41 protein-coding genes and 1 pseudogene (2 of these 42 only partly in view) are annotated in these 57,671 nt (G+C 72.9%); 24 read left to right on the forward strand and 18 right to left on the reverse strand.

What is annotated here, in order from left to right; genetic code table 11:
• From ACIQGV_RS19860 to ACIQGV_RS19880, 5 genes are all read left to right on the forward strand, one after another.
• Positions 1–1,756, forward strand: partial view of a PQQ-binding-like beta-propeller repeat protein gene (locus ACIQGV_RS19860; protein ID WP_402496337.1) — the 3' portion only. The gene continues 191 nt to the left of window position 1, outside the view; the window shows 1,756 of its 1,947 coding nt (coding positions 192–1,947); its start codon lies off the left edge, out of view; the stop codon is at positions 1,754–1,756.
• 148 nt (positions 1,757–1,904) lie between these two features.
• A complete protein-coding gene (locus tag ACIQGV_RS19865) occupies positions 1,905–4,169 on the forward strand; it encodes a PQQ-binding-like beta-propeller repeat protein (protein ID WP_402496338.1) in 2,265 nt (754 codons plus the stop codon).
• 52 nt (positions 4,170–4,221) lie between these two features.
• Entirely contained in the window at positions 4,222–5,040 is an 819-nt protein-coding gene (locus tag ACIQGV_RS19870; protein ID WP_402496339.1) for a vWA domain-containing protein, read from the forward strand.
• Positions 5,037–5,819 (forward strand): hypothetical protein, encoded by a 783-nt coding sequence (locus tag ACIQGV_RS19875; RefSeq protein ID WP_402496340.1) that lies wholly within the window; start codon positions 5,037–5,039, stop codon positions 5,817–5,819. The genes ACIQGV_RS19870 and ACIQGV_RS19875 overlap by 4 nt, the downstream gene beginning before the upstream one ends.
• Entirely contained in the window at positions 5,816–7,681 is a 1,866-nt protein-coding gene (locus ACIQGV_RS19880) for a hypothetical protein (RefSeq protein ID WP_402496341.1), read from the forward strand. Before ACIQGV_RS19875 ends, ACIQGV_RS19880 begins: the two co-directional genes overlap by 4 nt.
• Positions 7,682–7,736: 55 nt before the next feature.
• On the opposite strand, the gene ACIQGV_RS19885 is transcribed toward ACIQGV_RS19880, so the two are convergent.
• The 5 genes from ACIQGV_RS19885 to ACIQGV_RS19905 form a co-directional block, all read right to left on the reverse strand.
• Positions 7,737–12,080, reverse strand: coding sequence for a hypothetical protein (locus ACIQGV_RS19885; RefSeq protein WP_402496342.1), 4,344 nt, complete (start codon positions 12,078–12,080; stop codon positions 7,737–7,739).
• 1 nt (position 12,081) lies between these two features.
• Positions 12,082–13,179: an effector-associated domain EAD1-containing protein gene (locus tag ACIQGV_RS19890; RefSeq protein ID WP_402496343.1), complete on the reverse strand. Its 1,098-nt coding sequence runs from the start codon at positions 13,177–13,179 to the stop codon at positions 12,082–12,084.
• Between the two features lie 4 nt (positions 13,180–13,183).
• Positions 13,184–14,209 (reverse strand): trypsin-like peptidase domain-containing protein, encoded by a 1,026-nt coding sequence (locus tag ACIQGV_RS19895; RefSeq protein ID WP_402496344.1) that lies wholly within the window; start codon positions 14,207–14,209, stop codon positions 13,184–13,186.
• A gap of 181 nt (positions 14,210–14,390) precedes the next feature.
• Complete coding sequence (locus ACIQGV_RS19900) at positions 14,391–15,713, reverse strand: alpha/beta hydrolase (protein WP_402496345.1); 1,323 nt, start codon at positions 15,711–15,713, stop codon at positions 14,391–14,393.
• Between the two features lie 509 nt (positions 15,714–16,222).
• Complete coding sequence (locus ACIQGV_RS19905) at positions 16,223–17,065, reverse strand: hypothetical protein (protein WP_402496346.1); 843 nt, start codon at positions 17,063–17,065, stop codon at positions 16,223–16,225.
• 380 nt (positions 17,066–17,445) lie between these two features.
• Here ACIQGV_RS19905 and ACIQGV_RS19910 point away from each other — a divergent pair, with 380 nt between their 5' ends.
• Positions 17,446–18,837, forward strand: coding sequence for a glutamate decarboxylase (locus tag ACIQGV_RS19910; RefSeq protein ID WP_402496347.1), 1,392 nt, complete (start codon positions 17,446–17,448; stop codon positions 18,835–18,837).
• A 370-nt stretch (positions 18,838–19,207) separates the two neighbouring features.
• Positions 19,208–21,160, forward strand: coding sequence for an amino acid transporter (locus ACIQGV_RS19915; protein ID WP_402496348.1), 1,953 nt, complete (start codon positions 19,208–19,210; stop codon positions 21,158–21,160).
• Between the two features lie 69 nt (positions 21,161–21,229).
• Here the strand turns inward: ACIQGV_RS19915 and ACIQGV_RS19920 are convergent, their stop codons facing one another.
• Positions 21,230–21,610, reverse strand: coding sequence for an ArsR/SmtB family transcription factor (locus ACIQGV_RS19920; RefSeq protein WP_402496349.1), 381 nt, complete (start codon positions 21,608–21,610; stop codon positions 21,230–21,232).
• Positions 21,611–21,705: 95 nt separating this feature from the next.
• Between ACIQGV_RS19920 and ACIQGV_RS19925 the strand changes: the two genes are divergently transcribed.
• Complete coding sequence (locus ACIQGV_RS19925) at positions 21,706–23,685, forward strand: heavy metal translocating P-type ATPase (protein ID WP_402496350.1); 1,980 nt, start codon at positions 21,706–21,708, stop codon at positions 23,683–23,685.
• A gap of 279 nt (positions 23,686–23,964) precedes the next feature.
• Here ACIQGV_RS19925 and ACIQGV_RS19930 read toward each other — a convergent pair whose 3' ends face one another.
• Positions 23,965–24,177 (reverse strand): DUF4287 domain-containing protein, encoded by a 213-nt coding sequence (locus ACIQGV_RS19930; protein WP_402496351.1) that lies wholly within the window; start codon positions 24,175–24,177, stop codon positions 23,965–23,967.
• Between the two features lie 396 nt (positions 24,178–24,573).
• On the opposite strand from ACIQGV_RS19930, the gene ACIQGV_RS19935 reads away from it, so the two are divergent.
• The 3 genes from ACIQGV_RS19935 (at position 24,574) to ACIQGV_RS19945 (ending at position 31,896) form a co-directional block, all read left to right on the forward strand.
• Positions 24,574–26,964, forward strand: coding sequence for an RICIN domain-containing protein (locus ACIQGV_RS19935; protein WP_402496352.1), 2,391 nt, complete (start codon positions 24,574–24,576; stop codon positions 26,962–26,964).
• A gap of 277 nt (positions 26,965–27,241) precedes the next feature.
• On the forward strand, positions 27,242–30,121 hold the full coding sequence (locus tag ACIQGV_RS19940) for a lectin (RefSeq protein ID WP_402496353.1): 2,880 nt from the start codon (positions 27,242–27,244) through the stop codon (positions 30,119–30,121).
• A 20-nt stretch (positions 30,122–30,141) separates the two neighbouring features.
• Positions 30,142–31,896, forward strand: coding sequence for a lectin (locus tag ACIQGV_RS19945; protein WP_402496354.1), 1,755 nt, complete (start codon positions 30,142–30,144; stop codon positions 31,894–31,896).
• Positions 31,897–32,045: 149 nt separating this feature from the next.
• Here ACIQGV_RS19945 and ACIQGV_RS19950 read toward each other — a convergent pair whose 3' ends face one another.
• The gene (locus ACIQGV_RS19950; RefSeq protein ID WP_402496355.1) at positions 32,046–33,644 is read right to left on the reverse strand and encodes a multicopper oxidase family protein; all 1,599 of its coding nucleotides are present in this window, start codon (positions 33,642–33,644) and stop codon (positions 32,046–32,048) included.
• A gap of 241 nt (positions 33,645–33,885) precedes the next feature.
• Positions 33,886–34,806, reverse strand: coding sequence for a sigma-70 family RNA polymerase sigma factor (locus ACIQGV_RS19955; protein ID WP_402496356.1), 921 nt, complete (start codon positions 34,804–34,806; stop codon positions 33,886–33,888).
• 74 nt (positions 34,807–34,880) lie between these two features.
• On the opposite strand from ACIQGV_RS19955, the gene ACIQGV_RS19960 reads away from it, so the two are divergent.
• The 4 genes from ACIQGV_RS19960 to ACIQGV_RS19975 all read left to right on the forward strand — a co-directional run bounded on the left by ACIQGV_RS19960 (position 34,881) and on the right by ACIQGV_RS19975 (position 37,847).
• Positions 34,881–35,579, forward strand: a complete 699-nt coding sequence (locus ACIQGV_RS19960) for an FMN-dependent NADH-azoreductase (RefSeq protein ID WP_402496357.1) — start codon at positions 34,881–34,883, stop codon at positions 35,577–35,579.
• A gap of 221 nt (positions 35,580–35,800) precedes the next feature.
• Complete coding sequence (locus ACIQGV_RS19965) at positions 35,801–36,349, forward strand: DUF1062 domain-containing protein (RefSeq protein ID WP_402496358.1); 549 nt, start codon at positions 35,801–35,803, stop codon at positions 36,347–36,349.
• A 148-nt stretch (positions 36,350–36,497) separates the two neighbouring features.
• A complete protein-coding gene (locus ACIQGV_RS19970; RefSeq protein ID WP_402496359.1) occupies positions 36,498–36,842 on the forward strand; it encodes a hypothetical protein in 345 nt (114 codons plus the stop codon).
• A gap of 249 nt (positions 36,843–37,091) precedes the next feature.
• A complete protein-coding gene (locus tag ACIQGV_RS19975; protein ID WP_402496360.1) occupies positions 37,092–37,847 on the forward strand; it encodes a hypothetical protein in 756 nt (251 codons plus the stop codon).
• 127 nt (positions 37,848–37,974) lie between these two features.
• On the opposite strand, the gene ACIQGV_RS19980 is transcribed toward ACIQGV_RS19975, so the two are convergent.
• Together ACIQGV_RS19980 and ACIQGV_RS19985 are read right to left on the reverse strand one after the other, a co-directional pair.
• Positions 37,975–40,509, reverse strand: coding sequence for a bifunctional serine/threonine-protein kinase/ABC transporter substrate-binding protein (locus tag ACIQGV_RS19980; RefSeq protein WP_402496361.1), 2,535 nt, complete (start codon positions 40,507–40,509; stop codon positions 37,975–37,977).
• Positions 40,510–40,596: 87 nt separating this feature from the next.
• The gene (locus ACIQGV_RS19985) at positions 40,597–41,448 is read right to left on the reverse strand and encodes a LysR substrate-binding domain-containing protein (protein ID WP_402496362.1); all 852 of its coding nucleotides are present in this window, start codon (positions 41,446–41,448) and stop codon (positions 40,597–40,599) included.
• 240 nt (positions 41,449–41,688) lie between these two features.
• Here ACIQGV_RS19985 and ACIQGV_RS19990 point away from each other — a divergent pair, with 240 nt between their 5' ends.
• Positions 41,689–42,051 (forward strand): DoxX family protein, encoded by a 363-nt coding sequence (locus ACIQGV_RS19990; RefSeq protein ID WP_402496363.1) that lies wholly within the window; start codon positions 41,689–41,691, stop codon positions 42,049–42,051.
• Between the two features lie 15 nt (positions 42,052–42,066).
• On the opposite strand, the gene ACIQGV_RS19995 is transcribed toward ACIQGV_RS19990, so the two are convergent.
• The 3 genes from ACIQGV_RS19995 to ACIQGV_RS20005 are packed head-to-tail and all read right to left on the reverse strand — an operon-like array spanning position 42,067 to position 43,942.
• Positions 42,067–42,822: an anti-sigma factor domain-containing protein gene (locus ACIQGV_RS19995; RefSeq protein ID WP_402496364.1), complete on the reverse strand. Its 756-nt coding sequence runs from the start codon at positions 42,820–42,822 to the stop codon at positions 42,067–42,069.
• Complete coding sequence (sigK, locus tag ACIQGV_RS20000) at positions 42,819–43,415, reverse strand: ECF RNA polymerase sigma factor SigK (RefSeq protein WP_402496365.1); 597 nt, start codon at positions 43,413–43,415, stop codon at positions 42,819–42,821. Before sigK ends, ACIQGV_RS19995 begins: the two co-directional genes overlap by 4 nt.
• A 5-nt stretch (positions 43,416–43,420) precedes the next feature.
• Positions 43,421–43,942 carry an ATP-binding protein gene (locus ACIQGV_RS20005; RefSeq protein ID WP_402496366.1) on the reverse strand — a complete coding sequence of 174 codons (522 nt, stop codon included), beginning with the start codon at positions 43,940–43,942 and terminating at the stop codon, positions 43,421–43,423.
• Between the two features lie 210 nt (positions 43,943–44,152).
• Here ACIQGV_RS20005 and ACIQGV_RS20010 point away from each other — a divergent pair, with 210 nt between their 5' ends.
• From ACIQGV_RS20010 to ACIQGV_RS20020, 3 genes are all read left to right on the forward strand, one after another.
• A complete protein-coding gene (locus ACIQGV_RS20010; protein ID WP_402496367.1) occupies positions 44,153–44,527 on the forward strand; it encodes a hypothetical protein in 375 nt (124 codons plus the stop codon).
• A 219-nt stretch (positions 44,528–44,746) separates the two neighbouring features.
• Complete coding sequence (locus ACIQGV_RS20015) at positions 44,747–45,196, forward strand: universal stress protein (RefSeq protein WP_402496368.1); 450 nt, start codon at positions 44,747–44,749, stop codon at positions 45,194–45,196.
• Positions 45,197–45,575: 379 nt separating this feature from the next.
• Complete coding sequence (locus ACIQGV_RS20020) at positions 45,576–46,196, forward strand: CBS domain-containing protein (protein WP_402496369.1); 621 nt, start codon at positions 45,576–45,578, stop codon at positions 46,194–46,196.
• A gap of 189 nt (positions 46,197–46,385) precedes the next feature.
• On the opposite strand, the gene ACIQGV_RS20025 is transcribed toward ACIQGV_RS20020, so the two are convergent.
• Positions 46,386–47,672 carry an MFS transporter gene (locus tag ACIQGV_RS20025; RefSeq protein ID WP_402496370.1) on the reverse strand — a complete coding sequence of 429 codons (1,287 nt, stop codon included), beginning with the start codon at positions 47,670–47,672 and terminating at the stop codon, positions 46,386–46,388.
• Between the two features lie 308 nt (positions 47,673–47,980).
• On the opposite strand from ACIQGV_RS20025, the gene ACIQGV_RS20030 reads away from it, so the two are divergent.
• The 4 genes from ACIQGV_RS20030 to narI are packed head-to-tail and all read left to right on the forward strand — an operon-like array spanning position 47,981 to position 54,786.
• Positions 47,981–51,679 carry a nitrate reductase subunit alpha gene (locus ACIQGV_RS20030; RefSeq protein ID WP_402496371.1) on the forward strand — a complete coding sequence of 1,233 codons (3,699 nt, stop codon included), beginning with the start codon at positions 47,981–47,983 and terminating at the stop codon, positions 51,677–51,679.
• Position 51,680: 1 nt separating this feature from the next.
• Positions 51,681–53,225, forward strand: a complete 1,545-nt coding sequence (gene narH, locus ACIQGV_RS20035) for a nitrate reductase subunit beta (protein WP_402496372.1) — start codon at positions 51,681–51,683, stop codon at positions 53,223–53,225.
• Positions 53,222–54,013 (forward strand): nitrate reductase molybdenum cofactor assembly chaperone, encoded by a 792-nt coding sequence (gene narJ / locus ACIQGV_RS20040; protein ID WP_402496373.1) that lies wholly within the window; start codon positions 53,222–53,224, stop codon positions 54,011–54,013. The genes narH and narJ overlap by 4 nt, the downstream gene beginning before the upstream one ends.
• Complete coding sequence (narI, locus tag ACIQGV_RS20045; protein ID WP_402496374.1) at positions 54,010–54,786, forward strand: respiratory nitrate reductase subunit gamma; 777 nt, start codon at positions 54,010–54,012, stop codon at positions 54,784–54,786. The genes narJ and narI overlap by 4 nt, the downstream gene beginning before the upstream one ends.
• Positions 54,787–54,848: 62 nt before the next feature.
• On the opposite strand, the gene ACIQGV_RS20050 is transcribed toward narI, so the two are convergent.
• Both ACIQGV_RS20050 and ACIQGV_RS20055 read right to left on the reverse strand, forming a co-directional pair.
• A complete protein-coding gene (locus tag ACIQGV_RS20050; RefSeq protein WP_402496375.1) occupies positions 54,849–55,379 on the reverse strand; it encodes an SRPBCC family protein in 531 nt (176 codons plus the stop codon).
• A 93-nt stretch (positions 55,380–55,472) separates the two neighbouring features.
• A pseudogene (locus ACIQGV_RS20055) lies at positions 55,473–56,768 on the reverse strand (NAD-binding lipoprotein); the annotation flags it as partial.
• A gap of 98 nt (positions 56,769–56,866) precedes the next feature.
• Between ACIQGV_RS20055 and ACIQGV_RS20060 the strand changes: the two are divergent.
• Positions 56,867–57,391 (forward strand): hypothetical protein, encoded by a 525-nt coding sequence (locus ACIQGV_RS20060; protein WP_402496376.1) that lies wholly within the window; start codon positions 56,867–56,869, stop codon positions 57,389–57,391.
• Positions 57,392–57,616: 225 nt separating this feature from the next.
• On the opposite strand, the gene ACIQGV_RS20065 is transcribed toward ACIQGV_RS20060, so the two are convergent.
• Positions 57,617–57,671: the 3' portion of a hypothetical protein gene (locus ACIQGV_RS20065; protein ID WP_402496377.1), read on the reverse strand. It continues 368 nt past the right edge of the window; the window shows 55 of its 423 coding nt (coding positions 369–423); its start codon lies beyond the right edge, outside the window; it ends in the stop codon at positions 57,617–57,619.

The raw sequence follows: 57,671 nt of genomic DNA on the forward strand, positions 1-57,671 counted from the left end.
CCGGGAGATCGAGGCGCTCCGCGAGATGGACGCCAAAGGGACCCTGCAACTCCTGGACTGCGACCCGGACGACAAACCTCCGTGGTTCGCCACGGAGTTCGTGCACGGCATGGACCTGCGTGAGCTGGTCGCCCAGCACGGTGCGCTCCCCACCGAGCGGGTGCTGCACCTGGCGGCCGAACTCGCTCCCATCCTGGTCCGCCTGCAGACGCGCCGGATCGTGCACCGCGACCTCAAGCCGTCGAACATCCTGGTCCTCAGCGCGGCGGACGGCTCTCTGCGGCTCATCGACTTCGGCGTCGCCCGCAGACTGGACCGCACGCGCACCTATCCGACCATGAAGGTCGGCACCGACGCGTTCATGGCCCCGGAACAGATATACGGCGGGGCGGACCACCCCAGCGACATCTTCGCCCTCGGGCTGACCCTCGTGTACGCCGCCACCGGCGCCGAGATGGACCGCCCCGACCTCAACGAGGCGATGGTGGGCCGCGCACCCCTGTTCCCCGCCGGCACCTTCGACCGTCTGCCCTCCTCCCTGCAGGACCTCGTGGTGGCGTGCACGCGGCCGGACCCGGCGGACCGCATCACCGCGCAGGAACTCCTCACCAGACTCGCCGAGCACGGCGTACAGCCGCGTACCGCGAGAACCCGTGCCAGGACCTGGCTGTCGGAGACCGCCCGTACCGAAGTGCTCAAGTACGCGGAGCACACCAGGTCGTTCGTGCCCGAGCAGAAGCCGCGCGGGGTACGGCCCCGCCGCCCCTCCACGGACGCGCCGCACGTCCGATGGACCCGTCGGCTCGGCGGACGCGCCTACTTCACCTCACCGGTCGACGCCACGGTGGGTGTCGCCGTCTGCTCGCTCGACGGCACCGTCCTGCTGCTGGACGCGGTCGGCGGCGGCGTCCTGTGGCGGCACGACCTCGGGGCACGCGTCGAGCACACCCCCGCGGCGGACCGCCGCACGCTGTACGTCACATGCTCCGACCGCACCCTGGTGGCTCTCGACACCGCGGACGGATCCACCCGGTGGAGCTACTCGGCCGGCGACAGCTGTCTGTTCACGCCGGTCGTCAAGGACGACCGGGTGCTGGTGGGAGCGCGTGACGGAGCGGTGCACTGCCTGTGCGCCCGTACCGGCGAGCCGCACTGGGTCAGCAGCCGCGGCAACGGCCCGGTCGTCGACCGCCCCGCCGTGACGGCGGACCACGTCTACGTCTCGGGCTGGCAGGGCACGGTCCAGTCCCTGTCGATGCACGACGGGTCCGGTGCGCTCCTGCTGCCGCACCTCCAGGACCTCGTGGGCGCACCCGTCGAGCACGCGGGCACGCTGTATCTGGCCAGCCGCACGGGCACCCTGTACGCGATCGACACCCGCACCGGGGAGGAGCGGTGGCGCTCGGCCAACAAGGCCGCCGCCTGCACCGGACCCGTCGTCGGCCAGGGCATGCTCTACGCGGGGACGGCCGGCGGCACCCTGTGGGCCCACGAGGCACACACCGGCGCCCGCCGGTGGCGTCTCACCGCACGTGGCCACCTGCGCTGCGTCCCCGTCCACGACAACGGCACCGTGTACGTCGGCTCGGACGACGCCCTGACCGCGGTCGACGCCCTCACCGGGAGCCCGCGCTGGACCCATCCCCTGGAGGCCGCGACGTACGCGCCACCGCTCATCACGCGCGGGGCGGCGTACGTCGGCACGTTGGACTGCACCGTGCAGGCCCTCAGCCTCCCCGGGCCGTCCGGGCCATGACCCGCCCACCCGGGGGCGGGCGGGGCGTCCGGCAGCGCACGGCACACCCCGGGGACGAAGAACGGGCGAGGACAACGACAGCCGCACGGGAGTGCCACACATGGAAAAGCTCGGGGATTTCCGCCTACTCCGACCGCTGGGCAGCGGAATGCTCGGACACACGTACCTCGCCGCCGCACCGGACGGCACCCGGCACGCGGTGAAGGAACTGCACCCCGGCTGGGGACCGGCCGAGGTGACAGGACTGCGGGTGGAGAAATTCCTGGACCACTTCCGCGGGGTCCGCAAGGAGCCGGACACGTTCTGGGCCCGCCACGTCATGCCCACCGACGGCGGGTACGACGACAACGCCGACCGGGCCTGGCTCGCCACCCCCTTGCTGACGGAACCGTCGGCGGCCGACGGCGGAACCACGGGCCATGTCTCCCTGGCCACCGCCGTGACCATCCAGCCGCTGCCGGCCGAAGCGGCGCTCCACCTGGTCCACCGGCTCTCCGAGCTGGCCCGGCGCCTGCACGCGCAAGGACTCTCCCTGGCCGGCCTGACGCCGTCCAACCTGTTCCTCGGCCCTGACGGAGCGGTGGTCGTCGATGTGCATCTGGCCTTCGTGCTGCGCCGCCTCCTCCACCCCACCGGCAACCTCCAGGACAGGGCCAGGCGTGTCCCGTTCATGTGGGCCGACCCGAGCTGGCTGCCGCCGGAACTGCGCCGCGCCGACGCCTCGGTCCGCAGGTCCAGCAGTGTCCACGCGGTGGGCGCCATCGCCGCGTTCGCCTGCACCGGTGTCGTCCCGCTGCCGGTCATCGACATCGTCGACGCCCTGGCGCAGCGCAAGGCCGCGCGCAGACCCGCCGAGGAGGCTCTCGCCCACTGGGCGTCGCACCACGGCAACGCAGGCGTCAGACTGCGCAAGGCGGCGGGGCGTTCGACGCGGCGGCGGCCGTGGTCACGGCCCGGAGCCGGACGGCTCAAGCGGATCGTCGTACCGCCCCTGTGGGCCAATCACCGGATCTCCCGGTACAGCGAGACCTGGAACCTGTACGTGGAGCTGGTCCAGGACAAGGTCCGCAAGCACCAGCCCACGGGCACCGGTCCCCGTCCCCCGGCGTCGTCCCCGGCTCCGTCCGCTTCGACGGGCCAGGACACACCCCGCCCCGTCGAAGCGCCCGCCCCCACGCCCGGCACGGCGCCCGCCCGGCAGACGTCACCCACGGCGGTCGTGCCCGGGCCGGGCGTCAACACCCCCACCCCCGTACCCGCCCCGGCGCCCGCCCCGACGAAGCCGACCGCCGGCGCGGAGACAGTCGTCCTCAAGGAGACCACCGCCCTCGCCTCCGGCGGCGTCGCCACAGGCGGTCCGCGCACACAGCCGTCCGGCGGCAGCACCGCCCCGCCCTCCCCCGCGGGCCGGCCCGCCGACCGCACCGGCGCGGGCTCCGCCCCGCAACCGCTCTGGGAATGGGACACCGGCGGCCCGCTGCTGTGCCCTCCCCTGGCCGTGGGCGGCCTGCTGGTGGTGACCTCCGGGAGCAGCGCGCACCTGCTCGACGCGGTCACCGGGCAGCATCACCGCACGCTCGCTCTGCGCGGCACCGCGGAATCGGCCCCCGTCCTCTGGGAGGGCCGGCTGTGGTGGGCTCTGCGGGACGGCCTGCTGAACGGCCACGACCTCGGTGACAGCACCGGCGGCGACATCTGTCTGAGGCTCGACGGTGACCCCGGACCGCACTCACCCGTCACGGTCGACGACATGCTGCTGGCCGGAACCACCGACGGCCTGTTCGGGTTCCGGCGCTCCGCGGCGCCGGGCGGTGCCACCGGGCGACGCGTCGTCGCGCTGGACGAACCCGTGGTCTCCCCGCTCACGACCGACGGTGTCCGCGTCTGGGTCCCCACCGAACGCAGCGGCGTGCTGGTGGTGCTGCCCGCGACCGGGGAGAGCCACGGCCCGCACCAGCCGTGGGACGCGGCCGGCTGCGCCGTGACCCTCGCGAAGGAAGGTGTGTACACCGGCGACGCCGCGGGCGTCGTCCGCCACCTCAGCACCTCGGGCACCACGCGCCTGCAGTGGGAGGCGTCGCCGCACCCGATCACCGCGCCCCCCGTCGTCCACGGCGATCTGCTGCTGGTCGTCGACCGCAAGGGCACGGTCGCCGCCCAGTCCCTGGAGCACTGGACGCAGCGGTGGCGCACCCTCAGCGACGGGGACGGGCGCAGCCCGGTGACGGTGCTCGACGGGGTGGTGTACGTCTGCGGCGCACGCAGTGTGCAGCGGCTGGACGTACGGAGCGGGCAGGAGCTGAAGCCGCTGACTTCCGAGGGCCCCCAGCCCCTGCACGTGACGGCCACTCCCGGCGGGCTCCATGTCGGCTTCGTCGACGGACACCTGAGCACCTGGAGCCGGCCCGGCTGAGACGGCCACCCAGCAGCAGCCAACCATCCTGAGCAGAAGGGAACCCCCCGCCGTGTACGAGGCAGAGATCAGCCGGGCCAATCCGGCCTGCATCGTGTTCCTGATCGACCAGTCCAGCTCCATGCGCGCGACCATGCCCAGCACCACCCAGTCGAAGCAGATGGCCGTGGCCGACGCCATCAACAGCATGCTCCGTGAGCTGATCATCCGGTGCGCCCGGGGGATCGACGAGATCTGGGACTTCTTCTACGTCTCCGTCATCGGCTACGGCGCCACCGTCGGGCCCGCGCTCGGCGGTCCGCTCACCGGTCAGGACCTGGTGCCCGCCAGCGCCCTCGCCCAGGGCAGGATCCGCACCGAGCGGTCGACCCGTGCCGAACTCCTCCCGGACGGCACGACCACCACCCATGTGGCGGAGATCCCCATCTGGCTGGAGGCCGCGGCCTCCTCGGGAACCCCGATGTGCGAGGCCCTCGAGTACGCCCGCAAAGTCGTGGACCGCTGGGTGGGCGAGCACCCCAGCAGCTTTCCCCCCATCGTCCTGAACCTCACCGACGGCGAGTCGACGGACGGCGACCCGGTCGGCCCCGCCCAGAAGCTCCGCTCCCTCGGGACGATGGACGGCAGCGCCCTGCTGTTCAACCTGCACATCGCGTCCGACATCGCGCATCCGAAGAGCTACCCGAGCACCGCCGCGGGGCTGCCGCCGGCGGGTGCCAAGCTGTTCTCCATCTCCGACGTCCTGCCTCCCGACATGCGGGACACGGCCGCGGACCTCGGTATCCCGGTGGAGCCGGGGGCCCGGGGGTTCGTCTTCAACGCGAGCATGAAGTCCGTCATGCTCTTCCTGGACGTCGGCACTCCGGCATGATCAGGAAGCAGCTCTCGATGCAGGCGCCCAAGTCGAACCTCAACGCCACCCAGATCGAGGACGCGGCGTGCATGGTGGTCCCCGGGCCGGGCATCAGGGGGGAGGCCCGGCTGATCGTGACCGACGGCAGCAGCGGCTCGGCCGGCAGCGGCTGGTGGGCGAGCCAGCTGGCCCGGGACCTGGGCGCCGCGCCCGGCCGGGCGTTCCGGAACGGCGAGGCGTTCGCGCACGTCGCCTCGTACGCGGGTCTTCGCTGGCCCGACCACCGGCAGACCCTGCTCCACAGGGCCTCGACCAGCAGCACGTCGTGGCTCGCGCGGCACCGGATCGACAGCTCCCCCGCAGCGACGCTCCTCGGCCTCCAGCTGCTCCCCGGGCCGGCCGGGCACGACGCACCCGGCCACCCCGGGGCAGGGGCGTGGCGGGTGGTCTCCGTCGGCGACTCGTGCATGTTCCAGGTCCGCTCCGGCCATGTGGTGGCGTCGGTCGCCGTCATGGCACGCATACCGGAGGTGATCCGGGCGGGCGGCGCCCAGTCCTCCCTCAAACCCCGGCTCGAAGAGGGGAACTGGTGCGAGGGCGACGTGTTCTACCTGATGACGGACGCCCTGGCCGTCTGGTGGACGCGGCAGGCCCATGACGGGGGCCGGCCCTGGGAGGTGCTGGACGCCGTGTGCGGCAGCCGGGTCGACTTCGTCGCCTGGGTGCAGGACCAGCGGGTCAAGCAGGTCCTGAAGGACGACGACATCACCCTGCTCAGAGCGGAGTGCGGGACGTGAGGACGCCATCCGGGCAGCGGCCCACGCCGTCCGACTACCAGTCCGCGGTGGCCTGTCTGGAGCAGCGCAGCAAGGATCCGCTCCTGAAGCGCTGCCGGCCTCGGCTGGGCTCCGACGGCCAGCCGGGCTCCGACGGCGGCAGTTTCGGGACGGTGTACCCCCTGGAGGACCCGGAAAGCGGCCGGCTCTGGGCGTTGAAGTGCTTCAACCGCGACGAACCGCACCGCGAGAAGCGTTACCGCGAGATCGCGAACTGTCTTCACGGCGCCCGCGGTTCATGGCACGTCGAGGTCCGCTACCTGCACGAAGGGCTCTGGGTGCAGGAGCGCTGGTGGCCCGTGGTCCTGATGGAATGGGTGCCCGGAAAGCGTCTCACCGACTGGATCGACCAGCTCCTCGACCGGCGGCAGCAGGACGCGGCCGGTGAACTGCGGCGGCTGGCCCACCGGTTCGCCAGTGCCGTCTACCAGATGCACAGGTCCGGGATCAGTCACGGAGACCTGCAGAGCGGCAACGTCCTGGTGACCGCATCGACGTCGGTGCGGTTCGTCGACTACGACGCCATGACCGTGCCCGCGTGGTCGCTGCCGCCGCGGCGTGAGGACGGCCACCCGGACTTCCGTCTGCCGCGCGAGGGAGAGCGCGGCCCGGACGGCGCGACCCAGGTCCACCACACCGACATCACCGGCGGTACCGTCTTCACGTCCAGCACGTCGAACGGGATCCCGATCCAGGAGCCGGACGCCCTGGTGGCGATGCACCGGGACCGTTTCCCCTCGCACGTCATCCATACCGCGCTGGTGATGCTCAGTCACGACCTCTCGCTGTGGGAGGCTCTGCACCAGCACGGCTCCGATCATCTCCTGCTCTCCCGCAAGGACTTCCGTGATCCGGTGCAGTCCCGCAACTGGCAGGCGCTGCTGGACCACGGCACGGACGAGGTGCGCGTCAGGGCGCGGCAGCTGCTCGCGCTGCTCCACTGCCCCGCCGACCTTCAGCCGGACCTCGAACCGCAGCCGGAGGTCACCTCGTCGGTGAACCTGCTGGAGCTGATGGCCTACCGGCCCACGACGGGGCCGCGTTCCGGTCCGCGTCCGTTCCTGGACATCGGCATCTTCCCGGCACCCGACGGGCCGAAGGGTCCGGGGCCCGGCCCGGCCGCGGAGCCGTCAGCCGTCCCCGCCGGGGAACCGGCCGTCGCCCCGGCCTCGGAACGGGATCCTGCCAGGGCCGCGAAGCCGCCCGTCGCCCCCACGGCGGAACCGGATCCCGGCCGGGGCACGGAGCCGGCCGCCGTCCCCCTCACGGAACGGCGGCCCGGACGGGCCGCGGAGCCGGCCCCCGTCCCCGCCACGGAGCCGGCCCCCGTCCGGGGCACGCAGCCGCCCGTCGCCCCGGCCGCGGAGCCGGCCCCCGTGCGGGCCGCGGAGCCGCCCCTCCTCCCCGCCACGGCTCCGTCGCCCCGGCGGGCAGCGGAGCCGCCGGGCGTGCCTGTCACGGAACCGGATCCGGTCCGGGCCGCGAAGCCGCCCGTCGTCCCCACGGCAGACCCTGGTCCCGGCCGGGCCGGGGACCCCGGGCCGGTGCCCGTGCAGCCCGACCCGCCGCGCCCCGCGAGGGTCTCCCGGCACATGCCCGCTCCCTCCGCTACCGCCGCGTCCGCGCCCGCCCGTGACCCCGGGCGGTCCACCGGCTACTACGGTCACGCCGGTTTCAAGCCCAGCCGCTATCCGGCCGACCCGTTCGCCGACTACACGCCCCTCCCGTCGTCCCGGCTCACCACCGGGGCCAGGATCACGCTGGTGGTGCTGAGCGTCCTGTTCGTCGTGCTCGTCGTCCTCCTTCTCGTCCTCGTCGTCTGACGTCTCGTTCTCGTCCTCGTCGTCTGACGTCTCGTTCTCGTCGTCCGACGGCGCCTCAGGCGTCGAGTCCTTCATCGGCCGCGACCACGAGGGCCGTGGCGGACAGCCCGCCGGCCTGGGCGAAGATCGTGTACAGCCCCGGGCCGTCCACGACGGTCCGCGCCGTGGACATGCCCGGGATCCCCGGAACCGGGCTCAGGGCCAGCCGTGCCGTCACCTCACCGGTCTCCGCATGCAGCAGCCTGCAGGTGACGGCCGTATGGTGCGCGCCGGTGACCGTCAGGGACCACTCGGCTCCGGGCAGCACGTGCGACGGTGAACTGATGCCGAAGGACGCCGCCGGGGCGGCCTCCGCGTCGGGCGACGTGCGTCCGGGCAGGCGGTTCGCGATGCCGGAGGAGCCACGGAGCTCCGCATGAGGCGGTCTCGGACCGCCGGACCCGGAGGTGAGGATCTCCTGGACCAGGTTGACCACGGTCGCGCTGGAGGGGAGCGAGCCGTGCCGGCCCACGACGGGCAGGTACGTCACGTGCTCGGCCGGTGTCGCGGCCGTCATCGGCACCAGCCCGTCCCCCCTCTCGTCCACCGTCGCCCGCCGCCCCCTGCCCTCCCGGACGGCGAGGCTCTGCACCGTCTGCTGGGCCGTGCCGACGACCGCGTGCAGACGGGGCTGCCACCCGGCGGCGGCACGGCCGCGGCGTGCGTCCAGCGCGGCCGACGCGAGTGCGCGGTCCCCGCCGACGGCTGCCACGTCGTCGGCGGTGAGCCGGCGCAGCCCGCCGTCCTCGGTGAGCACGCACCGTGTCTCCGGCAGCAGGTCGTAGGCGCCCGGCATCGTCCGCACCACGGCGTGGGCGGCGTACGCCGCGGTGTCCCGTCCCATGGAGGGCGGCGGCGGACCGAACATGGTCACGGCGTCGGGGGCACCCCGGAAAGGTGTGCCGATCGCCACGACGTCCCGGGTCGCGCGGGCCAGTTCCGGGGACCGTGCCAGGGCGCTCCGGACGACGAGTCCGCCCGTCGAGTGGGCGACCAGCACCAGCTTCGGAGCGTCGGCGGGTTCCTGGTACGCGGAGACCCGGCGTGCCTGGTGCCGCATCCATAGCTCCAGATGCTCCAGGGCGGCGTGGGCCAGCAGACGGGCATTGCTCTCCGCCGACAGCCGCCAGTCGTACGGGAACTCCAGCACCGCGTCGTCGTGCAGCGTCACCGAACCGACACCCTTGATAAGCGCGCTGTACGGTGAGAGGCCGCCCACCAGCGGGGCCCAGGCGGGAACGGACAGGAGCCGGACGGGCCGCAACCGCCCCGGTGCTCCCCGGCGTTCCGCCTCCGTCACGGCCAGGCGTTCGACTCCGTGGTGCCGCAGTCCTCTGCGGGGGATGAAGCTGACGCCCCTGGGCCACACGGCCTCACCGGTCTCCTCGGCCACCAGGGTGCTCCCGCCGAATCCCGGGACGACCACGACGGCGTCGCCGGTGTAGGGGCGGTCCACTTCGTTCCGGTAGGAGTGGACCAGGGCCCTGTTCCACTCGGCGGCCCCGGCGGGGCTCGCGCCCAGGAAATTCTCGACGGCCATGCCCCGGCTGACGCTGCTCACGCTCACCGACCCCGGCGGTGCCGACGGGCCCCTGTCGCGGACCGGCTCGGCCGGGCCGCCGACTGCCGGGGCCTCGGGGGCCGGTACCGGGAGCGGGGTGTGCACGACCTCCCCGGTGAGCGTTCCGAGCAGCGCGTCGTCGGGGCCCTCGGTGCCGCCGACGCCGAGGGATCCGGCGGTGTACGAGACCAGTTCCGGCATCTCGTCCCCGATCTCGGCGGCGAGTTCCCGGATCAGGAGGGGGTGGCGCCGACAGGTTCGCGCGTCGAGGCCGCTCACCTGCCGCACGGTGTCCTCCCGCAGCTCGCGTGCCGGGGCGGTGTCCGCGGTGCCCCACCGCCGGTGGATCCTGAGCTGCGCCGCGGCCACGGACAGCAGGCGGATCGCCATGCCGGACAGGCCGCCCACGCGGCGTGCCTGCGTCAGCAGATCCATGGCGAGGTCGAAACGGCCGAGGTCCTCGCAGGCGCGGGCCCCCACCAGGGCCAGTTCCACGAAGGCGGCGGGATCTCCGGACTCCGCGGCCAGTTCCAGCGCCCGCTCGACGCGGACGTAGGCCGCCGCGGGACGGCGCAGCGCGAGTCTGGCCCGCATGGCGAGCAGCGTCAGTTCGAGGTTCTGCGCCACCCGGTGCGGCCGTTCGGACAGGACGTTGCCCACCTCGGCGGGCTGGTCCGCGGCCAGGAGGGCTCTGCCCAGGCGCAGGGCCTGGCGCTCCCAGGTCTCGTCGTCCGCCTTGCCGCGCAGGTCGGCGGTCGCCGAGTTGCCCAGTTTCTCCGTGAGGTAGACCTGGGCGCGGGCGGGCAGTTCGTCCATCGCGCCCTCCAGGCGCGGCCCGGCCGCGTCGGTCCAGCGTCCGTCCAGGGTCCGGGTCGACTGGTCCAGCGCGAGGCGGTGGTAGAGCTCTTCCGCCCTGGCCTCGACAGGGTCGTCGTCCGTGCCGAGCAGGGCGTAGTAGCGCACCGCCCTGCGGTGGATCTGTTCCACCACGGAGGGGCGGTCGCGGCGCACCAGGGTGAGCATCACCTGGCGGACGTCCCCGCGGTGCACCACGGCGTCCCGGCCGGGTACGGCCTCCACCAGTGTGGCCTCGGCGCGCAGGCCGTCGAAGAGCTGTCGTGCGCGGTCCTCGTCGACGTGGCCGAGTCCGCACGGTTCGGCCAGCACCTCGCGGATGACGTCGGGGGTGAGGGTACGGACGACGAGGCCGGGGCCGGCGATGCTGCGCAGGTCCGGGTCCTCGAGGTGGTCCAGGATCCGCCGGTAGAGGACTCCTTGCATGTTCTGGGCCCTCAGTTCGAGCAGGAGCTCGTTGCGCAGGCGGGGATCGTCGAGGACGTGGACCCCCTCCCGCCGTACGAGGGCGGCGGCGAGCTTCAGGTTGAGCGGGCCGGTCCCGACGATGCGGGTGATGACGTCGAGTTGCCGGCGGCCGACGGGAGACAGGGCGTCCTCGGCGCCGTCCGTCAGTTCGCGGCGCAGGAAGGACCGGGCGGTGTCGGGGTCGAACCCCTCCAGCGGCAGGTTCTGGAAGGTGGCGGACTCCACCGGTGCCCGGCCTGCCGCGAGGACCCGGAGGCCGGGGTGCGCCTGGTGCATGAGGGTGAGGAAGTCCAGGAGTCGCTCCACGGCGACGGGCCCGCTGCGCTGCACCTGCTCGAAGGCGTCCAGGGCGAGCACCCACGGCCGGGCGGTGCCACCGGTGACGACGGTCACGAGCGCCGCGAACGCGTCGATCAGCGTCAGTTCGTCGCGCCGATGGGCGGCCCGGGGTCCGAGGTGTCCCTCCTCGGAGCGGGTGAGCCGGTCGGCGGTCAGCGTGTTGGCCAGCTCCCCCTCCAGATCGCGGGTGAGGGGGGTGAAGCGCGGGTGGAGCAGTCCGAGTTGGCGCACCGCCTCGGCGACGAGGGTCAGCGGCCGTTCCGGGACGAGGTCGTGCCGGTCGAAGGTGAGATACAGACAGGGCATGGCGGCGGGCCGCGGGGTCTGCCCGGGACCGGGAGGTGCGGGGGCCGAGGGGGCACCGGTGCCGACACCGGCACCGGCAGACGGTTCGCCGTCGTCGACCGGGGGTCTCCCGGCCGGGCCGGGCCGGCCGTCGGTGTGTTCCAGGACGAAGCGGGCGACGAGCGTGGACTTGCCGACGCCGCCGGGCCCGTGCACGAACACCCGGACGGCGGAGCTGCCCTGTTGTGCGGGCCGGCTGCCGTCCGCCCCGTCGTCGAGGCGAGCACTGAGCCAGGCCAGTTCCCGGACGCGCCCGGCGAACCGGGTGCCGGTGAGGGCGTGCAGGGGCTGGAGCAGACGGGCGCGTCCCAGCGCGCGCTCGATGTCCTCGCGGCGCGGCAGGGCGACGCCGTCCAGCGCCAGCCGCTCCCGGGCGAGAGGGGCGTCCTGGAACCAGCCGACCACGCTCAGCGCGGTGTACAGCTCGTCGAAGCTCTGCCCGGACAGCGGCGGCGCGGTGCCCCGCAGGAGCCGTACGGCCCAGACGCACGCGGGATCCTCTGCGCCGCCGGGCGCGGACGTCGCCGCGGTGAGCAGACGGTCGCGGGTGTGCAGGCCGTCCAGCGTCCGGGCCCGGGGAGCGGGTGCCAGGGACCAGCGCCGGCCCGCGGAGGTCATGGTGCGCGCGCAGTCTTCCAGCAGGAAGTCCTCCAGCGCGGCGCCACGGGGGCCGCTCCCGTCCTCGGTGAGGTCGTGGGCGGCGAAGGAGGACAGCAGGGCCGTTCTCTCCCGTAGGCAGCGGCGGCCGTCGTCGCCGTGCGGCCGGTCCGGGCCGGCCGGTGTGCCTGTCACCTCACGCACCTCCGCAGGCGTACTGTTCGCGGGCCCAGGACGCGGCCGCGCGCTGCAGTCCGTCGGTCATCGGCAGCGGTGCGTCGGCGGCGATGTGCCCGCCGCCGACGCGGCTGCTGAGTTCGTCGGCGAGGTGGTCGGCCTGGTCCGGGTCGATGGGCCGGCCCGCTTCCTTGGCGACGGCGAGGACGTAGTCGTGCAGGTCCTTGCCGACGAGGGGGCCGAACTCCTCGTGGGAGACGTAGGACCGGAGCTCGTCGGGCAGCCAGCCGTCGTAGGCGAGCAGGACGACGCGGAGCCGGTCGGCCATCTCCTCCTCGACGACGGCGGAGACCAGACGGGTCAGGGCCCGCAGGGCGGGCTCGGTGAAGCGCACGGACTGCGAGTCGTCGATGACCAGCCAGTGGCCGGCCCCCGCTCCGCCGGCCCGCTGCTCGCTCATCACGTTCCCGATCTGGTTGACCAGACTGCGTGCCTGGCTGTCCTCGGAGGTGTTGAGGTCGACGGAGAGGTTCCAGCCGAACATCTCCCGCAGGGTGTGCCCGATGTCCGCGACGCGCACCGGGGAGCTGTAGTCGCTCATGCGGATCCGGCGGCGGTTGACACCGTGGCTGTCCAGCACGTGGGCGATCAGGTACCAGCTGTGCGTCCTGCCGGAGCGGCGCCGGCCGTGCACGGCCAGCACCCGGTTGCCGTCGCCGTTGACCATGTTGTGCAGGGTGGTGCGGAACCCGAGACGGTCGATGAACGCCCGCTGACGGTTGTTGACCAGGTACGCGGAGCAGGGATCGGCCTCCCGGGCGGAGGTCCGCTCGGAGAGCAGGTACCCGAAGACGGGGAACGCCCTGGTGTTGGGGTCCTCGGCGGCCTTCTCGACCAGAGCCCTCAGCAGGCCGGCGGGTGCCGCCGCCTCCAGGATCTCCGGCCATACGTCCGTCATGCTGTTGCCCCAGTCGACGTCGGCCTCCCGGAATCCGGCGGAGAGGACGAGCTCGTATGCCCGCTGCTTGGAGCCGTAGACGGCGATCAGGGCGCGCAGGAGGTTCCTGGCGCGTTCGTCGTCGAGGTTGAAGGCGTGTTCGTCGATCAGCGCGGACATCGGCTCACACCAGCCGCTTCCGTGTGAGTCCCTCGACGACGCGCTCGATCCGCAGCCCCTCGTTGCGGAACTCGGCCGGTCCGTCGCCCGTGCCGATGCTGCGCCAGCGGCGGTGCAGGGCGACCAGCTCCCAGTGCTCGTCGAAGACCGGCGAACCCGACGACCCCCGTTCCGTGTCGGTCCAGTACTGGATCACGGTGTCGTCGACGTGCCGGACGACGTTGTGGCGGGCGGCGAGTTTCTTCACGCCGCCGTTCGGGTGCTGGATGATGTAGACCCTGTCGTCCACGGACACCGACACGCTGTCCGGGAGGGACACGCGCACGGCGTCCTCGGGCAGGCCCGTGGTGCTGCGGACGACCGCCCAGTCCGGTACCGGCTCGCCGACGGCCGACGCCGGATCGCAGGGCACCACCTGGGGTTCCGGGGTCCGGCCGCGCAGGTCGGCCTCGTAGCCGAACCAGGCTTCCACCGCCGGGAAGGGCGTGCCGTCGTCGTCGAACAGCACGTGGTGATTGGTCAGGAGGAGGTCGTCCGCGATGCGGAAGGCGGTGCCGTGGTAGTGGGAGCCGTCGGCGGCGGTGACGCGCAGCCGGCAGACGGAGCGGGCCAGTTCGGTGCCCCGGCGCAGGAACACCACGTCCTGGAGCGTGCCGGTGCGGAAGATCTGCCGTTCGCGTTCGTCGGGGTTCTCGAAATGCCGGAAGTCCGCCGCGTCCCGCCCGGACGGGCGGGACGCCTCCACCACGGGCTGCGCGTCGAGGAGTTCACGCACCCGGTCGGCGACGGCCTGGTCGGGCCCGGAGGTGACGGCTTCCAGCAGGGCCCGTAAGCGCTTCTGGTTGCTCGCCACCGTGATGAGGTCGAACCAGACGCTCATCATGGGCCGTTCGAGGTCGACCCAGCCGGTGTCCACGCCTGCTTGCCTGGCGAGTTGCTCGGCCCGTGCGGAGCGGTTGTACGCCGAGGCGAGCAGGTCGCGCAGTTCGAGCGCGCCGGGCGCGCTCCATTCGAACGGTACTGTGTCCACGAAGTGGGTCATCGTCTGTCGCTCTGTGTCGGTCGGCGGTCATCAGGAATCGGTCGTCGGTCGTGGTCGGTGGTGATCGGTGGTGATCTGCGGTCGTCCATGGTGCTCGGAGGTGACCGGCGGTCGCGGTCGGCGGTCGCGGTCGGCGGGTGCGGTCGGCGGTCGCGGTCGGCGGGTGCGGTCAGTTCTGCGGCAGGAAGGACCAGTGGTCGCCGTCCGGATGCGGTGTGCGGACGAGCCCGAAGCGCTGCGCGGGCCTGTGCCCGTGCCGGAACAGCCCGTACAGGTCGGCGATCACGCCGGCGTGGTTGCCCACGTAGGAGTGGCCGAGGAGATCGGTCCCGAGCGCGGTGACGTCGATGGTGTCGAGTCCGGGCGCGACGATCACGCGGGCGCCGCCCTGCCCCGCGCGCGGGAAGTCCGACAGTCTGCGGGCCGCGGCCAGGGCGCGGTCCCGGTCGGACACGTACAGCGTGCAGGTGCGGGCCTGCCGGACGGTGTCCGGGAGCAGGTGGCGGAACACGTCGGCGTCGACGTCGGGAGCGGCGAACACGACGTGGCCCAGCCGCCCGCAGTCCTCGGGCAGCGCGGTGGTGTCCAGGCCCGACAGTCCGTCGGTGAGCAGCCGGTTGCCCATGCTGTGGGCGATGATGTGCACCTGGCGCACCCCGGTCCGGGTGAGCAGGGTGTGCAGGAAGGTCCGGAAGTACGGGACGGCACGCCGTACGGCGTCCCCGTCCGCCGGGTAGTCCAGGACGCCGCCCTTCGAGGGCCAGCTGTACAGCAGGGCCGGGCCGGTGAAGTTGAGGTCGTAGGCGATCTGGGCGGCGCTCCGGGCGGCGTCGGCGAAGGTGACGTGGTAGCCGTGCACGAACACCAGCGCTTCCCGGTCCGTGCCGTGGTCCAGCTGTGCGCGCACGTTCCGGGCGAAGGTGTCCTCGTCCGTGGGCCGGGTGCCGGCGAGGAGCACGTCCCGGGCGGGGTCTGGCCGGAGCCTCAGCCGCCACCAGCGGGGTTTGCCCAGGGAGCCGACCACCCGGTCGTCGGGGACGCCGACGGTGGCCTCACCGTGGGCGAGCTCCCCGCGCCGCGAGCCGTACACGCCCGGGTCGGTGCCGTCGGCCAGCGGTGCGCGGTCGGTGGCGTACAGGACGGGCACGAGCAGCGAGCGCTGCACGGGGGTCCAGTGGGCCGGTGCCGCCTCGGGCCCGAACCGCTCCTGTCCGCGCGCCAGCCGGTCGAACTCCTCGTGCAGCCAGGCCCCCAGGGGCGGCCGGGCCTGTAACGCGGCCTCCACCGAGCGGGCCGCGCCGTCGAGGGCGTCGAAGGTCTCGGGTGTCACGCCGGGTTGCTCGGCCGCGGCCGCCTCGCACGCCCGGTCGAAGGCCCGCAGCCCGGCCAGCACGTCGTCCTCGAGGTCCTCGAGCTCACGCCCAACGACACGGTCCACGACTCTCGGCCAGATCGCCGCCACCGCCGGCACCAGCGGCCCCCACTCCTCCACAGCCCCTCCCCCGAAGAGCACCGGCGCCCCACTCCCGGAACTGCGCCACTCACGACGCAGCATAGGGGGTACGCCGCACCGGGCAGGGCCGGTTCACACCGGTTGAATCAGTGCGCCGGGCACGCGCCCCCACCCCGCACCGCCACGGCCGACGCCGCGGCGGTGCGGGTCTCCTTCGGTGAGAGGTGACAGCGGCAGCCGCGTGCAACGCCCTGTCCCCGGCCTGCTGTTCGGCGGGAAGCTCTCTTCGGGCCGTGCGGCGCTCGGCCGCCGGGACGGGGGCGAGCACGGGTACGGCGGCCGGCCCGCGCAGCGCCCGGGCGGATCCGTCTGCGGCGGCGGCCCGGTGGCCGCGAAGGAGCGCGGTGCGTCCGCGAAGGAGCGCGGTGCGTCCGCGCCGTCCGTCCGCGCGGCCGGAAGCAGGTCCGGCTCACGGTGCGGCAGAGCGGCCCGCCCGGCAGGTCCGGGTACGCGAGGGGGTCGTGCACGGCGTTCAGGTCCGCGCCGGGTCAGGGGTGTTCGCAGAGCTGGAGGACACCGGCGACGGAGAAGCAGGAGGCGCCGGTGAGGGTGGCCCAGTTGGCGATGCCGGTGCTGATCAGGCTGCCGGTGGCGGGAAGGTCGAAGGCCGCGATCGCCGAGACCATGAAGAGCACGGAGCCGAGCTGGTTCACGGCGACGATCCACCAGCCCAGGCTGCGGCGGCGGAAGCAGAACCGGCCGTGGCAGATCTCGGCGAACGCGAGGTGGCCGGAGATCAGGAAGAGCACGCAGCCGATCACGTCCGGCGCCCAGATCAGCCGGTTGACCTGCTGGACGCTCAGGCCCTGGAGGAAGGAGTCCAGCAGGTCGACGGCGAACACCAGGGTGCCGGTGAACAGGACGAACGCGCTCAGCCAGTCCAGCCGCGCCGGCTCGTAGCTCCACCAGCGCCAGCGCCGGGTGACCAGCCGGCCCTCGCCACCGGGTACGTGCCGGGGGGCGTTGACGACCTGGAGCAGTGAGACGTAGCCGCCGGTGTTGAAGAAGAGTCCGCCGGCGAAGTAGACCGACGCGCAGGTGGTGGCGTCGCCGGAGCCGAACTGGGCGACGCCGGCGCCGGCCGCGAAGAGGGCGCCGCCGATGACGAAGGCGGTCGCGGCGACGGCGTTGAGCCTGCTCAGCCGGCGCAGCGCGACCTCGTCGGCCCTGGTGTGACGGCTGCCGGGAGCGCCGGGCGCGCGGACCGCGATGACTCCGCGCCGCCGTGCGAGCCGTGACTCCCACACGGCCGTGCCGCCGCCGGGGAGGTGCCAGGTGAGCCGGGTGGTGAACGGTCCCGCGCCCTCGGCGCGCTGCTCGGCGGAGCTCATGCGGGCGGGACGGCGGCGGCACCGTCCTCTTCCTCGGGGCCGGCCGGCGGACGCCGCCGCTCACCGTCACGCCACCACGGCGGACGGCCGTACGCGGGGAGGATGCCGCTCATGGCACGTCCCGGGGCGCTGGGCGCATGGGGCACCTGGTGCGAGCACCCCTGATCACGCTTCGACTCCGGCAGGGCAAAAGGAACATAGCGGATATTCTGCGGGCGATTCCTCCGCAGGACCAACAGCGGGAGCGGTGGCCGGAGGTCCGTACCGGGCCCGGGTCACGGGCCGCGTCACCCGGCCGGGCCACGCCCGCTGTCGGGTACGGCTCCTCGCTCATAGCCTCCGAGAGAGAACACGGCAGGACGACGCGAGAGGTGCCACCGGTGGCTCTGCACAACGCCAAGGAAACGGCCGCCGATCCGGCCGCCGACGTCTTCACCTCGCCGATCAGCGAGAAACCTCTGCCCAAACGGGCGATGCCGGAGCTGCCGGCGCCCCCGCACGTCGTCTACCAGTTGCTGCGCAACGAGCTGCTCCTGGACGGCAACGCGGCCCAGAACCTGGCGACGTTCTGCACCACCTGGATCGACGACGAGGTCAGGCGCCTGATGGACCTGTGCCTCGACAAGAACATCGTCGACAAGGACGAGTACCCGCAGACGGCCGAGATCGAGTCCCGGTGCGTCAACATCCTCGCCTCCCTGTGGCACGCCCCCGGCGGTTCCGACGGCTCCGAACCCGCCGTGGGGTGCTCCACCACCGGCTCCAGCGAGGCCGCCATGCTCTGCGGCCTCGCCCTGAAGTGGCGCTGGCGCGACCGGCGGCGTGCCGCCGGCCTGACGACCGACCGGCCGAACCTCGTGTGCGGCCCCGTACAGGTGTGCTGGGAGAAGTTCGCCCGCTACTTCGACGTCGAGCTGCGCCAGGTCCCGGTGGAACCGGGCGCGACCGGCCTGCAGGCGCACCAACTGCGCCAGTACGTCGACGAGAACACGATCGGCGTCGTGGCGATCCTGGGCGTGACCTACACCTGCACCTACGAGCCGGTGGCGGAGATCGCGGCCGAACTCGACCGCATGCAGGCGGAGACCGGCCTCGACGTCCCCCTCCACATCGACGCGGCCTCCGGCGGTTTCATCGCCCCGTTCCTCCACCCCGACCTGGAGTGGGACTTCCGGCTGCCGCGGGTCGCCTCGATCAACGCCTCCGGCCACAAGTACGGCATGGCGCCGCTCGGCGTCGGCTGGGCCCTGTGGCGCGACAAGGCGGCCCTGCCGGAGGACCTGGTCTTCCACGTCGACTACCTCGGCGGCGACATGCCCACCCTCGCCCTGAACTTCTCCCGGCCCGGCGGACAGGTCGTCGCCCAGTACTTCATGTTCCTGCGCCTGGGCCGCGAGGGATACCGGCGCGTCTACCAGGCGTGCGCCGACACGGCCCAGCACTTCGCCCGGCAGGTCGCCGACATGGGCCCCTTCACCCTGCTCTACGACGGCACCGGGGCCCTGCCCGCGGTCTCCTGGACCCTGACCGACCCGGGCTCGGCCGGATGGAGCCTGTACGACCTGTCCGACCAGCTCCGTATGCGCGGCTGGCAGGTCCCGTCCTATCCGCTGCCGCCCGACCGCCAGGAGACCGTGATCCAGCGTGTGCTGGTCCGGCACGGCGTCGACCGCGACGAGATCGAGCTCCTCGCCGAGGACATGCGCAGGGCGATCAAGCATCTCGACGAGGGACATCCGCACGACTCGGCCCGCGTCGGCTTCCACCACTGAGCGAGGAGGGGCGGGCCGCGGTCACCCCGCCGCCTGCCCCGGCCGCGGCCGTCCGCCCCGGCCGTGGCCGACTGCTTCGGGGCGCGGCCGGACAGCGGCTCGGACCAGAGGCAGCCGAGGGCGGTCGGACCGGCGCACCGGGCGACGGCGGGCCCTCCGCCGTGGCCGAGGCCGTGCCGCCGTCGGGTGCCACCCGGTGTCACCCCGGTGCCGTGCGGTGCGTCCGGCGCGCACCGGTGCAACCTTGACGGGATCCTGACGGGCAGAAGGCCCCTGTTCGCAGGCCAGGGCCTCACTGTCTGCTTACGCTGATTCGGCCGTCCGCGTGACGGCAGGAACCCCCGCCGAACAGCGCATCAGGAGCCCGCCGATGGCCACCACCGAACACCCACCGCACCGGCTGCGTGCCTGGATGCTGGAGGGCCTGTCCGACATGGGCAAGGACCAGGGCCAGGTGGGCCCCCGCCCGGAGCCCGGGCCGGAGCACCAGGGCCAGCCCTGGTACCGGGTGATGTGCCTGACCGGCGTCGACTACTTCTCCACCCTCGGCTACCAGCCCGGCATCGCCGCCCTCGCGGCCGGGCTGCTCTCCCCGGTCGCGACCGTCGTGCTGGTGATCGTCACCCTGGCCGGCGCCCTCCCGGTCTACCGCAGGGTCGCCGAGGAGAGCCCGCACGGCGAGGGCTCCATCGCCATGCTGGAACGGCTGCTCACCTTCTGGAAGGGCAAGCTGTTCGTCCTGACCCTGCTCGGCTTCGCCGCCACCGACTTCCTGATCACCATCACCCTGTCGGCCGCCGACGCCTCCACCCACCTCGTGGAGAACCCGCACCTCGAAGAGGCGCTGCAGGACAAGCAGCTGCTGATCACCCTGGTCCTGATCGCGCTGCTCGGCGCGGTCTTCCTCAAGGGCTTCCTGGAGGCCGTCGGCGTCGCCGTCGCCCTGGTCGGCGTCTACCTCGCGCTCAACGCCGTCGTGGTGGTCAGCGGCCTGTACCACGTCGTCACCGAGGGCCATGTCGTCACCGACTGGTGGAACGCCCTGACCGCCGAGCACGGCAATGTCTTCGTGATGATCGGCATGGCCCTGATCGTCTTCCCGAAGCTGGCGCTCGGCATGTCCGGCTTCGAGACCGGCGTCGCGGTGATGCCGCACGTGCGGGGCGACGCCACCGACACCGAGCAGCGGCCCGCGGGACGCGTCCGGGACACCAAAAAACTGCTCACCACGGCCGCGCTGATCATGAGCTGCTTCCTGATCTGCACCAGCTTCATCACCACTCTGCTGATCCCGGAGAAGGAGTTCGAGGAGGGCGGCAAGGCCAACGGGCGGGCGCTGGCCTATCTGGCGCACGACTACCTGGGCAACACCTTCGGCACGGTCTACGACGTCTCCACCATCGCCATCCTGTGGTTCGCCGGCGCCTCCGCGATGGCGGGTCTGCTCAACCTGATGCCGCGCTACCTGCCCCGCTACGGCATGGCCCCCCACTGGGCCAGGGCCGTCCGCCCGATGGTCCTCGTCTTCACCCTGGTCGGCTTCCTGGTGACCTGGATCTTCGACGCCGACGTCGACGCCCAGGGCGGCGCCTACGCCACCGGCGTGCTGGTGCTGATCACCTCCGCCGCGATCGCGGTGACCATCGCCGCGCGCAAGGCCGGGCAGCGCAACTGGACCGTCGCGTTCGCGGTGATCTCCGTGGTGTTCCTCTACACCACGGTCGTCAACGTCATCGAACGCCCCGACGGCGTGAAGATCGGCGCCTGCTTCATCGCCGGCATCATCCTCATCTCCCTGCTCTCACGGCTGCTGCGCGCCTTCGAGCTGCGCGTGACCGGCGTGGTCATGGACGACATGGCTCAGCGATTCGTCCGCGACATCGCCGGCCGCAGGATCCGGTTCATCGCCAACGAGCCCGACCGGCGCGACAAGGCGGAGTACCGCGACAAGACCGAGCAGATCCGCGCCGACAACGACCTGCCCGAGCAGGAGGACTTCGTCTTCGTCGAGGTCACCGTCACCGACCCCTCCGACTTCGAGGCCGGTCTGGTGGTGCGCGGCGAGGTCCTGCACGGCCGCCACCGGGTGCTGACCGTGGAGTCGTCCTCGGTCCCCAACGCCCTGGCCGCGCTTCTCCTGCACGTCCGCGACTCCACCGGCCGTATCCCGCACATCTACTTCGAGTGGACCGAGGGCAGCCCGTTCGCCAACTTCCTGCGCTTCTTCCTCTTCGGCCAGGGCGAGGTCGCCCCGGTCACCCGCGAGGTCCTGCGCGAGGCGGAGCCGGACCCCGCACGCCGCCCGCGCGTCCACACCGGCTGAGGACCGGGGCCCCCGCGGGCACACAGGCAGGCGGACCGGCCGGCAGGCCGGACACTCCCCCGCCCGGCGCTACTCGGCCGCGGCCGGAGCGGCGAGCCCGGCGGGGAGGTCGCGGGCACCCATGCGCAGATGCTCGACGTGGTGGAGGGCCTGGTCGAGCAGCTCGGCGACGTGGTTGTCGTAGAGGGCGTAGACGATGGAGCGACCGTGCCGTTCCCCGGTGACGAGGCCGAGGTTGCGCAGCAGACGGAGCTGATGCGAACACGCCGACGGCTCCATGTCGACCGCGGTGGCGAGGTCGCCGACCGAGCAGGGCCCTTCCCTCAGCCGGGCCAGGATGTACAGCCGTGAGGGGGTGGCGAGAGCCTGGAGGGTCGCGGCGACATCGGCCGCGCCGACCGTGTCGAGACGCTCGCGGGTGGTGCTGCCGGTATTCGGTCCATGGCCCATGGGACCATGATACGAGCGACACCTGAAGACCTGTTCATATGTTCCTGTATGGTGGGCGCGTCGCACCGCCTCCGCCCGTGAAGGGTTGCTCTGTCATGTCTTCTGTCCTGGAGCGGCCGCCCGCCGCCGCGGTGCCCGTCCCGCCGCGGCGCCGTACCCGGCTCCTGGCGCTGCCCGAGGTCCGGTGGGCTTTCGCGGCGCTGGCGCTGTTCCTGCTCGCGCTCCCGCTGTATCTGCTGGACGCGCCGGCCTGGGCATGGGGCCCGCTGTTCGCGGCCACCTACGTCACCGGAGGCTGGGAACCGGGCCGGGAGGGACTCCTGGCCCTGCGGGACAGGACGCTCGACGTGGACCTGCTGATGGTGGTGGCCGCACTCGGCGCCGCCGCGATCGGCCAGGTCCTCGACGGCGCGCTGCTGATCGTCATCTTCGCCGTCTCCGGCGCCCTGGAAGCCGTCGCCACCGCCCGCACGGCCGACTCCGTACGCGGGCTGCTCGACCTCGCACCGCAGACGGCGACCCGCCTCGCGGACGACGGCACGGAGGAGACCGTCCCGGCCGCCCGGCTGGCCGTGGGCGACACCGTCCTCGTCCGCCCCGGGGAACGCATCGGCGCCGACGGCCGGGTGCTCGACGGTGCGAGCGACGTCGACCAGGCGACCGTCACCGGCGAGCCGCTGCCACTCGCCAAGCACCCCGGCGACGAGGTCTTCGCGGGCACCCTGAACGGCTCCGGCGCCCTGCGGATCAGGGTCGGGCGCGACCCTTCGGAGTCGGTCGTCGCCCGCATCGTGACGATGGCCGAGGACGCCTCCAGGACCAAGGCGCCCACCCAGCTCTTCATCGAGAAGGTCGAACAGCGCTACAGCCTCGGCATGGTCGCCGCCACCGTCCTGGTCCTCGTGATCCCGCTGCTCCTGGGTGAGGACCTGCGGGCCGCGCTGCTGCGCGCCATGACCTTCATGATCGTGGCCTCGCCGTGCGCCGTCGTCCTGGCCACCATGCCGCCGCTGCTCTCGGCGATGGCCAACGCCGGCCGCCACGGCGTGCTCGTGAAGTCCGCCGTCGTGATGGAACGCCTGGGGCACGTCGACGCGGTCGCGCTCGACAAGACCGGCACCCTCACCGAAGGCACCCCGCGCCTGACCGGCCTGCTGCCCGTGAGCGGCTCCGGCCTCGACGAGGACGCCCTGCTCCGGCTCGCCGCGGCCGCCGAGCACCCCAGCGAGCACCCTCTCGCCCGCGCCGTCGTCGACGCCGCCCGAGCCCGGCGTCTCGGCCTGCCGCCCGCGGAGTCCTTCGCCTCCACCCCCGGCACCGGCGTCACCGCCACCGTCGACGGGCACCGGGTGGCCGTGGGCAGCCCCGCCCGGCTGCTCAACTCCGCCGCCCACCCTGCCGCCGTGCTCGCCGCCGCCGTGGAGGAGGACGGCCGCACCGCCGTGGTCGTCACCGTCGACGGACACCCGGCCGGCGTGCTCGGGATCGCCGACCGCCTCAGGCCGGAGGCCGCCGTCGCCGTCCGGGCCCTGAGCGGACTCACCGGCCGGCCCCCGGTCCTGCTCACCGGCGACAACCCGCGCGCCGCCGCCCGTCTCGCCGCCGAGGCCGGCATCGGCGACGTCCGTGCCGGTCTGCTGCCCCAGGACAAGGTCGCCGCGGTCGACGAGCTCCAGAGCACCGGAGCCAGACTCCTCGTCGTCGGGGACGGCGTCAACGACGCCCCCGCGCTCGCCGCCGCGCACACCGGTGTCGCCATGGGACGGGCCGGCTCCGACCTCGCCCTGCAGACCGCCGACGCGGTCGTCGTCCGCGACGAACTCACCGCCGTCCCCGCGGTGGTCGCCCTCTCGCGCCGGGCCCGCAGGCTCGTCGTCCAGAACCTCGTGATCGCCGGCACGTTCGTCGCCGTCCTCGTCGGCTGGGACCTGGCCGGCACCCTTCCGCTGCCCCTCGGAGTCGCCGGGCACGAAGGCTCCACCGTCCTCGTCGGCCTCAACGGCCTGCGGCTCCTGACGGACGGCGCCTGGCGCCGCGCCCGCGCCGAGGGGGCCGCACCTTCACGGCCGGCCTGACGCGGACGACAGGCCCGGCAGGCCCGGCAGCCCCGTGAGGCTCCGTCGCGGCACCGGCCGCCGGCCTCGGCGGTGGCGGTCGTCACCGCCGTCCGCGGGGCCGGTCACACGCCCCACCGGTCGCAGTGCTCGATGCGGATCCCGCGGGCGTCGCCGAGAACACCGGCGTCCCCGCAGGTCCGGGGAACGCCGGCCTTCGGCCCGTCACCGCCGGAACGACTCCGGCCGCCCGGGCACCGGGCACTTCAGCCCGCCGGGCGCCTCAGCCCGCCGGGCACTTCAGCTCGCCGGGTCCTCGGCGAGGGTGTGCGCGACGAGCGCGTTGGCGTGGCCGTGGCCCAGGCCGTGCTCGGACTTGAGCCAGTTCACGAGTTCCCCGTGCCTGGTGAGCGGGGACGTACGGATCAGCTCCTTCCACTCCGCGACCGGGCGGCCGTACTTCTTCTCGATGGAGGGGAAGTAGCTCGCGGGGCCCTTCACTGCGTCGGCCATCGGTGTCCTCGTTTCCTGTAGGTGCTTCACGGCAGAGCCGCTCTCGCGCGATGTCGTCCCCTGTCGGACCGGCGCCGGCCGGCGAAGTCATCGCTCCGGGCTCCGTGTTCCAGGTCACAGATCCTTCGGCCCGCTCCCGCACGACAGGCCACCCGGTTCCGCGGGCCGACCGGAACGCTCCAGGACCCCGCCCGGCGAACCTCACCACCGGGATCCGGCCGGAACACTCCCGTCTTGTCATGTCCCTGGACAGGCCCGGGTGTGCGTGCTCTCATGCCAGAGGTCGCTTTTCTAACGTTGTAGAGCCAGTCGTCACGTCCATGTGCCCATCGGGACGCCGCCGTTTCCCCCTCCCCGCCGGCCGCCCAGGGACCGATCACCGACAGGAGCTCCCGTATGCCCTTGCCCCGACGACGCTTCCTCCGCGACACCGCCCTGGTGGCCGGCGCGGCCTCGGTCGCACCGCTGACGGCCTCCCTTCCCGCGACAGCCGCGGGCCAGGCCCTCGCGCCGGACGCCCTGCTCAGGCTGCGGCCGGGCAGCATCACCCCGCGCGGCTGGCTGGCCGGCCAACTGCGCCAGCAGCTCGCCGGGTTGTTCGGCCGCTACGCGGAGATCTCCCACTTCCTCGACTTCGGCACGTCCGGCTGGGTCCACCCGGAGAACGGCGGCTGGGAGGAACTGCCGTACTGGCTGCGCGGATACGTCCCGCTCGCCGTCGCCACACAGGACCGCGACGCGCTGGCCACCGCGCGCAGATGGATCGACGCCGTCCTCGCCACCCAGCAGACCGACGGCTTCTTCGGCCCCCGCGCGCTGCGCACCGCGCTGAACGGAGGCCCGGACTTCTGGCCGTTCCTGCCGTTGCTCATGGCCCTGCGCACCTGGGAGGAGTACGCGCGAGACAGCCGTGTCGTGCCGTTCCTGACCCGTTTCCTGCGCTACATGAACGCCCAGGGGCGGGGCGCCTTCGACTCCAGCTGGGTGTCCCTGCGCTGGGGCGACGGCCTGGATGTCGCGGCATGGCTGCACCGCCGTACGGGCGACGCCTTCCTGCTCGATCTCGCGGCGAAGATGCACACCTACGGCGCCGACTGGACGGGTGCCCTGCCGAACCAGCACAACGTCAACATCGCCCAGGGCTTCCGGGAACCGGCTCAGTACGCGCAGGTGACGGGCGACGCGGCCCTGACCCGTGCCACGTACCGCACCTACGAGCAGGTGCTGGCCGGGTACGGGCAGTTCCCCGGCGGCGGCTTCGCGGGGGACGAGAACATCCGCCCGGGCTTCACCGACCCCCGGCAGGGCTTCGAGACGTGCGGCATCGTCGAGTTCATGGCCAGCCATCAGCTGCTCACCCGCACCACCGGCGATCCGGTGTGGGCCGACCGGTGCGAGGATCTCGCCTTCAACCTGCTTCCCGCGGCCCTCGACCCCGACGGGAAGGGCGTGCACTACATCACCAGCGCGAACTGTGTCGACCTGGGCAGCGAGCGCAAGACCCAGGGGCAGTTCCAGAACGGCTTCGCGATGCAGTCGTACCAGCCCGGCGTCGACCAGTACCGCTGCTGTCCGCACAACTACGGCATGGGCTGGCCGTACTTCAGCGAGGAGGCGTGGCTGGCCACTCCCGACGGAGGTCTGGCCGCCGCGCTCTACGCCCCGTGCGAGGTGAGCGCCGTCGTCGCGGGCGGCGCACGGGTGACGGTGCGGGAGACGACCGACTACCCCTTCTCCGAGACCGTCCGGCTGACGCTCTCCCTCGACCGGTCCGCTTCCTTCCCGCTGCTCCTGCGCATACCGGGCTGGTGCCGCGGCCCGGAACTGAAGGTGAACGGGCGGACGGTCACCGCGCCCGACGGTCCCGCCTTCGCCCGCGTCGACCGTCTCTGGAGGAACGGCGACACGGTCACCCTGCGTCTGCCGCAGCGCACCGTGCTGCGCCGCTGGACCGGCCGGCACGGCGCGGTCGGCGTCGACCACGGGCCGCTCAGCTACGCGCTGCGGATCGGCGAGCGCTACGAGCGCCACGCGGGCACCGAGACGTTCCCCGAGTACGAGGTGCACGCCACCACCCCCTGGAACTACGGCCTGGTACCCGACGCGCCGCTGTCGTTCCACCCGGCGACCGCCCCCGTCGCCGACCTCCCCTTCAGCCACGGCACCGTCCCGGTGCGCATCACCGCGCAGGCGCGGCGCATCAGCACCTGGATCACGGACACCGAGCAGGTCGTCGCACCCCTGCAGCAGAGCCCGGCCCGCAGCGACGCGCCCGTGGAGACGGTCACGCTCATTCCCATGGGGGCCGCGCGCCTGCGTGTCTCCGCCTTCCCCACCGCCACGCCGGACGGACACGACTGGACCCCCGAACCTCCCTTCCGGCGCATCCTGAACAAGCACAGCGGCAAGGTCCTCGCCGTGGACAACATGTCGACCTCCAACAGCGCCCACGTCGTCCAGTTCGACAACTCCGGTACCGGCGACCACGCCTGGCAGCTCGTCGACAAGGGAGACGGCTGGTTCCTGGTGCGCAACGGGCACAGCGGCAAGGTCCTCGGCGTCGACAACATGTCCACCTCCAACAGCGCCCACGTCGTCCAGTACGAGGACAACGGCACCGACGACCACCTGTGGACGCCGGTGGACCGCGGCGACGGCTGGTTCCTCGTGCGCAACCGGCACAGCGGCAAGGTCCTCGGCGTCGACAACATGTCCACCTCCAACAGCGCCCACGTCGTCCAGTACGAGGACAACGGCACCGACGACCACCTGTGGCGGTTCGTCTGAGGACGCCGGGCCGGGGCCTGCCGACGCCCCGGGCCGGAGCCCGGTGACGGTGCGGCCGGGAGCCTTCCGGCCGCACCGCACCCCTTTGTCCCCGGCCAGGAAAAAGAAAAGGGTTCTCGTGCGAAAGGGGTTACGCCTTTCAACGAAGGCCGCTAGCTTCCATGAGGTGTACCGGTCACGACCTCGATGACCGGCCACTTCACGGCGCGACGGCGCGCGCCCGTACTCCCCGGCAGGTCCGTCCGGCCTGCCGACACCCCACACCCGGGAGACACTTGTGCGCACGAGACCGTTAGGCCCACGTCCGCCGGGACGCCGGCGGATCCGCTCCCTGACGCTGGCCGCGATCTGCGCCGTGGGCTGTTTCCTGCCCGTGGCACCGGCGGGCGCGGCGGAGCCCGCCGCCGCGCCGCCTCAGGCTGCCGCGGCACCCGAGGACTTCCAGCAGGTCACTCTCGCCAAAGGAGTGGCCGAGACCGGTGAGCCGATGACCCTGGCGGTGCTGCCCGACCGTTCGGTCCTGCACACCTCGCGGGACGGCACCCTCAGGATCACCGACGCGGCCGGCACCACCAGGACCGCGGGGAAGCTGGACGTCTACAGCCACGACGAGGAGGGCCTCCAGGGCGTCGCGGCGGACCCCGGCTTCTCCTCCAACCGCCGGATCTACCTGTACTACGCCCCTCGGCTCGGCACGCCGGGCGGTGACGCGCCGTCCGACGGATCGGCCGCGGACTTCACCCCGTACGACGGTGTCAACCGGCTCTCCCGGTTCGTGCTGAGGGCCGACGGCACCCTGGACCTCGCCAGCGAGCAGCGGATCCTCAACGTGCCCGCCTCGCGCGGCATCTGCTGTCATGTCGGCGGCGACATCGACTTCGACGCGGCGGGGAACCTGTACCTGTCGACCGGCGACGACTCCAACCCGTTCGCGTCGGACGGCTACACCCCGATCGACGAGCGGGCCTCCCGCAACCCCGCCTACGACGCCCAGCGTTCGGCCGGCAACACCAACGACCTGCGCGGCAAGGTGCTGCGCATCAAGGTGAACGCGGACGGGTCGTACTCGATCCCGAGCGGCAACCTCTTCGCGCCGGGCACCGCCCGGACCCGGCCCGAGATCTACGCCATGGGGTTCCGCAACCCGTTCCGGATGAGTGTCGACAAGGCCACCGGCATCGTCCACCTCGGGGACTACGGCCCCGACGCGGGTGCCGCCAGTGCCTCGCGCGGCCCGGCCGGGCAGGTCGAGTTCAACCGCATCACCCGGGCGGGCAACTTCGGCTGGCCCTACTGCACCGGCAGGAACGACGCCTACACCGACCACGACTTCGCCTCCGGCACCTCGGGTGCGAAGTTCGACTGCTCGGCGCCCAGGAACACCTCGCCCCGCAACACGGGGCTGACCGATCTGCCGCCCGCCCAGCCGGCCTGGATCCCCTACGACGGCGGATCCGTACCGGAGTTCGGCAACGGCTCGGAGTCCCCGATGGGCGGACCGGTCTACCGCTACGACGCGGCGTCGACGTCCGAGGTGAAGTTCCCGCAGGAGTACGACGGCGACTTCTTCGCCGGTGAGTTCGGGCGCCGCTGGATCAAGCGCATCGAGGCCGGCGGCGACGGCACCGTGCAGTCGGTCAACGCCTTCCCCTGGAGCGGCACCCAGGTGATGGACATGGCGTTCGGGCCGGACGGCGCGCTGTACGTGCTGGACTACGGCACCGGCTACTTCAACGGCGACGAGAACTCCGCCCTGTACCGCATCGAGCACGTCACCGGCGGCCGCGCCCCCGTCGCCCGCGCGGCGGCGGACGTGACGTCGGGCAGGGCCCCTCTCGCGGTGTCGTTCTCCTCGGCGGGCAGTTCGGACCCCGACGGCGACGCGCTGAGCCACCGGTGGGTCTTCGGTGACGGCAGCACCTCCACCCAGGCGAACCCGTCCCACACGTACACCGTGAACGGCCAGTACACGGCGACCCTGACGGTCACCGACCCCACCGGCAGGTCCGGTTCCGCCTCCGTGCTCGTCACCGTCGGCAACACGGCGCCCAAGGTGACCCTGGACCTCCCGGCCGACGGACGCATCCACGACTTCGGCGAGGCGATCCCCTTCAGGGTGACGGTGACCGACCCCGAGGACGGTGCCGTCGACTGCTCCAGGGTCGAGGTCACCTTCATCGTCGGCCACGACAGCCACGGCCACCCGCAGACCTCGGCCACCGGGTGCAGCGGCACCCTGCAGACCCTGGCGGACGGCGAGCACGATCCGAACGCCAACATCTTCGGCGTGATCGACGCCGAGTACACCGACCGGGGCGCCAACGGCCAGCCGGCGCTCACCGCCCACGACCAGGCCGTCGTCCAGCCCTCCCACCGGCAGGGCGAGCACTACGGCGCCTCGTCCGGGGTCCAGGTCGTGAACCACGCCCCGGCGCACGGCGGCAGGACGGTGGGACACATCGAGAACGGCGACTGGATCTCCTTCGCGCCGTACGCGCTCGACAACACGACCGCCTTCACCGCCCGGGTCTCCTCGGCCGGCAGCGGCGGCACCATCGAGGTCCGCGCGGGCTCCGCGACCGGCACCCTGCTGGGCACCGCGACCGTGCCGGTGACCGGGGGCTGGGAGACGTTCCAGGACGTCAGCGCTCCCCTCGCCAACCAGCCGGGCGGCTCCACCACCCTGTATCTGGTGTTCAAGGGCGGCGCCGGATCGCTGTTCGACGTGGACGAGTTCTCCTTCACCAGGTCCGGCGGGACCACGCCGCCCGGGCCGCGTTCCGGTGAGGTGAAGGGCGTGGGCGGCAAGTGCCTGGACGTCGACAACGCCGGCACCGCCGACGGCACCAAGGTCCAGATCTGGACCTGCAACGGCACCGGCGCCCAGCGATGGACCCTCGCCGACGACGGCACCCTCAAGGCACTGGGCAAATGCCTCGACGTCTCCGGCGGCGCCACCGCCGACGGCACCAGGATCCAGCTGTGGACCTGCAACGGCACCGGCGCCCAGAAATGGACCCCCCACACCGACGGCACCCTGCGCAACCCCCAGTCCGCCAGATGCCTCGACGCATCCGGCGGCACCTGGAACGACGGCACCCCCGTCCACCTGTGGACCTGCCACACCGGACCCAACCAGAAATGGACCCTGCCGTGACGGAAGGAGGCGACACCCCCATGCGCAAACGACTCACAGCGGCGATCGGCCTGTTCGCGGGTGCCCTGATCTGCGCGGTACCGCAGTCCTGGGCGGTCCCCCGGTCCCAGCCGCACGACACGGCCGTGGCCGGCGTCACCGCGGCCGACCCTGCCTACAAGGTCCTGGCCTTCTCCAGGACAGCCGGATTCCGCCACTCCTCCATCGACGACGGCATCGCGGCCCTGCGTGACCTCGGCACCGCCGACAACTTCACCGTCGACGCGACGGAGGACGCGCAGGCGTTCACCACCGGCAATCTCGCGCAGTACAGAGCGGTCGTGTTCCTGTCCACCACGGGCGACGTGCTGAACGCCGCCCAGCAGACCGCGATGGAGCAGTACATCGAGGGCGGCGGCGGGTACGTCGGCATCCACGCCGCCGCCGACACCGAGTACGACTGGCCCTTCTACGAGGGTCTGGCCGGGGCGCTGTTCCAGTCCCACCCGGCGGTCCAGCAGGCCACGGTCAGGGTCGAGGACCGGGCACACGACGCCACCGCGCACCTGGGCGGCACCTGGCAGCGCACCGACGAGTGGTACAACTACCGCGCCAACCCCCGCACGACCGCACACGTCCTGGCCTCGCTCGACGAGTCCAGCTACTCGGGCGGTTCGATGTCCGGGGACCATCCCATCGCCTGGTGCAAGGACTACCGGGGCGGCCGTGCCTTCTACACCGGCGGCGGCCACACCGACGAGTCCTACACCGAGCCGGCCTTCCGCCGGCACCTGCTCGGCGGCATCCGCTGGGCCGCGGGCATGACCGAGGCCGACTGCCGCCCCGAGACCGGCTACCGCTCGCTGTTCGACGGCACCGGCACCACCGGCTGGCGGCAGGCGGGCCCCGGCGGATTCACTCTCGCCGACGGCACGCTCAGCTCCCACGGCGGCCTCGGCCTGTACTGGTACGGGGCCGAGGAGTTCACCGGCGACTACTCGCTCAAGCTGGACTGGAGGGCGAGCGGCGACGACAACTCGGGTGTCTTCGTGGGCTTCCCGGCCTCCGACGACCCGTGGTCGGCGGTGAACAACGGCTACGAGATCCAGATCGACGCCACCGACACCCCCGACCGCACCACCGGCGCCGTCTACGGCTTCCGGTCGGCCGACGTCGCCGCGCGCGACGCGGCACTCAACCCGCCGGGCGAGTGGAACACGTACGAGATCCGGGTCACGGGTGAGCGGCTGGAGGTCTACCTCAACGGCCGCAGGATCAACGACTTCACCAACACCGACCCGGCACGAAGCCTCAGGCAGGGCCACATCGGTCTCCAGAACCACGGTGACGGCGACGACGTGGCGTTCCGCAACATCCGCGTCAAGAAGTCCGGCGGGACCACGCCGCCCGGGCCGCGTTCCGGTGAGGTGAAGGGCGTGGGCGGCAAGTGCCTGGACGTCGACAACGCCGGCACCGCCGACGGCACCAAGGTCCAGATCTGGACCTGCAACGGCACCGGCGCCCAGCGATGGACCCTCGCCGACGACGGCACCCTCAAAGCACTGGGCAAATGCCTCGACGTCTCCGGCGGCGCCACCGCCGACGGCACCAGGATCCAGCTGTGGACCTGCAACGGCACCGGCGCCCAGAAATGGACCCCCCACACCGACGGCACCCTGCGCAACCCCCAGTCCGCCAGATGCCTCGACGCATCCGGCGGCACCTGGAACGACGGCACCCCCGTCCACCTGTGGACCTGCCACACCGGACCCAACCAGAAATGGACCCTGCCGTGACGTAGGCGGGCGGGAGCCGGCCGCTGGACGGACACGGCGAGGTCCGTGCAGCGGCCGGCGCGGTGGCCGGGCCCCGCCGGGGTCCGGCCACCCCCGTGCGGGGGAAGCGCGCCCTGCGGGTGAGGGGCCTTCCGCGCGGGCGCCGGGGGCTACTTCAGGTAGCCGAGGACGGTCATCATCCCGGACTCCGCGTGGTACACGTTGTGGCAGTGGATCATCCACAGCCCGGGGTTGTCGGCGTCGAAGTCGACCTCGACCCGGCTGCCCGGCAGCACGATCGAGGTGTCCTTGCGCGCGCCGCCGTCGGCATGCGCGTAGGTGTGCCCGTGCAGATGCATGGGGTGCCACATCTTCGTCGCGTTCACGAACACCAGCCGCACGCGTTCACCGGAGCGGACGGGATACCGCTGCGCGGGGTCGTACTGCTTGCCGTTGATGGCCCAGTCGTACTTCGCCATCGAGCCGGTCAGCCTGAACTCGACGACGCGGTCCGGCCCGCTCGGCTCCAGGCGTACCGACTCCGCCGCCCTGAGCCGGCCGCCGTGCAGCAGCCTGCCGTCGAGTTCCCTGGGGCGTACGGCGGCATCGGGGGCCTGGCCGCCGCCGGTGCGCAGGACGGCCAGCGCGGTGCGGTCCTTGCCCTCGGCCAGGGCGGTCAGCGGGAACACTCCGTCCCCGACCGTCACGAGGGCGTCGATCCGCTCGCCCATGCCGAGCAGCACCGTGTCCGCCCGGGCGTGCTCGACGGGGAAGCCGTCGGTGTGGGTGACGGTCAGTTCGTGGCCGCCGAGGGCGAGCCGGAAGGCTGTGTCGCCTCCCGCGTTGACGACGCGGAGCCTGACCCGGTCGCCCGGCTGCGCGGTGAAGGTCTGCGGGTCCTCCGGTGTACGCCCGTTGACCAGGTAGTACGGGTAGCCGACGTCCCCGGCGTCGCCGCCCAGCAGTTCACTGGTCGCGCCCGTCAGTCTCCGGGACGGGCCGGACGGGGCGGGGGCCGGTGACGCCCCGGACGTCACCGGCGTGTCCGGCGTGTCATGGCTCTCCCTGTGGTCCGGGCCGCTCCCGTGGTCCATTCCTGCCATGCCGTGGCCGAGCTCGGCGAGCACGGTGTCCGGTGTGGAGCCGTCGACGCCGTCGACCCAGTCGTCGAGGACGATCACCCATTCCTTGTCGTACTTCAGGGGTTCCCTGGGGTCCTCCACGATCAGCGGCGCGTACAGACCACGGTCCAGCTGGACGCCGGAGTGGGGATGGATCCAGTGCGTGCCCGGGTGGGAGACCGCGAAGCGGTAGTCGAACGAGCCGCCGGCCGCGACGGGGCGCTGGGTGAGGCCGGGCACGCCGTCCATGTCGTTGCGCAGCGCGAGACCGTGCCAGTGGACGCTCGTGGCCTCGGGGAGGTTGTTGGCGAAGGAGAGCGAGAGGGTGTCGCCCGCGGTGACCCGCACCTCCTTGCCCGGAAGGTCCTCGCCGTACGCCCAGGAGCGCACCGTGCGTCCCGCGCCGAGGTCGAGCGCGGTCTCCGCGGCGGTGAGCCTCACCTTCCGTTCGGGACCGGGATCGCGCCGCGCCTCGGCGGTGGCGACCTCCTCCCCGTCGGGGGTGACGTAGCCGGCGGCCGGTGAGGTGCCGTCCGCGCCGGCGGCGGGGTCCCTGCCGCTCATCGAGCCGGAGCAGGCGGCCGACAGGCCCGTGCCGGCGACTGCCAGACCGGCGCCGAGAACGGTACGACGGGTGAGTCGAGTCATGACGTGGGAACCCCTTGACGTGGTCGTTGCGCAGGAAAGACGTTTCCGCTCACGGTGCCGAACGGGAATCCTCCCCAATGTGCGCAACAAGGACGTGCCGACCCGAAGCGAACTCGCCGGTACGAGGGCGAAATGGCACGGAGCGCGTACACCGGCGCCTCGCCGGGCCCGCACGCCGCCGGCCGGGAACCACCTGGAGCACCGCCGGGACGGCCGTCCGGCTCCGGCGGGCGCCGGACGGTCACCCGCCGTACGGCCCGTCCGGCCACCCGTCGCCGTCCGGGAGCAGCGCCGGCTCCAGGGCGGCCAGACGGGCCGGGTCGGCGATCACCTCGTAGGCGGTCACCAGGTCCCCCTCGACGGTCATGCGCAGGACCATGCGCAGGCGTCCGTCCGGGGCGATCAGGATGCCGGGGACGCCGTCCACCAGGGCGACCACGCCGAAGCGGGCCCGCCGGCCCCACACCGTCGTCTCCCGGGCGACGGTGAGCGCGCCACGGGCGACCAGGGCCCGGCCCGCGGGCAGCGCGGCCGGGTCCGCGCGGCGGACGACGTCCGGCGCCAGTACGGCCAGCAGCTCGTCCAGCTTCCCGCCCCGGGCGGCGGACAGGAACGCCTCCACCACCCGCCGGTGCCCCGCCGTCTGCGCCGGCGGCTCCGCGGCCGTCCCGCGCAGCCGCTGCCGGGCCCGGCTGGCCAGCTTCTTCGCGGCCACCGGGGTGCGGCCGACGATCGGCGCGATCTGCTCGAACGGCACCGCGAAGCCGTCGTGCAGCACGAAGGCGACCCGCTCCGCCGGTCCCAGCCGGTCCAGCACCACCAGCAGCGCCCGGCCGACCGACTCCACCAGCAGCGCCTCCCGCTCGGGTCCGCCGTCGTCGCCCGCCACCTCGGGCAGCGCCTCGCCGGCCGGCTCCTCGCGGCGCACCGCTCGGGCGCGCAGCAGGTCGAGGCAGATCCGGGAGACGACGGTGGTCAGCCAGCCGGGCAGGTTCCCGATCTCCGCCGGGTCCGTCCGCTCCAGCCGCAGCCATGCCTCCTGGACGGCCTCCTCCGCCTCCCCGGTCGACCCGAGCATCCGCCGGGCGACGGCCCCCAGCCGCCCGCGCTCGGCCTCGAAGCGCGTCGCGAGCGAGTCGTCCACACCCTCGTTCCGGTCCATCGGTCACCTTTCCTCGGTCCGGCCCGTCACCGCCATGACGTACCGCCCTTCCCCGAGGTGACGAGGAGATCATCATGACGTCCGCCACACTGCTCCACCTGGACTCCAGCATCAGCCCGGCCGGCTCGGTCAGCCGCGCCCTGACCGCCCGCTTCGCCGCGGTCTGGCGTGCCCGGCACGGCGCCGCCCGGCTGCGGCACCGCGACCTCGCCGCCGATCCGGTGCCCGCGGTGCGCGCCGCCTACGAGGCCCTCGGCCGCCGGGCCGAGCGCAAGGGCGTCCTCTCACCGGACGACGTCGCCGCCCTCGCCGAGACCCCGGACGAGGAGCACGAGTGGGCGCTCACCCGCTCGCTGGTCGAGGAGCTGCGGGCCGCCACGACCGTGCTGCTCGGCGCCCCGATGTACAACCTCACCGTCTCGGCGGGCCTCAAGGCGTGGATCGACCGGATCAGCTTCCCGGGTGCCTACGTCGACGCCGGGACCGGTGAGAGGCTGCTGCGCGACACCCGCGTCGTCGTGGTGGCCGCCCGGGGCGGCGGCTACGGTCCCGGCACCCCGCGCGAGCATCTCGACTTCCAGGTCCCGTACCTGCGGGCCTGCTTCACCGGTCTCGGGGTCGCGGAGGACAACCTGCACATCGTCACCGCCGAACTCACCCGCGCCGCCGACGTCCCCGCCCTGAACGGTCTCCAGCCGCTCGCCGCCCGGTCGCTGGCCCGTGCGGAGGCGGCCGTGGACGCCATGGCCGCAATGGTGACCGACGACAGGTGAGGCCGTTCCGGCAGGGCGCGGGAAAAGCGGTGGAGGGCGCGGGAAAAGCGGTGGCGCGGCGCCGCAGGGCACGGATACCGTGCTGCCCGCCCACGTCGTCTGGCCGAGGACGGTCCGTTGTACACCCTGTGAGACACCCCGAGCGCTGATTCGTCGCGCGTCGCACCTGTGCGCCGCGCTGCTTCCTGCTGCGGACTTCTCACTGAAACCGGTGTACTTCTGTGCTCAACAGCTGGGTGGTCATGCCCACCTGCCTGCCTCTCGTCCTCCGCCGTTGCCACGCGTGCGCGTCACCACGCTTCCGGACGACCGGCAAATTCCGCGTCAACGCCCACCACAAGCGCATCGACGCATGGCTCCTCGCGCTCTGTACCGGTTGCGGGGACACCTCGAAGCTCACGGTCCTGGAACGGATGGACGTACGCTCCGTACCGCCCGGGCTGCTGGACCGGATGCACGACAACGACCCTGCCCTGGCGGCCGAGTTGCTCCAGGACCCGGTCGTGCGGCGCCGTAACCGTGTCGCCCTCGACTGGGACGGCGCCTGGCGTCTCGACACCGGCGGAGCGGTGCACCTGGACGGCGAGGTGATCGACGTCTCGGTCCGCTTCGCCGCGCGGATCCCCGTCCGGCCGGTGCGGCTGATCGCCGAAGGCTGCGGTCTTTCACGGGCCGAGGTCGAACGGCTGGTCGCGGAGGGCCGGCTCGTCTCGGCGGTCCGGCTGAACGGCAGGCTCACCGGCGACTTCACCTTCACGCTGAAGCGCTGAGCCCGCCCCGCGTCCGGGGCCCGTACGGCACGATCCGCCGGCCGGGCCCCGGACGCGGTTCACCCCACGACGTGCCGGAACATGAGGTCCGGCCCCGCACTGAGCCCGGTCTCCGTACCGATGTGGATCACGTCGTAGGCTCCCGGACATGCACACCACACTGACGGAGCACGCCCAGTGTCTCTACGGCGACGAGTACCGGCCCCTGCCTCAGTGCGACCAGGACCACCGGGAGCACTACTTCGTCGAGGAACTGACCTTCGCGGACACGGACGAGATCCTGGCCATGCTGCGTGAGCTCAGTCCGCATGTGGTGGACGGCCGCCTGCCGGTCTGGATCCGCAATCTGGCCTACCGGCTGGTGCTGTTGCAGCGCCCCGACGAGCCGGCGCTGATGCGGGAGGCCGCCGAGAACCTGTGGCTGCACGGGCCGGACTGGGACGACATCGCGGCGGACCTGACGAAGCAGGCCGACGCCATGGAAGCCCGTTGAGCATGCCGTGACCCGGAGGGCGGACCGCGGCCACAAAGGCGGAGCCGCCGAGGACACCGGCGCGCGGACGCACCGCGCGGGCGGGCTCTTCGATCCGCCTCTCCACGGCCCGGCCCGGAGGTAGGGTCGGGATGTGCGTTGATCTTCCGCGCGGCAGCCGTGCGCAGCCGCAGACGGGGCGGGGCGCCCTGCGGGAACAGGGCGCCTCCCGCAGGCATACCTGTCCTCACCTCGACGGAGATCCGCACCATGACCTCTCGGCAGCCTCTCGCCTACGACGCGCTCGTCGAACTCGCCACCGGCGATCCGGCCGTCGTCGGCCTCGTCCTCAAAGGGTCCCGGGCCCACGACGGGATGACCACCCGTCACTCCGACCACGATCTGTACGTGATCGTCGCCGATGACGCCACGACCGGTCCGGCCCGCTTCACGGGCCACCGCAGTGCCGAACTGGACCTCGTCGTCGTCTCCCTGACCGAGTTCCGCGCGGCCGGGATGCCCGGTTTCGAGCGCTACGCCCTCGCCCGTGCGCGCGTTGTGCTCGACCGGCTCGACGGAGGCATCGCCCGGATCGTCGCCGACAAGGCCCGGCTGGACGCCGACGAGGCGTTCCGGGACGCCGGCGACCGGCTCGACGCCTATGCCAACTCGCTCTACCGCTCCGTCAAGAACCACCGGGACGGCCGGCACCTCGCCGCCCGCCTCGACGCCGCCGACAGCGTCCGGTTCCTGCTCGAACTGCTCTTCGCTCTCGACCGCCGTCCCCGCCCCTACAACAAGTACCTGGAGTGGGAACTCCGCCGTCACCCGCTGCCGGGCTGGGACACGGACATGCTGCTCCGTGCCGTGGACCGTGTCTCGGCAACCGGCGACGTGGCCCTCCAGCGGCGCCTGTTCGCCCTGGTCGAAGCGGCGGCCAGGGACGCCGGACAGGGCGGGGTGCTGGATGCGTGGGGCGAGGACCTGGCCCTCATGCGGCCGCCGAGGGCGGGGAGTTGCGCCTGAGCGGCCGGTGCGCCCGGGGTCCGGTGCGCCCGGGTGCCGGTGCGCCCGGGTGCCGGGCCCCGGCACCGGGACGGCCCGAACGGAGCAGCGGGGCCCGGGCGTCGGGCCGATCGCGCGGGAACAGCTCTCAGGGAGTGACAGGTCCGCTGGTCACGGCGGTCCAGCGGCTGGAGGTCACCGAGAACACCGTCAGACAGCGGTTGCGGGTGTCGCCGTACTCGTCGAAGGCGACGTGACCCGTGACCCCGTCGAAGCCGAGCCCGGCCACGGCCTGCGGCATCTTCGCGCGGGCGTCCTCGGGGAGAGTGCCGCCGTTGGCCGCGACGACGGACTTCACGGCCTCGATGAGACTCCAGGCCGCGTCGTAGGCGTACGGTCCGTACCAGCCGGCGTCCTCGCGGTATCCCGCCTTGCGGTACCGGGTGAGGAAGTCCGCTCCGCCCGCCTGGTCCTGCGCGGGCACACCGATGTTGAGGGCGAGGTCGCCGTCGGCCTTCGGGCCGGACGTGAGGAACTGCTGGTCGAAGATGCCGTCGCCGCCCATGAGGGGGATGTCGACCCCCGCCTCCTTGAGCACGGTGGAGAGCGCCCCTGCGGTGTCGTGGTAGCCGCCGAACCAGACGGCTTCGGCGCCCGAGGACCGGACCCGCGCGGCGAGGCCGGGGAAGCCGCTCTGCGGGGGATCCACCTGCTCCGTGCCGGTGACGGTCCCGCCGAGCTTCTCGAACTCCGCCGTGAAACCGGAGGCCAGGCCGGTGCCGAAGGCGCTCTTGTCGTCGATGACGTACACCTTGCTCTTCCCGGCCTCGTCGTGGAGGTACCGGGCGGCGAACGGCCCCTGGTCCACGTCCGTGGTCACGGTGCGGAAGTACGTGTCGTACGGGCGTGACCTGGTGCCCGCGGCCCAGTCGGCGCCCAGTGTCAGCGCGGGGTCGGTGTTGGCCGGCGAGACGTTGACGAGGTCGTCCTCGGCCAGGGGCGCCACCAGGGTCCTGGCCACGCTGGAGTTCAGCGGTCCGACGACACCCAGCACCCTCGCGTCGGACACGAACCCGGCGGCGTTCTGCTCGCCCTTGGCCGGGTCGGCCGCGTCGTCCAGGGCCTTGATCTCGAACTTCACGCCGGGGACGTGCCCCTTCTCGTTCGCGGTCCTGGCCGCCAGCTCGGCGGAGTTCCGGATGCCGAGGCCCATCGCGGACAGATCGCCGCTGAGCGGTGCGTCCACCCCGAGCACCACCGTGACGGCGGAGGCGTCGGCGCCGCTGTCGGCCGCTTTGCCGCCGTGGGGTGTCTTGTCCTGGTGCGAGAGGGTCCAGGTCAGCACGGAACCGGCGGCGAGCGTGGCCAGCGCGGTGCCCAGGACGACGGAGCGCCGTGTGAGAGCGCGCGCCCGTGCCGGCTTTCGGCCGTCCGTCTCCATGTGGGCCGTCCTGCTCAGCGACACCAGGTCCCCGGCCGGGGGGACGGGAACAGGCTCGGGTACGGGTACGGGCGCGGGGACCGGCGGCGGGGCGGTCGGCCGGTCCGGGACAGGACGCCGCGGGTCGGCCGGGGCCGCCCCGGAGTCCGCGACCGTGGGCGTCCGCGGTGCCGGGGGTCCGGGAGGCACCGGGGGCGTCGCGGGGACAGCGGGTGACGCCGACTCCGTCACGGCGTCCGGTGCCGGCGTAGCGTCCGGTGCCGGCGTAGCGTCCGGTGCCGGCGTCGCGTCCGGTGCGGGTGCCCGATTCGGTACCGGTGCCGGATTCGGTGCGGGTGCCGGATTCGGTGCGGGTGCGGGATCGCGCTCGGGCGCCGGGCCCGGCTCCTCCGCGGCAGCCGCGTCGTCCCCGTCCGGGAGGGAGCGCAGGACCGACGCCAGCATCCTGGCGGCCTCGGCGGCGGCCACCCGCTGCTCCGGGTCCTTGGTGAGCAGCGCGTCCAGGACGGGCGCGAGCGGTCCGGCATGGACCGCCGGCCGGTGCGGGCGGGTGAAGACAGCCACGGCCAGGGCGTGGAGCCCCTCCGCCTCGAACGGCGGCTGCCCCTCGACGGCGTGGTACAGGGTGGCCCCGAGCGCCCACAGGTCGTTGGCGGGGGTCGGCCGCTTGCCCTCCAGCTGCTCGGGGGGCATGTAGTGCGGCGTGCCGATGACGATCCCGCTGTGGCTCAGCTTGGTCGTGGCGTCCGCGAGGTGCGCGATGCCGAAGTCGGTGAGGACGACCCGGTCCTTGGCCAGGAGCACGTTGTCGGGCTTGATGTCGCGATGGACGATCCGTCCCCCGTGTGCCTCGGCGAGCGCGTCGAGGACGGCTGCGCCGATCTCGGCCACCCGCCGCACGGGCAGCCGGCCCTGCTCCCGGACGGCGGCCGCCAGGGACTGCCCGCGGACGAACTCCATGACGATCACGGGGGCGCCGCGGTGCTCCACGACGTCATGGATCGTGATGATCCCGGGATGGCTGAGAGTGACCGCCGCGCGGGCCTCGCCGGTGAAGCGCCTGAGCAGCGTGGCACGGTCGCCCTCCTCCATCCCGTGCGGGAAGAGGATCTCCTTGACGGCGACCTCGCGCCCGAAGAGCTGCTGGTCGAGGCCACGCCAGACGCGGCCCATACCGCCCTGGCCGATGCGTTCGACCAGCTGGTACCGGCCGGCGATGAGTTCGTGGTTCTCCTCGGTCACGCGCACACTCTAGGTCTTGCTGACCCGTTCAGGTGACGAATCCATGGCTTGATCACGCCCATGAGGGAGAGGGCGGGGCCGTGGCGCTCAGGCGCGGTACGCGGTGACCGCCGACCGGACGAACGAGCCGACCAGCGGATCGGTGTCACCCGCGTTCCACGCCACCACCGCACGGCTCGGGGGCATGTCGATCAGCGGCACCACGGTGAGTCCCTCTCCCGGCTCGTGGTTCACGAGGGTCATGCCGACGGTGCCGTTCCAGAGCACGGCCTGGCGGCATTCCTGGACCGCGCGCACCACCGGGCCCTCGCGGGGTTCGCCGCCGTTCCAGTACGACTGCCATCGGGGGTCGGTGCCCTCCGGGAAGCGGAACCATCTGCGGTCCGCCAGGTCGGCCAGCTTCAGTGTGTCGCGGCGGGCCAGCGGATCGTCGGCGCGCAGCAGGGCTCCCACGGGGTCGGCGCGCAGCTCGCGGACCGTCAGGCCGGTCTCGTCGAACGGCCCGCGGGTCACGGCGACGTCGACCGCCCGGGCGCGCAGTCCGCAGGTGGGGTCGGTCAGGTCGGCCTCGCGGACGCGGACCTCGACCTGCGGGTGCCGGTGGCGGTAGGCGCGGGCCAGCCGTGTCACGTCCGGGTCGGTGCTGTCACCGAGGAGGCCGACGGTGAGAGTCGACCTGCCGGCCGCCGCGGCCACCCGGACCTGGACGAGGTCGGCCCGGTCGAGCAGGGCGCGCGCCTCGCCGAGAAGGACCGCCCCCACCGGGGTGAGTGCGACACCGGCGGACGACCGGTGGAACAACGAGGCGCCCACCTCGGTCTCCAGCTGTCTGATCGCCCGGCTCAGAGGCGGCTGGCTCATGTGCAGCCGGGCGGCGGCCCGCCCGAAGTGGAGTTCCTCGGCGACTGCCACGAAGTAGCGCAGCGTACGCAGCTCCATGCCGTGACGATACCCGTGGGGTATCGAGGTCGCGCAACGGGTCTTGGACAGCCGGGGCCGCCCGGCTGTGGGATCGGGACATGGCCGACGGACCGGCCGGGCACGGCTTTCGCCCTCTGCACGGCGGGTCCGGCCGGCCCTTCGTCCGACGCACCTCCGCCCGCGCACCGGCGCGGAGGTGTCCTCGCCCCGTGCCTCTCACGGCTCCGGGGCGCCTCGTCCACCCTGCGGAAGGACATCGTGAACATCGCCTACTGGATCGCTGCCGGACTGCTGGCCCTGTTCTATCTCTACGGGGGCGGGGTGAAGCTGGTCCGGAGCCGTGAGCAGCTGCTGCCCATGATGGCCTGGGTGGACAGCACACCGATGCCGGTCGTCAGGGCGATCGGGCTGATCGAGGTGCTCGGCGCGATCGGGCTGGTCCTCCCGCCGCTGACCGGTGTCGCGCCCTGGCTGGCGCCGGCCGCCGCCCTCGGGTTCGTGGTCCTCCAGATCGCGGCGACCAGGGTTCACCTGCGTCGCGGCGACCGCCGGATCGCGCTCAACCTCACGCTCCTTCTCGCAGCGGCCGTGACATGCCTGCCGGCGATGACATGGGTGTGACGCCGGCGGCGGGCGTCACGCGGTGACCGTGATGATGCCGAGCGGTTCGGTCGTGGGCTGCTGCGATCCGCCGGCCGGTTCGACGGTGATGCCGACGGCGACCGCCCCGTCGACGCCGCCGGCCAGGACACGGGCCGGTCTGCCTCCGCTCCCCGGCAGGAGACCGGCCGGGCGCAGGTCGCCCGACGGTTCCGCGTACCAGAGTTCGTACACCTTGTCGCCGCTCAGGGCGGGCAGGCCCGTCACGGCGTAGGCGGCGCGGTTCCCGGCGCGCGAGACGACGACCGATGCCCGACCGCCGCCGCGCAGTTCGCCGGTGTGCAAGGTGGCGTCGGGTGCGGTCATGACGGTGACCAGCGCGCTCTTGCCGGCCTGCGCCGCGGCCGCCCGGGCCCGGGCGTCGTCGGCCTGCGCGTGCTGCCAGACGGCGATCCCGCCGAACGAGGCGGCGGCCGCCAGACTCGCGGCCAGCGCCCAGGACAGCAGACGCTGACGCCCTGTCCGGCCCGGCCCCGGCGGGGAAGGCGGAGTGCCCTCCTGCCTGGTCCGGCCGATCTCCCGCAGGACACGCTCACGCAGCCCCGTGGGCATGACGGTGGTCCGGGCCTCGGCGAGCACGAGCCGGGCGACTGTCTCGGTCAGTTCGGCCACCTCGCGCCGGCATGCCTCACAACCGTCCAGATGCCGCTCGAAAGCGGCTTCCTCGTCGGGCGGCAGGGCGTGCAGGACGTAGGCCCCGACGGCCAGATGCGGGTCCTCGGCGGATGTCATGACCGGCCCTCCACACAGTCGCGCAGCAGGCGCAGCCCCGTACGCATACGGGACTTCACCGTGCCGGCCGGGGCGGCCAGGGAGTGTGCCACCTCCAGATAGGTCATGCCCTGGTAGTAGGCGAGCAGCAGCGGAGTGCGGTACAGACGGGTGAGTCTCTCCAGGCACCGGTGGGTGCGCCGTCGTTCGTCGTCCTCCTCCACGGCCTCCGCCACCTCGTCGTAGTCCCTGACCGCGAGCAGCGCTCCGGCGCGGCGGTCGCGCTGTGCCGCCGCCTGCGCCTGACGGACCCGGTCCACCGCTCTGCGATGAGCCAGGGTGAGGACCCACGCCTTGGCGCTTCCGCGGTCGGGGCGGTAGCGGTCCGCCGTTCGCCAGACCTCGACCATCACGTCCTGGGTCACTTCCTCGGCCTGCGCCGCGTCCTGGAGGATGCGGCGGGCCAGGCCCATCACCGGACGGGCCAGCGCCTCGTAGACGCCGTCGAACGCGCTCTCGTCCCCGTCCGCGACCTTGACCAGCAACGACTCGACGGTCTCGCTGTCCTCCGAGGGGAGCGGCCGCGGTTCCTCTCCGTGCACTGCGCCGGGCATCTGGCTCACATTCCGTCGACGTGCTTCTCCTGGCCGACGTTCGGCGCCGGGGGACCGTCCGGCAACTCCGGTCCGCCTGTTCGGCTCAGTGTGTCGTCTCCCCGGGTCCGCGGCGGGTCCCTGTCCACGTCGAGTGCCGCGTGCACGGTCTTGCCCTTCGGGGCGGGTGCGACGGTGACCCAGGCGCCCAGTTCCTCGACCAGGCTCAGGCCGAAGCCGCCTCGTTCGTCCGCGCAGGCGGGTGTCCGGACGCGGGGCGGTTCCGCGCTGGTGTCCGCGACGGCGATGTCGAGCACGGTGCCGTGCGCCGTGAGGGTCAGGGTGCAGGGCCCCGCGGTGTGCCGCCACACGTTGGTGACCAGCTCCGAGACGATCAGTACCGCGTCGGACGCGGCGCGGCAGGGGGTGCCGCGGGCGGCGAGCCATCGGGCGGTGACCCTGCGGGCCACTTCGGGAGCATGGCTGCTGCGGGCCAGAGCGACGCTGTGGGTGGCGGTGTGCGCGGGTGAAGCCACGGTGGTGGTCATGGCCGCCCCCTGGGGGAGCTGGGTGACACGGTCTCGTAAGGGATTCGTCGCCGTCGGCCCCGCGGATGACCTCTCCTGTCACAACGGGAGAGGGCCTCGAGGAGATGTTCTCCGGCTTTCCCCGCGCTCGACTCATCCACAGGGCCGTCCGCTCCGAATCCCTGGTGCTAAGAGAACCGAGCCATTCGGAAGGTAGGGAGGTGAACCGCCATGATCGCCTCGCTGAGAGTCCGTCGTCTGGTGGCCGGTGCCGCCGCCACAGGACTGCTGGCCGGCGGTGCCGCTCTGGGCTTGTCCGGCACAGCCGTGGCGGCCCCGGCCGCCACGGCCACGGCCACGGCGACCGCCCACGGCCACCACGACCGGTGCACCTGGGTGAAGGGGCACTGGGAGAAGAAGTGGGTCAAGGGCCACTGGGAGAAGAAGGTCCACTTCACGAAGACCTGGCACAAGGGGCACTTCGACAAGCACGGCAACTGGCACAAGGGCTACTGGGACCACGACCGTCACGTCAAGTGGGTCTACGTCCCCGCGCACTGGCACCACTACTGGGTCAAGGGCCACTGGGACTGCCGTCACAGGTGAGCCACGTCCGGCCGGCACGGCGTTCGCGCCGTGCCGGCCGTGTGCCGTGCCGGCCGTGTGCCGATCGGTCACGAGTCGTCACCGGGTGCCGGGTCCGGCCACGCGTTCCGCCGCCCCCGCCCGCCACCACGGCCACCGGCAGCCGTCTCGGCTGGCGCGATGGCGTGCGTCCCGGCAGCGTGGAAGGTACGCACGCCATGCCTGCCGAGCGAGGTGACCATGCAGACCTCTGTGCCGCCACGAGTGGTCGTGGGCGTGGACGGGTCCCCGTCGTCCTACGCGGCCCTGCGCTGGGCCGACCGTCACGCACGCCTGATCGGCGGTGCGGTGGAGGCCGTCCACGCCTGGGAGACGCCGTCCGAGTCCGGCTGGAGCGGGCCGGCGATCGATCCCGACTTCGATCTGGAGCAGGCCCGGGAGCGTTTCGCCCAGGAGCTGGGCTCCGTGTTCCCCGAGGGGCGTCCCGCCGGTCTGACGGAGCACCTCGTCGAGGGCGATCCGTCGGAGGTGCTGATCCGTGCCTCGGAAGGGGCGGAGCTCCTCGTCGTGGGGCACCGGGGCGGGGGCGGCTTCGCCCGGGCGATGCTGGGGTCGGTCAGCCAGCGCTGCGCCCAGCACGCCGCCTGTCCGGTGGTCGTGGTCCGTACCGAGGAGGACTCCGGGCGCTGACCCGGACGGCCCCCGGACGGGTCTCACCCGGACGGGGCGTCCGGGCTTCAGGAGCCCGTCGAGAGCCATGCCCGCCGGCTCCGGGCTCTCGTCCTCCGGGCCGCCTTCCGGCCTGTCCGTCCGGGCCCCGCACAGGGCCGCCAGGGCCGCCGTCGGGCCGTTCGGCCCCTGTGCGGCCGACGCGCGTTCCGGCACCGTTGAAGTATGAGGACGCGTGGGCGTGTCGCCGCCGTCGGCGTCGCAGACGGCTTCCGCCGAGACTACGGCGTGCGGTGCCCGGCCGGCCTGTGCGAGCGGGCCGTCCGGGATCATGACCCGTGCATCTCTCGTCCCACCCACTCCCCCGGCCTGCCGGCCGCGGGCACCCCGGGAGGACACGATGCCTGAATCCCCTTACTCCGTGAGCGACGTGATGACGCACACCGTCGTCGCCGTCGGCACCAAGGCGTCCTTCAAGCAGATCGTCGAACTGCTCGACGAGTGGAAGGTGAGCGCCCTGCCGGTGCTGGCCGGTGAGGGCCGCGTGATCGGCGTGGTCTCCGAGGCGGACCTGCTGGCCAAGGAGGAGTTCCGCGACACGGACCGCGGCGACCTCGCCGAGCGGGTCAAGGCGGGCGCGCTGACCGCGGGCGACCTGATGAGCACTCCCGCCGTGACGGCGCACGCCGACGCCACCGTCGCCGAGGCCGCTCGGATCATGGCCCACCGGCACGTCAAGCGTCTGCCGGTCGTGGACGGTGTCGGCGTGCTCCAGGGCGTGGTCAGCCGCAGCGACCTGCTGAAGGTGTTCCTGCGCGGCGACGAGGAGATCGCCGACGAGGTCCGGCACCACGTGCTCGACGTGCTGCCGCCCGGCGACACGCTGAAGGCGTCGGTGGAGGACGGCACGGTCACCCTGTCCGGCTCCCTTCCCGAGCGCGGGCTCGTACCCGTGATCGCGCGGGCGGTGCGCTCCGTGGAGGGTGTCGTGGACGTCCGGCTGGACCTGTCCTACCGCTGAGGCGCCTCGGGTCCGCCGGCAACCGCGCCGGAAGCGAGCGCATCCGGCCGCCCGGACCCGTGCTCGTTCTCCGGGCTCCTGCCCGCAGGCCCGTACCCCCGCTCGTGTCGATCGGGGGTACGGGCCTGCGGGCCTGCTGCGCCGGTCTCCTCGTCCTCTCGGGCCGGTTCACCGGCTGCCGCCGGCGCCCTACGCGGTGGTGTCCGCGGTGCGGTGCCCGCGCCGGCTGCCGGTGCGCGGCGTGCGCTCGGCGGCGCCCTCGACCGCGGCGCGGACACCGGTGAGGGTGTGGACCAGCGCCGCGGCGGCCACGACCGCGAGGAGGGCGAGGCCCACCGCGTACGTGCCGTACTCGCCGTACAGCGAGCCCATCACCAGCGGCGGCAGGAAACCGCCCAGGCCACCCGCGGCGCCGACCACTCCGGTGACCGAGCCCACCTGGTCGGCCGGGGTCAGCAGGGCCACCAGGGCGAAGGTCGCCCCGCTGCCCGCGCCGAGCGCGGCGGCCATGGCCAGGAAGGCGACGGTGCCCACCGGCACGAGGGCCGGCGTGAAGGACTGCACGACCGCCCCGGCCACGACCACGGCCAGCGAGCCGGACAGCACCCTGACCGGGCCCAGCCGGTCGGACAGCCAGCCGCCCACCGGGCGCATCGCGACCGCGAGGAGCACGAACCCGGCCATGCGGTTCGCGGCGTCGGCCTGGGTCAGGCCGTAGCCGGTCCTGAGGTAGGTGGGCAGGTAGACGGAGAAGGCCACATAGCCGCCGAACGCGACCGCGTACAGCGCGGACGCCTGCCAGGTGACGCCCAGCCGGGCGGTGGCGGCCAGCCGGCGTGCCGGCGGTTCGGTCGGCACCGTGCGGCCGGGGGCGTCGCGCAGGAACAGCGCGGCGGTGACGGCGTAGACGGCCAGGACGGCCGCGGTGATCAGGAACGGGGTGGACATGCTGTTCGCGTCGACGAGCCTCACCGTGGTCAGGGCGCTGACGGCGGTGCCTCCCATACCGGCACCGAAGACGCCGATGGCGAGACCGCGCCGCCGAGGCGGGAACCAGGCGCTGACCAGCGGCACACCGACGGCGAACGCGGTGCCGCCGACGCCGAGGAAGAACCCTCCGACCAGCAGCGCTGCCAGGGAGGAGTGCCCGGCCAGGCCGAGGTACAGCACCGGCACGATGGTGACCGCCGACACGATCGGGAACATGACGCGTCCCCCGAACCGGTCGGTGAGCGCACCGACCGGGATGCGGCCCAGTGAGCCCACCACGACGGGGACCGCCACCAGCAGCGACTGTTCGAACGACGACAGGCCGAGACTGTCCTTGAAGCGCGGGCCCAGCGGGCTGAGCAGCGCCCAGGCCCAGAAGTTCACGGCGAACCCGGCCGTGGCCAGGGCCAGCATCGGCCACGCCCGGCCGGGCACCGGTGCGCCCGGCTCTGTGCTGCCGCTTCTCGCCTTCGACGGCTGGACCATGTTGTCCGTCCCCTTCTTCTCCGTGGTGGAATCACGCCACCGGGACCGGGACCTCACTCGCCCCGCAGGCTCCTCGCCGGCGTGGCGGGCGTCCCGTCCCCACTGTGCGCATCCGGGATCATGGGGGGCATGGGCCATGAGTCCCTGCCGACGGACGGACGGTCCCGGGACCAGGGGCCCGACCGCCCCCTCCCGGCGTGCGGGACCATTGGGCCCTGCCGCGGCCCGGGGGAAGGGGCCGGAAGGTCATCGGGCGGGGACCGGCGGCCCCAGGTGCGCCGGGATCCGCGCGCCTAGCGTTCCTGGCCATGGAGAAGGATCAGAAAGCACGGCGTCAGGCGTCGCGCGCCGGTGAGGGCTGGCCGCTGGCCGCCCGCAGACTGCTCACCCGCCGCGAGGTGTCCGCCGACGGACGCGCCGTGTTCGGCACGGGCGATCCGCAGTGGGAGGGCTTCTACCGGGACCGCTGGGCCCACGACAAGGTGGTGCGCTCCACGCACGGCGTCAACTGCACGGGATCGTGTTCGTGGATGGTGTACGTCAAGGACGGCATCATCACCTGGGAGCACCAGGCCACCGACTACCCGTCGATCGGCGCGGACTGCCCCGAGTACGAGCCGCGGGGCTGCCCGCGCGGGGCGTCGTTCTCCTGGTACACCTACTCCCCCAGCCGGGTCCGCTACCCGTATGTGCGCGGCGCGCTGCTGAAGCTGTGGCGCGAGGCCCGGCGCCGTCTCGGCGACCCGGTCGCGGCCTGGGCGGAGATCACCTCCGATCCGGCGAAGGCGCGGGCGTACAAGCGGGCGCGCGGCAAGGGCGGTCTGGTGCGCGCCGAGTGGGACGAGGTGGCCGAGCTGGTCGCCGCCGCCCATGTCCACACGGTCAAGGCGTACGGTCCGGACCGGGTGGCGGGGTTCTCCCCGATCCCGGCGATGTCGATGGCGTCGTTCGCGGCCGGCGCGCGGTTCATGTCGCTGATCGGCGGCACGCTGCTGTCGTTCTACGACTGGTACGCGGACCTGCCGATCGCCTCGCCGCAGGTGTTCGGCGACCAGACGGACGTGCCGGAGGCGGCCGACTGGTGGAACGCGGGCTATCTGATCATGTGGGGCTCGAACATCCCGGTCACCCGTACGCCGGACGCGCATTTCCTGACCGAGACCCGCTACAACGGCACGAAGGTCGTCGCGGTCAGCCCGGACTACGCCGACAACGTCAAGCACGCCGACGAGTGGCTCGCCCCGCACCCGGGCACCGACGGGGCGCTGGCGATGGCCATGGGGCACGTGATCCTGCGCGAGTTCCTGGTCGACCGTGAGGTGCCCTACTTCCAGGACTACTTGCGGAAGTTCACCGACGCCCCCTTCCTGGTGGCGCTGCGCGAGAACGAGCACGGGCTCGTCCCGGACGGGTTCCTGACCGCCGCGGACCTGGGACACGACACGGAGCACGCGCACTCCAAGACGGTTCTCCTGGACGCGGCCACCGGCGAGCCGGTCGTGCCGAACGGCTCGCTCGGCTTCCGGTGGGGGGAGGCCGAGCCGGGCCGCTGGAACCTCGAACTCGGCGACACCGTGCCCGTGCTGAGCCTGCTCGACAGCGCGGAGCAGTCGGCCGCCGTGGCCCTGCCCCGCTTCGACGAGGGCGGCACGGAGGGCGGCTCGGTCATGGTGCGCGGGGTGCCCGTCCGCAGGGTCGGCGGCCGCCTGGTCACCACGGTCTTCGACCTGATGCTGGCGCAGTACGGGGTCCGCCGGCCGGGGCTGCCGGGCAGCTGGCCGTCGTCGTACGAGGACGCGTCGGAGCCGTACACCCCGGCCTGGCAGGAGACGATCACCTCGGTGCCCGCCGAGCAGGCGGCCCGGATCGCACGGGAGTTCGCCCGCAACGCCGAGCGCACGAACGGCCGTTCCATGATCGCGTTGGGGGCCGGCACCAACCACTGGTTCCACTCCGACACCATCTACCGGGCCTTCCTGGCCCTGCTGACGATGACCGGCTGCCAGGGTGTCAACGGCGGCGGCTGGGCGCACTACGTCGGCCAGGAGAAGGTCCGCCCGGTCACCGGGCAGCAGCATCTGTCGTTCGCCTTCGACTGGCAGCGCCCCACCCGGCACATGGCGGGCACCTCGTACTGGTACCTGAACTCCGACCAGTGGCGCTACGAGGCGTTCGGGCCCGACGAGCTGGCCTCGCCCCTCGGTGAGGGGCGGTTCCGGGGCAAGGCGTTCGCCGACTGCCTGGCGCAGGCCGTCCGTCTGGGCTGGACGCCGGGCCACCCCGGCTTCAACCGCAATCCGCTCGACCTGACCGACGAGGCGGCACGGGCGGGCCGGCCGGTGGCCGAGCACATCGTCGACGAACTGAAGTCGGGGCGGCTGAAGTTCGCGGCCGAGGACCCCGACGACCCGGCCAACTTCCCACGGGTGCTGACCGTGTGGCGGGCCAACCTGCTCGGCTCCTCCGGCAAGGGCAACGAGTACTTCCTGCGGCATCTGCTGGGCACGGACGCGGCCGTCCGCTCCGAGGAGACCCCGCCGGAGGGACGCCCGAAGGACGTGGTGTGGCGGGAGGAGGCCCCGGAGGGCAAGCTCGACCTGCTGGTCTGCATGGACTTCCGTATGACGTCCACCGGCCTGATGGCCGACGTGGTCCTGCCGGCGGCGACCTGGTACGAGAAGGACGACCTGTCGTCGACCGACATGCACCCCTTCGTGCACGCCTTCACTCCGGCCATCGCCCCGCCCTGGCAGGCCCGCACCGACTACGACACCTTCCTGACCCTCGCCGACCGCTTCAGCGAACTCGCGGCCGAGCACCTCGGCACCCGTACCGACGTCATCGCGGTGCCGTTGCTGCACGACACACCCGACGAACTCGCCCAGCCCGGCGGAACCGTACGGGACTGGAGGACCGGCGCGTGCGAACCGGTCCCCGGCCGCACCATGCCGAAGCTGGTCGTCGTCGAGCGGGACTACGCCGCGACCGGGCAGAAGATGCGCGCCGTCGGCCCGCTGCTGGACAGCCTCGGCACCACCACCAAGGGCATCACCGTCCGCCCGGACCAGGAACTGGACGAACTGCGGCGCCGCAACGGGACCGTCCGGGACGGCATCGCCGCCGGACGGCCCTCCCTGGCCACCGCCTCCGACATGTGCGAGGCGATCCTGGCGCTGTCCGGCACCACCAACGGACGCCTGGCCACCGAGGGCTTCCGCGAGCTGGAACGGCGCACCGGCAGCGAGGGCCTGGTCGCACTCGCCTCCGAACGCGAGGCCGAGCGGATCACCTTCGCCGACACCCGCACCCAGCCCCGCTCCGTGATCACCTCGTACGAATGGTCCGGCAGCGAGACCGGCGGCCGCCGCTACTCCCCCTTCGTCATCAACGTCGAGCACCGCAAGCCCTGGCACACCCTCACCGGCCGCCAGCACTTCTACGTCCAGCACGACTGGATCAGCGAACTCGGCGAGCAGCTCCCCGTCTACCGGCCGCCGTTGAACACGCCCCGGCACTACGGCAACGAGGAACTGGGCGAGCACGGCCGGGCGGAGGTCACGGTGCGCTATCTGACCCCGCACTCCAAGTGGTCCATCCACTCGAACTACCAGGACAACAAGTACATGCTCGATCTGTCCCGGGGCGGCCCGGTGATCTGGATGTCCACCGCCGACGCCGGGAAGATCGGTGTGAAGGACAACGAGTGGATCGAGGCGTACAACCGCAACGGCGTCGTCGCCGCCCGGGCCGTGGTCACCCACCGCATGCCGGAGGGCACGGTGTACATGTACCACGCCCAGGACCGCAACGTGAACGTCCCGAAGACCGAGGTCAGCGGCAGGCGCGGCGGCATCCACAACTCCCTGACCCGGCTGCTGCTCAAGCCCACCCACCTCGCGGGCGGCTACGCCCAGTTCACCTACGCCTTCAACTACTACGGCCCCACCGGCAACCAGCGCGACGAGGTCACCGTCATCCGCCGCCGCAGCCAGGATGTGGAGTACTGACATGCGCGTCATGGCCCAGATCGCGATGGTGATGAACCTCGACAAGTGCATCGGCTGCCACACCTGCTCGGTCACCTGCAAGCAGACATGGACCAACCGCACCGGAGTCGAGTACGCCTGGTTCAACAACGTCGAGACCAAGCCGGGCGTCGGCTACCCCCGCCGCTACGAGGACCAGGAGCACTGGAAGGGCGGCTGGATGCTCGACCGGCGCGGCCGGCTGGTCCTGCGCTCCGGGGGACGCGTCAAGCGCCTGCTGTCGCTGTTCTCCAACCCCGACCTGCCCTCCCTCGAGGACTACTACGAACCGGTCACCTACGACTACGACAACCTGGTCGGCGCCCCGGCCGGACCGGACGTCCCGGTCGCCCGGCCCCGCTCCGTCCTCACCGGCGAACCCGCCGCCATCACCTGGGGCGCCAACTGGGAGGACGGCCTCGGCGGCGCGCCCGAGCACGCCGGCGGCGACCCCAACCTCACCGGCGCATGGGCCGAGAAGGTGAGGTTCGAGTTCGAGCAGACCTTCCTCTTCCACCTGCCCCGGCTGTGCGAGCACTGCCTCAACCCCGCCTGTGTCTCGGCCTGCCCGTCGGGCGCGATGTACAAGCGGGTCGAGGACGGCATCGTCCTCGTCGACCAGGACCGCTGCCGGGGCTGGCGGATGTGCGTGACGGCCTGCCCGTACAAGAAGGTGTACGTCAACCACGCCACCGGCAAGGCGGAGAAGTGCACCTTCTGCTTCCCGCGCGTCGAGGCCGGACAGCCCACCGTCTGCTCCGAGACCTGCGTGGGACGGCTGCGCTACCTGGGTCTGCTGCTGTACGACGCCGACCGGGTCGGCGAGGCCGCGGCCACCCCCGGGGAGCAGGACCTCCTCGAGGCCCAGCGCGGGGTCTTCCTCGACCCGCACGACCCCGAAGTCATCGCCGCGGCAAGGGAGTCCGGCATCCCCGAGGACTGGCTGGACGCGGCCCTCCGCTCCCCGGTGCACGACCTGGTCGTGCGCCACAAGGTGGCGCTGCCGCTGCACCCGGAGTACCGGACGATGCCGATGGTCTGGTACGTCCCGCCGCTGTCCCCCGTCCTCGACGCCGTCGAGGCGGCGGGAGGCGACCAGGACGACCCCGACCACGTCTTCGCCGCCGTCACCCGGCTGAGGATCCCGCTGGAGTACCTGGCCGAGCTGTTCACCGCCGGGGACACGGACGTCGTCGCGGGCGTGCTGATGAAGCTCACCGCGCTCCGCTCCCACATGCGCGCACGCACTCTGGGCGAGAGCGGCGACGACACCGCGCTCGCGGCCGTCGGACTCACCGCCCGCGAGGCGGAGGACCTGCACCGGCTCCTCGCCGTCGCCAAGTACCAGGACCGGTACGTGGTGCCCGCCGCGCACAAGGAGGACGCCGCCGCGCTGACGGCGACGGAGAACCGCTGCCCGGTGGAGTCCTCCGGGGACCCGGCCGGCGCCGGCGGCCGCCGGGTGATGCTCGGCATCCCCACTCTGCGCCGCCGCACGCCCGAGTCCCCCGCAGGAGGCCGTCCGTGAGTCCTCTCCCCGCCACGATCCCCGCCCTGGTGCGCACCCGTGTCCGCGCGGCCGTACGCCGCCCGGCGCGTCTCTCCCCCGAGGAGACCGAGGCGCGTGCGCTGCTGCTGCGGCTGATGTCCCTGCTGCTCCAGTACCCGGACGCCGAACTCGCCGCCGCCGGGCCGGAGCTCACCGGCGCCGTCGCGGGCCTGCCGCCCTCCCCCGCCGCCGAGCGTCTGACCGCCTTCACCGGCTGGTTCGCCGGGCAGCAGCCGGAGACACTGGAGCAGCACTACGTCGAGATGTTCGACCTGCGCCGCAGGAGCAGCCTCCACCTCACCTACTACCTGCACGGCGACACCCGCCGCCGCGGCATGGCCCTGCTCACCCTGAACCAGCGGTACAGGGCCGCGGGCTGGGACACCGGCGGAGGCGAGCTGCCCGACCATCTGCCGGTCGTGCTGGAGTTCGCCGCCCTCGCCGGACCGCGTGCGGGTGAGGGACCGCTGCGACTGCACCGGCGCGGACTGGAACTGATCCACCGCGCCCTGGCCGACGCCGCCTCGCCGTACCGGCACGTCCTCGCCGCGCTGCTCACCCTGCTGCCGCCGCCCACCGAGGCGGACCGGGCGGCGGTGGACCGGCTCGTCGCCGAGGGCCCGCCGAACGAGGAGGTCGGCCTCGACCCCTACGGGACCTACGGGGAGGGGGAGTTCGCCCCTCCGGGCACCTTCGTCCCGCCGGCACCCGCCCCGCCCACCCGTGTACCGCCCGCCCCGACCAGCCGTACGGAAGGCCCCCGATGAACGCCCCGCTCTCCCCCCTGGCCGCGGCCCCGGCGAGCGGCGCCGATCTGCTCCTGTGGGTCGCCCTCCCCTACATCTGCCTCGCCGTGTTCGCCGTCGGACACGTCTGGCGCTACCGGCAGGACCAGTTCGGGTGGACCTCCCGCACCACCCAGCTGCTGGAGCACCGCCGGCTGCGCTGGGGCAGCCCGCTGTTCCACCTGGGCGCCTTCATGGTGATCGGAGGGCATGTGGCGGGGCTCGCGATTCCCGCCTCCTGGACCGAGGCCGCCGGCATCGGCGAGCACGCCTACCACACGACCGCCGTCTGGGCGGGCTCGGTCGCGGGCCTCGCGATGGTCACCGGGCTCGGCATGCTGTGCGCCCGCCGGCTGCTGACACGCCGGATCCGCCTCGGCACCGACCGGAGCGACAAGCTGCTCTTCCCGCTGCTGTCCGCCACGGTCCTGCTGGGCATCACCGCCACCTTCGCGCACAACGTCCTCGGTGCCGGCTACGACTACCGCGCGACCGTCTCCGTCTGGTTCCGCGGGCTGTTCGTCCTCCGGCCGGAGCCCGAGGCGATCACCGGCGCGCCGCTGCTGTTCCAGCTGCACGCCCTCACCGCCTGTCTCCTCTTCGCCGCCTGGCCGTTCACCCGTCTGGTCCATGTGTGGAGCGCCCCCGTCGGCTACCTCACCCGTCCCTACCTGGTCTACCGCCGGCGGGCCGCACCGGCGACGGCCGCGGGGGGCCGGCCCCGGCCGGCCTCCGGCTCCCGGCGGGCCGCGTGAGTCACGGCCCTCACCGGGACCGCCGGCCGGTCCGCCCCCTTCCAGGCGGCGGTGGATCCCTGTCAGTCCGTGCGCTCCGCCGCCTCCTTGAGGCCGCGCAGGGTGTGCTCCATCCCGGTGCGCCATTCCTCCTGGCGGGAGGCGATGATCTGCTCTCTCTGCCCGGGGGCGCTCTCGACGGCCAGCGTGAGGCCGCTGCGTCCCGGCCCGAAGGCGGCCGTGTGGCGCAGCCGTGTGCCGTCGCCGTCGGCCTCCAGGTCGAAGCGCCAGAAGGCGAGTGCCTGTGCCGGGTCCCGTACCGCCTCCCCGAACAGGCCGTGCTCGTCCAGGACCGCCCAGGCGAACGACCGGTGTTCGTCGAGCTCCACCACATGGGACACGGTCCGCCACTCGGCTCCGCCGAAGTGGCGGTTGCGGCCCTCGAAGCGCGCGCCGATCGACGGTCGGACCGCTCCGTCGAGCCAGGCCACGTGCTGCAGTTCGGGGCTGTGCCTGGCGGGGACGTGGATGTCGGTCACCAGCGCCCAGACCTGCGGCACGGCTGCCTGGACGTACAAGTCGCTCTGCACATGAGGAACGTCGGTCACATCCATGTCGCCTCCTCTTCCGCGGGTGGGCGCAGGCCCACGGCCGACGCCCATGTCACCGGGTCGGCAGGCTAGCGGACGGGCGGATCCGGGTACCGGTCATACGGAGTCGGGCCGGCCGGACGGTGACGGCCCGGCAGCGGACGGGCGCGAGGCCGCGTCCCTGCCCACGACCAGGACTTCGTCCCGTCCGCTCCAGCAGCGGGTCTCGGTCTTGGGCGGGTTGATCCGGATGCCGTGACGGGGAGGCCGGGACGCGTCGGCGTGGCTGCGGTAGCCGATGGCGCACTCGCCACGCCTGCGCGCCGCGGCCACGACCGTGGCGAAGGGGGTCGCACGGCCCGGCAGGACGTAGTCGGACGCCGGTCTCAGGTGGGCCCCGTTGCCCCCGGCGGAGAACAGCTCCTCGAACACCGCCGCCAGGCGCCGGTTCTGGGAGATCTGCGCCATCAGCAGGCCGATGAGCTCGCCGCTGATGATGACGTCGGCCCGGGGGCCGATCGGGGCCAGGGCCCGGTTGCGGTCGTCGATCAGCTCGGCGACCACGGGGAGTTCGCATCCGGCGGTCCGCTCCATCCGGTGCAGGAGCAGCAGGGTCACGAGGGTGCGCATGTCGGGCCCGTCCGTGTCGTCGCCGGGGACGGGGTCCCGGCCGAGCACGATCACACTGTCGTACGACTCGACGTCCAGGCCGCGCAGCGTCTCGGGGCGGGTGACGTCGCCCCGCCGCAGCGTCAGGGTCAGCCCGGCGCCGACGTCCCGGCCGGCGTCGTCGACTTCCTGAAGTGTGACGTCCGCGTCCTCCGCGACCACGTCGACCGCCGAGCCGGGCCGGGCACAGCGGCGCAGCCGGTCGACGACGAGCGGGGCCCGGCGGTTCCAGCCGAGCAGCAGGACCCGTTCCGGCCGTGCGGACGGGGGCTGTCCGCCCGCGATCACCGCCTTGTCCACCAGGTGGGAGCAGTCGTCCAGATGGACGGTGTCGTCGTCGCGGGAGAGGACGACGAGCAGGTCGCCGGGGGCGATCGGGGTGTGCGGGGGCGGGCTGAGCAGGGGGACGGTTCCCCGCATCAGGCCGACGACACTGGATGTCGTGTACGACAGCAGCGCGTCGCCGAAGGGCAGCCCGGTCAGGGCGGGTTCGCCGATCACGTAGAACTCGTCGCCCGCGAAGTCCAGGAGTTCACGGTGGACCAGGGAGAGACCGGGGCGGCGGGCGGCCTGGACGATCAGTGCGGCGCTGATGGTGTCGCTCTCCAGGACGATGCCGTTCGGTCCCGCGGCGAGGGACGCGGCCAGCCGGTACCGGTCGTCGCGCACCGCTGCGACGACCGGCGGGCCCGTGTCCCGGTCGGGCAGCCCCGCCCGGACCGCCAGCAGCGTCTTGACGACCTGGTCGCCCGGAACTTTCCGGCTCCCTCTCGCGTTGCGGAGGACGACCTGATCGTTCGATGTGACACGGCGGCGCCGTCGACGGGAGCAGTGAGCAGCACATGGCCATGGTGGGCCTCTTCTGGATCGCCGAGGGCGACGTGTACGTGGGAGCGAAGCCGTCCGGTCTGGCTCGCGGGGTGCGCCTGACGCCCGAGGGCGTGATCGCGCTCGGTGACGGACAGTCCCGCCTGTACCTGTGGGAGGACGTGCACGCCCTGACGGTGGCGGACGTTCCCGTGAAGTCCTTCAGGCGGCAGGTCGGCGCGGTGACCGGGATGGCCCTGAGCACCGTGATCAACCTGGCCGCGCCCGAGGGCGGCCCGGCGGACGAGGCCCCGCCGCTGATGACGGTGTACGTGGAATCAGGCGACGGGAAGGACGAGTTGCAGACCTTCACGGCCGCGGCCGTCGGCTACACCCAGGCCGAGGTCGGTCTCTCCCGGGCGCTCCTCACCCGTCTCACGGAGGGAGCCGCCACGATGGCCACGACGCTGACGGCGATGTCGGAGTGGGGCCGCGCCCGGGAGGGAGGATCGCCCCGGAGGGCGGAGCGGGAGGCACTGCTGCGGGAGTGGCTGGCCTAGGGCCCTTCCGACGGATCTCCGCGGGAGTGGGAGCGGCGTGCGGTCGGCGTGCGGTGCGGGGGGTCGTGCGGCGGGGTCACCCGGCCCTTCGCGCCGTGCGGCTGGGGGTACCTCCCATGCCCTTGAGGCGGTGGGGGAGTGCGTGCCGGGCGTCGCGAAGCCGCGGAGATCCGCCAGAAGGGCCCCAGGGGCTGCCCGGATGTCGCCCTCGCGGAGCGGCCCCGGTCATCGCTTCGCGGTGGCGAGTTCGCTCTCCGTCCCGGTGATCTCGTCGTCGAGC

The sequence above is a fragment of the Streptomyces sp. NPDC093094 genome, assembly GCF_044754345.1.
In the GTDB taxonomy this organism is placed as follows: Bacteria; Actinomycetota; Actinomycetes; order Streptomycetales; family Streptomycetaceae; genus Streptomyces.

Coding starts and splice junctions, on each gene's coding strand:
- ACIQGV_RS19920 (WP_402496349.1), bottom strand. CDS start 21,610: ATGGGCCATGGACCGAATACCGGCAGCACCACCCGCGAGCGTCTCGAC.
- ACIQGV_RS19905 (WP_402496346.1), bottom strand. CDS start 17,065: ATGAGCTCCGCCGAGCAGCGCGCCGAGGGCGCGGGACCGTTCACCACC.
- ACIQGV_RS19935 (WP_402496352.1), top strand. CDS start 24,574: ATGCCCTTGCCCCGACGACGCTTCCTCCGCGACACCGCCCTGGTGGCC.
- ACIQGV_RS20060 (WP_402496376.1), top strand. CDS start 56,867: ATGGCCATGGTGGGCCTCTTCTGGATCGCCGAGGGCGACGTGTACGTG.
- ACIQGV_RS20030 (WP_402496371.1), top strand. CDS start 47,981: ATGGAGAAGGATCAGAAAGCACGGCGTCAGGCGTCGCGCGCCGGTGAG.
- ACIQGV_RS19975 (WP_402496360.1), top strand. CDS start 37,092: ATGACCTCTCGGCAGCCTCTCGCCTACGACGCGCTCGTCGAACTCGCC.
- ACIQGV_RS20050 (WP_402496375.1), bottom strand. CDS start 55,379: ATGGATGTGACCGACGTTCCTCATGTGCAGAGCGACTTGTACGTCCAG.
- ACIQGV_RS19875 (WP_402496340.1), top strand. CDS start 5,037: ATGATCAGGAAGCAGCTCTCGATGCAGGCGCCCAAGTCGAACCTCAAC.
- ACIQGV_RS19995 (WP_402496364.1), bottom strand. CDS start 42,822: ATGACATCCGCCGAGGACCCGCATCTGGCCGTCGGGGCCTACGTCCTG.
- ACIQGV_RS19925 (WP_402496350.1), top strand. CDS start 21,706: ATGTCTTCTGTCCTGGAGCGGCCGCCCGCCGCCGCGGTGCCCGTCCCG.
- sigK (WP_402496365.1), bottom strand. CDS start 43,415: ATGCCCGGCGCAGTGCACGGAGAGGAACCGCGGCCGCTCCCCTCGGAG.
- ACIQGV_RS19945 (WP_402496354.1), top strand. CDS start 30,142: ATGCGCAAACGACTCACAGCGGCGATCGGCCTGTTCGCGGGTGCCCTG.
- ACIQGV_RS19985 (WP_402496362.1), bottom strand. CDS start 41,448: ATGGAGCTGCGTACGCTGCGCTACTTCGTGGCAGTCGCCGAGGAACTC.
- ACIQGV_RS20025 (WP_402496370.1), bottom strand. CDS start 47,672: ATGGTCCAGCCGTCGAAGGCGAGAAGCGGCAGCACAGAGCCGGGCGCA.
- ACIQGV_RS19865 (WP_402496338.1), top strand. CDS start 1,905: ATGCTCGGACACACGTACCTCGCCGCCGCACCGGACGGCACCCGGCAC.
- ACIQGV_RS19930 (WP_402496351.1), bottom strand. CDS start 24,177: ATGGCCGACGCAGTGAAGGGCCCCGCGAGCTACTTCCCCTCCATCGAG.
- ACIQGV_RS19955 (WP_402496356.1), bottom strand. CDS start 34,806: ATGGACCGGAACGAGGGTGTGGACGACTCGCTCGCGACGCGCTTCGAG.
- ACIQGV_RS19915 (WP_402496348.1), top strand. CDS start 19,208: ATGGCCACCACCGAACACCCACCGCACCGGCTGCGTGCCTGGATGCTG.
- ACIQGV_RS20020 (WP_402496369.1), top strand. CDS start 45,576: ATGCCTGAATCCCCTTACTCCGTGAGCGACGTGATGACGCACACCGTC.
- ACIQGV_RS20010 (WP_402496367.1), top strand. CDS start 44,153: ATGATCGCCTCGCTGAGAGTCCGTCGTCTGGTGGCCGGTGCCGCCGCC.
- ACIQGV_RS19960 (WP_402496357.1), top strand. CDS start 34,881: ATGACGTCCGCCACACTGCTCCACCTGGACTCCAGCATCAGCCCGGCC.
- ACIQGV_RS19950 (WP_402496355.1), bottom strand. CDS start 33,644: ATGACTCGACTCACCCGTCGTACCGTTCTCGGCGCCGGTCTGGCAGTC.
- narH (WP_402496372.1), top strand. CDS start 51,681: ATGCGCGTCATGGCCCAGATCGCGATGGTGATGAACCTCGACAAGTGC.
- ACIQGV_RS19890 (WP_402496343.1), bottom strand. CDS start 13,179: ATGTCCGCGCTGATCGACGAACACGCCTTCAACCTCGACGACGAACGC.
- ACIQGV_RS20005 (WP_402496366.1), bottom strand. CDS start 43,942: ATGACCACCACCGTGGCTTCACCCGCGCACACCGCCACCCACAGCGTC.
- ACIQGV_RS19970 (WP_402496359.1), top strand. CDS start 36,498: ATGCACACCACACTGACGGAGCACGCCCAGTGTCTCTACGGCGACGAG.
- narI (WP_402496374.1), top strand. CDS start 54,010: ATGAACGCCCCGCTCTCCCCCCTGGCCGCGGCCCCGGCGAGCGGCGCC.
- ACIQGV_RS20015 (WP_402496368.1), top strand. CDS start 44,747: ATGCAGACCTCTGTGCCGCCACGAGTGGTCGTGGGCGTGGACGGGTCC.